Genomic DNA, 57,671 nt, shown 5'->3' on the forward strand with positions numbered 1-57,671 from the left:
CGTTGGCCGCGTTCCACCGCACCCACCCCGAGATCGAGGTCCGCGTCAACGTTGTCGCCTACCGGACCTACTTCGACACGCTGCGCACCGATGTCGCCGGTGGCGGCGCCGACGACATCTTCTGGCTCTCCAACGCCTACCTGGCCGGCTACGCCGACAGCGGACGGCTGATGAAGATCGATGCGGCGGGCTCGAATTGGGAGCCGTCGGTGGTCACTCAGTTCACCCGTGACGGCACGCTATGGGGAGTCCCGCAACTGACCGACGCCGGGATCGCCGTGTACTACAACGCGAATCTGCTGGCCGCCGCCGGGATCGCGCCCGCACAGTTGGAGCAGCTGCGCTGGGATCCCCAAGGCGCGCGCGACACCCTGCGGCCGCTGCTAGCCCGACTCACCCGCGACAGCGCCGGACGCACCGCCAACTCCCCCGGCTTCGACCAGCGGCGCATCCGACAGTGGGGCTACAACGCCGCCAACGACCCGCAGGGCATCTACCTGAACTACATCGGCTCTGCCGGCGGAGTGTTCCAGCGCGGCGACGATTTCGCCTTCGACAACCCGGCAGCGATCGGCGCCTTCGGTTACCTGGTGCGGCTGATCAACGACGACCACGTGGCACCGCCGGCCTCTGAGACCAACACCAACGGCGACTTCTCCCGCAATCAGTTTTTGGCCGGCAAGATGGCGCTGTTTCAGTCCGGCACCTACAACCTGGCGGCCGTCGCTGAGCAGGCGGCGTTCTCCTGGGGGGTGGCGATGCTGCCCGCCGGGCCGGTCGGACGAGTCAGTGTCACCAACGGGATCGCCGCCGTCGGCAACGCCGCATCGCCGCGTCCCGCGGCGGTACGGAAGGTGCTGGCCTGGCTCGGCAGCCGCGACGGCAACGCCTACCTGGGGCGCCACGGGGCGGCGATACCGGCGGTGCTCAGCGCACAACGGGTCTACTTCGACTACTGGGCGCAGCGCGGGGTCGACGTCACACCCTTCTTCACGGTGCTCAACGGACCCCGCATCCCCGCCCCGGGCGGCGGTGCGGGCTTTGCCGCCGGAAACCAGGCCATCAAGCCCTATTTCGACGAGATGTTCCTCGGCCGCTCCGACGTTGACACTGCCCTACGCCAAGCGCAGGACGCCGCGAACGCGGCCGCACGCCGGTAGCTGCCCGCGAGATCGGGTCGACGCAGGAAAACTGCGAGTAGCTACCTGCGTGAGCGCGATCTCGCGGGGTATGCCGGATGTCCCTTCCATCCCCGTGACCACAAGGCGCTGGCTACCCGATCGATGACCCCGGCCGCGGTGTCCTCCTTGATCACCCTGTTGTTCAGCCAGCCGAGTTGAGGCAGCGCGCGTTCTCGGTAGTGGTCCTTGACGTAAGAGCTGCGGACGGTGCGGTGCACCTCGCCGTCGTACTCGGCGGCGACTTTGAACTCCTCCCAACCCATGTCCAGGACGGCGAATAGACGCCCGTTGACGTGCACTGGAATCTGCGTCTTCGGAACGGGAAACCCAGCGTCGATGAGAAAGAGGCGGAGCCAGGATTCCTTTAGCGACTCCGCTCCCCTGTCCACCAGCGGCATCAGCTTTCGAAGTTGCTTCAGGCCCCTTGCACCGGGATAGCGCTGGGCCAGGCCCAGCACATCGTCCACGCAGAATTGCGTCGCCCGCGCTAAGGCATCGAGACGAGCCAAGGCTTCTCCCCGCGGCAGATGACGAGCCAGATCGAACGCGGTGCGTGCGGCGGTGGTGACGGTGAGCCCCTCGATGATGCTGGCCTCATCATCGCCTAGCCGTTCATTGCGCACGATGACCCCGCGTGGAGACGGCGCCTTTCGGCTCAGTAGCTCGATGGGGATATCGGCGTCCACCCACTCCGCTCCGTGTAGCGCGGATGCGGCGACGCCGGCGATCACAGCGCCCCGTCTAGACCAGAGCCACGCTCCGACGATCCTGTCGTGCAAGGTCACCTGCTGGAACTTCGGAAAGTACACATCAGGGTGAAGTCGACGGAACCAGCGCGTTAGCCCGTGCCTAGTCACCGCGCCGACCGCGAGGGCCTCACTGCCGATGAAGACGCCCTTCATACCCGCGAGGATGCGTGCCGGATCGGCCATCCGCACTTCACCCGGCCGCGAAATCGAATTCACGCAGCAAAACTGCGAGTGGCTACCTGCGTGAGCGGGATCTCGCGGCCGTCAGGGCGTTGTCAACACGGTCAGTTCAACAGCCACTGCCGCACCGCACATCACGACCACCACCGCCAGGGCAACCAGGTCGGACAGACCGGGCCGCGACGGCGACGCGGAAATCTGGCCGATGCCACCACGAGCGGTGATCGCGTCCCCCATCTCGTCGGCCCGGCGAAGAGTCACGGTGATGGCCGCAGTCATCAGATCGACGGCCTCGCGTGCCCAATGGCGCCGGCGTTGCCGCCGGGTCCGCGGCCGGAACCGGGGCCGCAGGCGCCGCGCGGCGTAGAGCACCCGGAACTCATCGACCAGCATCGGGAAGGCACGCAGTGCCAGCGCCAGCGCCACCGCCCACTCGTCGACGGGAATGCGAAGCAGCCGCAGCGGTCGACCCAGCGTGGCCACCGCGGGAGCGATCTCCGCGACATTGGTGGTCCACGACACCATCGCGCCCAGCCCCAACAACACAATCGACAACGCGGTGATCCGCAGGAAGTACAACAGCCCACCCAGCCCAGCCGGGTCGCCGCCGGACATGGCCGCAGTCCCGCCGCCGATCAACAGCAATACCCACAGCCAGCGGGGTACCGAGGGCAACGCACCCCGAGGGATGCGAGCAATCCTGGCCGCGCCGAAGACCAGCAGTGCCACCGCACCGATCGTCGCCCAGCCGGGATAGAAGGTCAGCAGCACCGAGATGCCGAAAACCACGATCAACTTTGTGCCAGCCCACAGTCGGTGCATCGCGGAGTCGCCGGGAACCGGCCGCAGCAAAACCACCGGCCGAGGGGCGCTACGCGCCTCCCCCGTCACGCCGCACCTGCCGGCGCCGGCACCAGTACACCGTTGTGCAGGTGCAGAGTCCGCGGGCACAAGTCGCCCAGGCCGGCGAAATCGTGCGAAATGACCACCACCGTCAGACCACTCTCCCGCCGCAGATCCTCCAGCAGTCGCAACAAGCCTTCCCGGCTGGCGGCGTCGAGGCCCGCCAGCGGCTCGTCGAGGATCAATGCCCGCGGCGACCGGGCCAGCAGGCCGGCCAGCACCAGCCGGCGCATCTGGCCGCCGCTGAGCTGGTCGATGCGCCGTCCGGCGAGCGCCGCGTCCAAGCCGACGGCGGCCAGCGCGGCGCTGACTTTGGCGTGGTCACGCGGTGAAAAACCCGCAGCCGAAGCCACTTCCCGACCGACGTAGCTACGCATCAGCTGCAGCCGAGCCGCCTGGAACGACAGAGCGACAGCTCCGACCTGCTGGTCGGCGGGCCGGCCCCCGAGCAGGCAACGGCCGGTGGTCGGCGTCGTCAGGCCGGCCATGATCCAGGCCAGGGTGGACTTGCCCGAACCATTGCCGCCGTGGATCAACAAGCCGTCGCCTTCGTCGACGCTGAAGCTGATGTCCCGCAGAGCGGTCTTGGCCCACGGCGTGCCGCTGGCGTATTCGTGCCCCACGCCGGACAACTCGAGCACCGGCGTGCGCTCGTGTCCCGGTGCGCCGCCGCCGGACGCAGCGGGGACCTCGGCGGTCTCCACCATGGCGGTGTTGTCGCGGGACCCGGACAAGTCGATGGTCCGGTCGGCGCTGCCGGCCTCGTCGTTGTAGTGGGTGATGTGCACCAAGGAGGTGCAGCGCCGGTCAGAGCGCCCGGCCAGCTTCGACAACAACCCCAACAGCGCCTCGCGTCCTTGCGGGTCGACCATGCTGGTGACCTCGTCGGCGATCAACAGTGCGGGTTCGCGCGCCAGCGCCGCCGCAACCGCCAGCCGCTGCAGCTCCCCGCCGGACAGGCTGCCGGTGTCGCGCTCGGCGAAGCCCGCCAGGCCGACCTCGCCGAGCAGCCGCTCGACGTCGGTGCTGGTCCCCGGCGGCAGGCCCCACACCACGTCGTCGGCGACCCGGGTGCCCAGCACCTGGCTCTCCGGATGCTGCATGACCACCGCGGTGCCCCCGGGCGCCCCAAGCCCCACCGCGCCGGGGCGCTCAACGGTGCCCGCCGTGGGGGCCCGCCCGGCCAGCAGCAGCATCAAGGTGGTCTTGCCCGACCCGTTGGCGCCGGTGATCGCGACGTGCTCACCAGCGACGACTTCCAGGCTTACCGGCCCGAGGGCGTCATGGTCGGACTGCGGATAACGGAACCGCACCTGATCCAGCCGGACGGGGACCGGCGCTACCGGACCGCTCTCGGCCAGAAGGTCCAGTTTGTGCACATCGGGCACCCCGCGGAGTCGGTGCAGCACTCGCGACAACGCCCACCACCCCAGCAGCGAGACGATCATGACGCCGATAGTCATCTGGGCCAGGATGAGCCACTGCCAATAGTGCAGCAGCGCACCGAGAAATCCATTCAGATCCTGGGCTGCTCGCTGGAATTCCGGCAGCGGAATACGCGCCACAGCGGCCGCAACCCCGTGCACATTGGCGGTGATCGCATCGAAGATCAGGTGGCGCAGCCGGGACAACACCGTCAGCGCCAGCACCATAGCGGTGCCGAAGACGGCGCCGGCCACCGCGGAGGCCGCGACCACGGTGGGCAGGCCGCGGCGATGGCGCTTGATGACGCCGGTCAAGCCGCCGATGTAGGCGCTGTTGACCACAGTCATGAAGCCGCCCATGCCGGCGATCAGAAACGCGATGGTCGCGGCGGCGACGGTGGCGGCGATCAACACGCGAATCCGGTAGCGGTAGGCCAACAGCCCCATCGGCACCGTGCCGAGCAGCGCCAAACCAGCGGCGAAGGGCACCACAACCGCGATGATCGCCGTCGCCGCGCACAGCGCCGCCATCACAGCGGCCTGCGCAATCTCGAAGGACTGCATCGACCGCGCCCGGACTCGGTTGATGCCCTGGCCGGTCTTGGTCACCCGTCGATTCTGCCAGTCGCTCGGACTGCCCCACGCGGAGCGGACCGAGCTGGTCCACTTTCGTTCACGCATGTGAAATACTTGCCCGATGGTAGCCCCCGCCCAAGCCAGCCTTGGAGCCGATTTGCTCAGCGTTGTCTCGCGGCTCAACCGGCTCGCTACCCAACGAGTCGCGCTGCCCATTCCGGGGGCACAGGCTCGACTGCTGTCCACTATCGAGGACCTGGACGTGGCCCGGATCTCCGACCTGGCCGCGGTAGACCACTGCTCCCAGCCGACGATGACCACCCAGGTGCGCCGACTCGAGGACGCCGGCCTGACCACCCGCACCCCCGACCCGCTCGACGCCCGAGCCGTCTTGATCCGAATCACCGACAAGGGCGTCGAGACCATGGCGCGGGTCCGTCAGGACCGGGCGGCGGCGCTGGACCCCGAACTGGACCGGCTTTCTGCCGAAGACCGCCGGACACTTGCCGACGCGGTCGAGGTGCTGCAGCGATTCCTGGCCGAAGCCGGCCCGACCCGACCGGTCCGCTAACGGCGCCATTGGGCCGCGCCGATTGCAAGCGCGGCGAAGCCGGGCGAAGCGGGTCGGCGCCATCGGGCACCGCCGATCGCAAGCGCGGCGAAGCCGGGCGAAGCGGGTCGGCGCCATCGGGCACCGCGCCGATCGCAAGCGCGGCGAAGCCGGGCGAAGCGGGTCGGCGCCATCGGGCACCGCCGATCGCAAGCGCGGCGAAGCCGGGCGAAGCGGGTCGGCGCCATCGGGCACCGCGCCGATCGCAAGCGCGGCGAAGCCGGGCGAAGCGGGTCGGCGCCATCGGGCACCGCCGATCGATCTAGCAGCCGCAATTCGGCTGAGAAGTTTCCAGCTTGAGCGCCTTTTCGAATATGCTCAACAGCGGCATCGGCCCGAAGCGATCCTAGGCCTCCTGCGGCCCTCGCGGCTCGCCCTCTGGGCTGCCGGTCTTCGGGGGAAGGACATCGTGGCGGATAGATTGGCGCTGGTCACCTCAATCGCCGCCCAACTGATGGCCACCACACCATCAACGGCTGCCGCGGTCAGTGAACGTGTGCTGCAGACTTTGGTCGAGCAACTCAACGTCGACGCCGGATTCCTACGCCACAACGACCATGAGATCAGGGCCTCCAAGCTGGTGGCCGAATGGCCGCCGCGCCTGGACACCCCGGAGCCCGACCCTTTGGCGGTCGTATCCTTCACCACCGCCGATCCGGTCTTCACCACCTGTGCGCACGGCAAGCGGGTGGCCGTCATCCGGCCGGAGGCCGACGAGTCCGGCTATGTGCGCCAGATGTCGATGGACCATGCCATCGAATCGCTGTCGGTGGCCACCGCGCCGCTGATCTCCGGACCGGTGACCATCGGGATGCTGGGCCTGGTCAAGTTCCGCCGACCCAAGTGGCGACCTGAAGAACTCAACACGATCGAGGCGATCGCGTCGCTGTTCGCGCAGCTGCAGGCGCGTGTCGCGGCCGAGGAGCGGCTGCGTTATCTGGCCGACCACGACGACCTGACCGGCCTGCACAATCGTCGCGCGCTGGTGGCCCATCTGTCCGAGCGCCTGGTCGCCGGCAACCCCGGCCCGGTCGGCGTCTTCTACATCGACCTCGACCGGCTCAAGCCGATCAACGACTATCTCGGTCACGCCGCCGGCGACTGGTTCATCCAGGACTTCGCCCGCCGGCTGCGTGCGTACGCCGGAAACCGGACCATGGCGGCCCGGATCGGCGGGGACGAATTCGTCGTCATCCCGGACTGGCCGATGTCGATGGCCAGCGCCGAGACGTTCGCCGACCGGCTGCAGGGCGCGCTGCGCGAGCGGGTGGAGATCCAGGGCCACACGGTCAACAGCACGGTCAGCGTGGGCGTGACGGTCGGTCTGCCCGGGGAAGACACCAGCGCCGGTCTGCTGCACCGCGCCGACGAGGCCGTCCTGGCCGCGAAACGCGGCGGCGGCAACCAGACCGTCAGCTCCACCGACGACATGTCCTTGAAGAGTTTGTTCCGCAAGGACATCGAACTGCACATGCAGGGCAAGATCGACGACGAGTCGTTGTTGCTGTACTACCAACCCGAGGTCGATCTGTGGAGCGGCGCCATCGTCGCGGTGGAGGCGTTGGTCCGCTGGCGGCACCCCACCCGCGGGTTGCTGTTGCCGAGTTCGTTCATCAGCATCGCCGAATCCGCCAACCTGGCCGATGATCTGGGCCGGTGGGTGATGCGCACCGCGTGCGCAGAATTCAGCCAATGGCAGACCAACGGCGTCCGCACCAACGCCACCCTGCGCGTCAATGTCTCGCCGGTCCAGTTGGCCGCCCGCGGTTTCGTCCAGAACGTGGTGGAAACCATCAACGAATTCGGACTACGCCCCGGTTCGCTCTGCCTGGAGATCACCGAGCGGGCGGTGGTGCAGAACATCGAAAACACCCGTCGTACCCTGGCGGAACTGCGCGAAGCCGGGGTGCAAATCGCGATCGACGACTTCGGGACGGGTTACGCGGTCTTGTCACACTTGAAGGATCTGCCGGTCGACACTCTGAAGATCGATACCGTGTTCGTGCGCGAATTGGGCGTCAATCCGGGCGATCTCGCAATTGTCCGAGCGATCATCGCCCTGGCCGAGGCATTCGGCCTGCAGGTGGTCGCCGAGGGTGTGGAAACGTCCGCGGCCGCGCTCACCTTGATGCGGCACGGCTGTCACCGCGCGCAAGGATTCCTGTTCTCCCGCCCGGTGCCGGGGCCCGCCGCCGAAGCAATGCTGGCGTCACGCTGGATGGCGATGCCTTTCCTGGCCGACAGCCAGGCTTTGGTGATCTGACAAGAACATCGCCCGGTAGAAAGTGGCACGCAACCGCACCCCCGTCTGCCTGCCGGCGAGCGCTGCAGTCGGTGCGGTGCACCAATGCGGCTCGGCGTGCGGCGGCACACGGCGATGCGGACCCCTCAAGGTGCCCCGGGCGAAGCTTCGGGAGGAACTCGCCGGCCTCGGCGCACGCCGCAGCGCACCCGATCCGCACAAACCAGTCCCTCGCATAACCGGAGATAGTACATACCTTTTGGATGATGTTCAATCCATACGAGACTGTGCGTCACATCACGTCGACTGCCTATGTATCGCGCGCGGCGCAGTCAACGCCCGACAGCGGCGAACCCTGCCCACGCCGTCTGCGGAGCCCGTCATAATCAGACGCATGGAGCGACGGCGGAACGCGCAAACCCCTCTGGCACCGATGGACACGCTGCGGCAGTTGCCGGCCCTGGTCGCGCTCGAGCGGATCCCCGTTCCGGTGCTCGCGATCGCCGACGACGGCACCATCTTGTTCGCCAACAGCGGGTTCGCCGCCATGCTGGGCTACACCCAAGAAGAGGTGCTGGCCCTGGAGTTTCGGCAGATCTTCGGCCAGGTTCCACCGGCCGAGGAATCGGCCCTGTCGGTGATGCATTCCCTGGCCAATCTGGTTGTTTCCCTGGAACATCGGGACGGCTCGACGGTGCGCGCCCTGATGAGCAAGTCCGCGCTCGAACGTGCCGATGACCGGGTTGCGCTCGCCACGTTCCAAGATCTCACCGAGCAACTCTGGCTGGAGGAGCGCTAGCACCCTCAGCGCTCGGCGGACGACGCGCCGTCACTGCCGTTCTGATAGCGCAGCGCGTCGCGCGCCAGGAACTGTCGGAAATACGGCAGCGAGTCGGGCACCACGATCGCCGGCAACAGCGTCTCCCACATCCGGGTCACCCGGCCGATACTGTCACCGGCGTAGTGCGTCAGCAGCCACGTCCCAAGCATCGCCGAGGTGATCGACTCGGCAACATGGCGGGCATCGAGTTCCTCACACAGGTCACCCTCGCCGATCGCGCGCGCGGTCTGGGCGGCGACCGCGTCCGCCCATTCGCCGCCGACCTCAGCCCCCAATTCGTTGGATTCGGCCAGTGCGAAGACCAGATGACCCGCGGCCCGCGCCTCCTTGTCGACGGACAACAGCTCCGTGACCGCGAACATGCCGTGGATCATCCCCTCCAGAGCGGGCGAGGACGGCTGGCACATGCTCCGGAACGTGGTCAAGACCGTGGCGAAACCGCCCTCGATGATGGCCGTCACCAACGAATCCATCGAGTCGAAGTGGTGGTACAGCGCTCCCTTGGTCACCCCGGCCCGCTCGATGATCGCGGTTCGCCCGGCAGCGACGTAGCCAGCCTCGCCGAAGACGTCGATGGCCGCATCGAGTAGCTTGCGCCGAGTCGCCTCGGACCGGACCTGGCGCGCCATCAGCCGGTCTCCCCTTCGGGCGCCGCCGACTTCGCCGCCGCGGTGGTCTTGACTGCCAAGGCAGTGCGCCGACGGACGAACTGAACGAAATAGTCGATGCGATCGGCAGGCACCACGCTGGGCAGCACAACCGACCAGACCCGCTCCAACTCAAGCAGGAACTGTTCGGGCTCATCGAGATTGCCGGCCTGTCGCAAACCCAGGTACAGCGCCACCATCATCCGGGCCACATCGTGCGGATCGCGGTCGAGGACGTCGCCTTCGGTGATCGCTCGCTCAGTCACCACGCTCAACGCCTGAATCGCATTGTTGAGCGTGGTGGCCTGCAGCCCCTCGGCACCGCCGACCACCGGCAGCAGGTGCAGCATTGCTCGGGCGCCATCACTGGTGAGGTCTTCGACCGCCATGAGGTAGCCCACGTCAAGCAGCGTTTCCAGGCCGGAAAGCTTGCGGTCCACCAATACCCGGATCGCTGTGCCCGTCTTGGCGAGTTGTTCGTCGATGACGGCCAACGCCAAAGCATGCTTAGATCGAAAATGGAAATACATCGCGCCCTTGGTCAATTCCGCTTCTGCCAGAATGTCGTCGAGGCCGACGTCGTGAAAGGGCCGCTGGGCGAACTGATGCGCAGCGGCACGGATGATCTGCTGGCGCGTCGCATCGGCGCGCCGGTCGGTCGACTCAGCCAACGCGCAATCTCAGCCTCGTCGCTGACCAGCAGTCGTACCACACCCGGGTTACGGTATCAGTCGAATGACGAAGTTGACTCATTTCTATACTTGAAATCGTCATTCACCTCTGATGACATTCCAAAAACGCCAATTCCGTGGTGCCAGATTGTATTCGGTCTGCTTGGGACTGTCGCGCCGGCGATCACCGTTGTCCGGCTAGTCGGCGGGTACCGCGAAGGCGACGAACTGGGTTATCTCGCGCGGCGAGAAGTTGTCGTCACTAACCAACACCACGGTCTGCCTGCCATCGGACAGACGCGGGCCCAGCGTCAGCCCCTCGATGTTGTCTAGCGGGTCCAGACCGGGTGTGGTGGACAGGTCGGCCACCAAAGTCTTGGTCATCGGAGTGACTGCTGCACCCGTCAGCGCCGGCATACCGAGCACATCGGTGGCACCGGCGATCTCGGCGCGAAACAGTCGTACCGTCGGGCGGTCACTGAATGCACGCTCGATCACCAGGAACGCGGTGTCCGACAGGGCCACCAGATCGGTGAGGCCGTTGGTTTTGGCCGGTACAGCCGCAGGCTCCAGCGGATAGGCGTACTGGGCGACCGGGGCGCCGGGGCCGGCGTCAGCGTCGAGCCGGTAGGCGGTGATGCGCGTTAGCGCGCCACGGTCGCGATCCGGCAGCGGGCCGTCGTCGTATCCCGGGCCCTCCATTGCGGCGAAGAGCATTCGTCCGTCGGCGGTCACCGTCAGGCCCTCGAGGGTGGTGTTGCGGCGCGGCCCGGTGGGCTGCGCCGACATCGACAGCTGCGGCGGCATGGTGAAGCGGCCGAGGTAGCTGCCGTCCAGCCCGGCGGTACGCACCCACGGGTCGGCCAACACCGCACCGCGGGGGCCGTCGGTGCGCCGCTCCCCCTCTGAGGACCAATACAACCGCTGCCGACCGGCATCGAACGCGATGCCTTCGGGGTCGGGCGGTATGACCGGCGGCCTGGCATCGAAGGCCTGGGGCTCAAACGGGTGCCCGCCCGCGTCCAACAGCGGGTTCATGGCGGTGATCGCCACCTCGTCGACACCGCGGTCGGACACCGAGAGCCGCACCGTGTAGAAGCGGGCCGGCCCGTGGGCCGACCGGTCGTCGCTGATCACGTAGTAGCAGTCGCGGCTGGCGTCGTAAGTGATCCCAGACAGGCCACCCACGATGGTGCCGGCGAACCTGGTGTTCGGCGCCAGTAAAGCTTGGCCGAGATACTGCAGTCCGGCTGTCGCCGTGGGGATCTCGCACGGCGCACAACCCGCAAGCGCAACACCGCCGGTCAGCAGCACACCGCACAACGCCGGCAACCGGCTCCGCTTCCCACGCACATCCGTAATCTAAACCCGGTTTACCGGTGGCCCCGCCTGGATACGGTGCATGAGGTGAACACTTCCGATGCCCTGCGCGACACCTTGGACGGCCGCTGGCGGACGGTGAAGAACCAGGTCCGGGCCACTCTGTGCGATGAGAAGTTTCGTCCGCACTACACGCCGAACACGGTGATCGCCCGCGCCAAGGTCGCCGAACAACTCCGGATCATGGCCGGCTCCGGCGTGGCGGCGGACAGTTTCCGCAAGGAGCACGGCGGCACCGGCGACGTCGGCGCGGCGATCACCATGATCGAGATGTTGGCCATGTCGGATCTGTCGCTGATGGTCAAGGCCGGGGTCCAATGGGGGCTGTTCGGCGGCGCAGTGGAGAACCTCGGCACCGAGCGCCACCACCGCGCCTACGTCGAGCAAATCATCGACCTCGACCTGCTCGGGTGTTTTGCGATGACCGAGACCGGTCACGGCAGCGACGTGCAGTCGCTGGAGACCACTGCCACCTACGACCCGGCAACCCAGGAATTTGTGGTCGACTCCGCGACGGGATCGGCACGCAAGGACTACATCGGTGGGGCCGCCGAAACCGCCACCGTTGCGGCGGTTTTCGCCCAGCTCATCACCGATGGCGCGAACCACGGTGTGCATTGCTTCCTGGTGCCGATCCGCGACGCGCAGGGCAACGATCTGCCCGGCGTGACCACCTCGGACTGCCATTACAAGGGCGGTCTTCCCGGGGTGGACAACGGACGCATTGTCTTCGACCACGTCCGCGTACCCCGGGAGAACCTGCTGAATCGCTACGCGGATGTGGAGCCCGACGGCAGCTACCGATCCTCGATCGAGAGCGATGGCCGACGCTTCTTCACCATGATCGGCACCCTGATCCGTGGCCGGGTCTCGGTGGGCGGCAGCGCGGGTGCGGCCGCCCGGGTCGCCCTGGATATCGCTACCCGATATGCGTTGCAGCGCAGGCAGTTCAGCGCCCCCAGCGACGACGGGGACGACCACGAGGTGCTGATCATGGATTACCTGGTTCACCAGCGTCGCCTCTTCCCGCTGATTGCCCGCTCCTACGCGCTGCAATTCGCCCAGAACGAGCTGGTGGGACGCTGCCATGATCTGCAGACCGCGGACGAGCCCGACGCCGAGGAGCAGCGCGAACTGGAGGCACGAGCAGCCGGACTCAAGGCGGCCAACACCTGGCACGCGTCCCGGGCCATCCAGGAGGCGCGCGAAGCCTGCGGCGGCGCCGGTTACATGGCCGAGAACCGGCTGATCGCCCTGCGCGCCGATATCGATGTGTTCACCACCTTCGAGGGCGACAACCACGTGCTGACGCAGCTGGTGGCCAAGCAGCTGCTGACCACCTACGCCGATGACATCGCCGACATGAGCCCGGTCGGGTGGGTGCGGTTCGCGGCCGAAGCTGTCGGGGATCGGGTGCTCAAACGCACTGCGGCCGAGACGATCATCCAGACCATCGTGGATGCCAGGCAGGACAGCGAGGAGGAGGGCAGCCTGTTCAACCGGGGCACCCAGGTGCACATGTTCGAAGACCGCGAGGAATATCTGCTGACCTCGGTGGCACGGCGGCTCAGGGGCAAGTCCCAGGAGATGAGCGATTTCGACGCCTTCAACGCGGTCCAGGACCACATGCTGCATGCGGCCACCGCACACATCGACCGAGTCGTGCTGGAGGCGTTCGTCGCCGGAATCGACTCCTGCCCGGATCCCGACGCCCGCGACCTGCTGGAGCTCGTGTGCGACCTGTACGCGCTCAGCGTCATCGAGGACGACAAGGCGTGGTACATCGAGCACCGGTATCTGTCCACCGATCGGGCCAAGGCTGTCACCCGCGGCATCAATGACCGCTGCCGGAAATTGCGCCCGCACGCACAGGCGCTGATCGACGGGTTCGGCATCCCCGAAGAATTGCGGTACGCCGAAATGCTGCATCCCGAACACTTGTCAATACCGCCCGCCGGTGCGTCCACCGGCTAGCCGTCTTTATAGGCTGTCTGGACCCCAGACCGAACAAAGGAGTACCTCTCATGGCGTGGTTCCTCGCCCTGAATGCCACCCCCACCAAGGGCGTGCAAGCGCCCACCTATGAGCTGCACGAAACCGCTGATCTCGAGCGGATCACCGAGGAGATGGCCACCTTCGCAGCCACCGACCGGGCCGTGGCAGTTCCCGCCGTCTTCAACAACGGCCGCCAGCAGGTCACCGTGTACGTGCGTCCGGCTGCCTGGGGTGCGTGGGCGATCTACGAGCTCAGCGAAGAAGAGCGCCGCGAGATGATGGCCAACAACCCGCTGGTCAACGCGCTCGCCCAGGCCCGTGCCGCCAAGCAGCAGGGGGCGCAGTCACAGCAGGTGCCGGGGATGTTCGCACCGCAGCAGCCGCCTTCGCAGGCGGGTCCGTCGGTGATTCCCCGGCTGGACTAACGCCGGGTTCATGCGGCGGTCCCAGCTTCGGCTCTCCTTCGTCGAGCCTCGCTTAACCGCCGGTTTCAAACGTGGCTCCCCCGGGTGGACTCGAACCACCAACCCTCCGGTTAACAGCCGAATGCTCTGCCAATTGAGCTACAGGGGATTGCTGTCCTCGCGGACTTGCAAGACTCTAGCGCATACCGAAACCACCGCTGTGCAACGGGGGTCGCACCCGGCCCCCGTTGCACCGCGTGAGGCAGGATGGAAGCACTGCATCGACTGTTCTAAGGGGCCGCATTGATCGGGTATGTCGTGGTGATGGGGGTCGGCTACGTGATGGGCACCAAAGCCGGCCGCCGCCGCTACGAGCAGATTGTCGGCACTTATCACGCGGTGACGAGCAGCCCGGTCGCCAAAGCGCTGATCGACAAGGGACGACGCACCATCGCCGACCGGATCCATCCCGATCCAACGATGGTGACGTTGACCGAAATCGAGGACGGTACGTCGATCATCACGCCGGTCGAACCCGAAGACGACCGCTAGGACACTGCGGCGGCAGCAGATCGCCCACGTGGCCTGGTTCCAGGTGGTCAGCGTGTGGAGCCCACGTTGTCCCCCGCGCTTGCATGAAGTCGATTACCTCCCACGTCATGGTGGAGACCATGAGCCTGGGGAAGACTTGCCCGCATGACGACGACCCGAATACCTGCCCCGGTCCCGTTCGGTGCGCTGCTGCGGCAATGGCGCACGCATCGGCGGGTCAGTCAGCTCGACCTGTCCAACGAAGCCGCCATCTCCACCCGCCATCTCAGCTTCGTCGAGACCGGGCGTTCCCAACCGAGCCGGGACATGGTGCTTCGCATCGCCGAGCATCTCGACGTCCCGCTGAGAGACCGCAACCGACTGTTGCTGGCCGCCGGCTTCGCCCCGGTCTACCCCGAACACGGCCTGACCGCGCCGGAAATGGCCTCGGCCCGGGCAGCGATACGCGAGGTGCTCGCCGCCCATGAGCCCTACCCTGCGCTGGCGGTGGACCGGACGTGGAATGTGCTCGACGCCAACGCCGCGGTGGGCGTACTCACCCAGGTCGTCTCCCCGGCCCTGCTGGCCGAGCAGCCGCTCAACGCACTGCGTCTGACCCTGCACCCCGATGGCATGGCGCCGCACATCGGCAATCTCTCCCAGTGGCGCGCCTTCGTGCTCGGCGGCCTGCGCCGCAGCGCCATGGCGCGCGCCGACGACGAGATGCTTGCACTGCACGACGAGCTGGCCGCCTACCCGCACGACGATCCCGGCGATCCGCTTGCGCCAACCCCGCCGGGCACCGTCTACGTACCGCTGCTGCTGCGGGTCGGCGAGACTGACCTGTCCTTCCTCGCGATGATCGCGACGTTCGGCACCGCCGTGGACATCACCTTGTCCGAGCTCGCTATCGAGTCGTTCTTGCCCGCCGACGCCGCCACGGCCGCGTACCTGGGCGCCCCACGACCACTACCTGAGACGTAATCGACACGCGCGGCCTGCTCGGTGATTGTGGAAGACGCCCAGGCCGGAACGGTCCGGCCAGTCAACTGAAGGAGGCACCGCATGAGAGCGTTCGAGGACTTGGCACAGCGCTACATCGACGCATGGAATGAGAGCGACCCAACCGTCCGGCGCGCAGCCGTGGACGCATTGTTCAGCGCCGACGCCAGCTTCGTCGACCCACTGGCGGTCGCCGAGGGCCCCGAGGCGATCAACGCCACCATTGCCGCTGTACAAGAACAGTTCCCAGGGTTCGAGTTCCGCCTCGTCGGCCCGGTCGACGCGCACCATGACCAAGCCCGGTTCCGCTGGGAGCTCGGCCCGGCCAACCAGGAGGCGCCGATCGTCGGGTTCGACGTGCTGCTCACCGACGGCACTGGCCGCATCCAGAAGGTACTGGGATTCTTCGACAAGGTCCCCGCTGCCGCCTAAGGTCCCCGCCGAGCGTACGGAGACGGCCGGTCTCACGGTCGGCTCCGCACGCTCAGGCGGTCAGATCATCGCCGCTGGCCTGCTCCAGGAGGCTGCGCCGGTAGGCCTCCATGGCCACCAGGTCGCCGAAGAGCGCGTGGTATTCGTCGCTGTGCTCCACCGGTGACATGCGCTGCAGTTTGGACTTGACCTCGGCGATCTGTCGGCCCACCCACACCTCTTGGAGGCGGGCCAGCACGCCGCCGATATACCGCGGCAGCTTGTCCTCGTCGACGCGGATGGCCTCCACGCTCAACTCGTGGATCAGTGCGGTGGTCAGTGACGAGGCCGTCTGCTCGCGCACCGTCTCGATCCACTGCGCGCCGCCGGCGCCGGCCACCCCTGCCGTCCCCCCGGCCGCGTCTATCGCCGAGCGCACCGCGGCATAACCGGGGTGGGTGAAACTCTCCACGGTCAGGGTGTCGAACACCGGCCCGGCCAACGCCGGGTACTGCAGAGCCGCTTTGAGCGCCTCACGCTGCGGCCACAACGTCGGATCGGTCGGGTTCGGTCGGGCGACCGTCGGCTGTTCGGCGGGGCTGGCGGCCGCGCGCGACGCCTGACGGTCCCGGGCCGACCCGCTGTCCCTGGCATCGCCCTTGGCCGCGTTCTTGGCCTGCGCACGTACCCGGCCGATCACCTGCGCGACGTCGTCCCAGCCCACCCAGCCGGCCAACTGCCGCGCGTATTCGTCGCGCAGCGTCGGGTCCTTGATCTGAGCGACCATCGGCACACAGCGGCGCAGCGCAGCGACCCGGCCCTCGGCCGTCTCCAGGTCCATCTCGGTGAGGGCGGTGCGCACCGCAAACTCGAACAGCGGGGTGCGGCGTGCCACCAGGTCGCGCAGCGCCTCGTCGCCGTGTGCCAGGCGCAGATCACACGGATCCATGCCGTCGGCGGCGACCGCGACGAATGACTGTCCAGCCAGCTGCTGCTCACCCTCGAGCGCTTTGACTGCGGCGGCGCGGCCGGCCGCGTCGCCGTCGAACACGTAGATCAGTTCACCCCGAAAAAACTTGTCGTCCATCATCAGTCGGCGCAGCATCGCCAGGTGCTCATCGCCGAACGCGGTACCGCACGAGGCGACCGCGGTGGTGACGCCTGCCAGATGCATCGCCATCACGTCGGTGTAGCCCTCGACGACGATCGCCTGGTGTCCGCGGGCGATGTCTCGTTTGGCCAGGTCGAGGCCGAACAGCACGTTGGACTTCTTGTAGAGCGTGGTTTCGGGGGTGTTGACGTACTTGGCCTCCATCTGATCGTCGTCGAACAGCCGGCGGGCACCGAACCCGATCACCTCTCCCGCCGACGAACGGATCGGCCAGAGCAGCCGGCGATGGAATCGGTCCATCGGACCGCGGCGTCCCTCCCGGGAAAGGCCCGCGGCCTCCAGTTCCTTGAACTCGAAGCCCTTGCGCAGCAGATGTTTGGTCAGGCCGTCCCACCCCGACGGAGCGAAACCGCAGCCGAACCGCTCGGCGGCCGCGGCGTCGAAGTTGCGTTCGGTGAGATATTTGCGCGCCGGCGCGGCCTCGGGGGTACTCAGCGCCGCGGCATAGAACTCGGCCGCAGCCGCATTGGCGGCGATCAGCCGGCTGCGGCCGCCGCGCTCGCGCTGGATGTTGGTGGCCGACGCACCGGTGTAGGTGATGGTGTGGCCGACCCGGTCGGCGAGCAGCTCGACCGCCTCGACGAAGCTGGCATGCTCGATCTTCTGCACGAAGGCGTAGACGTCGCCGCCTTCCCCACAGCCGAAGCAGTGGAAGAGGCCATGGTTGGGCCGGACGTGGAAGGACGGAGACTTCTCGTTGTGAAACGGGCACAGGCCCTTCAGCGAGTCCGCGCCGGCACGCCTGAGCTGGACGTAGTCACCGACCACGTCCTCGATCCGGACACGTTCGCGGATGGCGGCGATGTCGCGATCGGAGATACGGCCTGGCACTGGGTCAGTCTAGAGCGCGCCGCCTGCTGCACCGCGGCGATCGCGAGGGCGACGCGGGTCGCCGCCTTCTGCACCGCGGCGATCGCGAGCACGGCGGAGCCGGGCGACGCGGGTCGCCGCCTTCTGCCTAGCCCTCGATGTCGAAACTGCCCATGCTTTAATGACGGGTCAACTGCTGCGTCAGGGGCGTGAATGAACTCGAAACGGGTCTGGTTGGTGACCCTTGTCGCCGTCGCCGTGCTCGCCGCGGCCGCGGTGACGACCTGGCTGGTGCTGCCCGATCGGTCACGTAGTACGGCCGCGGTCACCGGCGAGACCGTCAAGCAGGTGCTGCTCAATGGCACCGAGCTGACCGCGATGCTGGATCAGCCCTTCACGGCCGTCACCGGCCCGCCGTCCTACGGCGGCCTGGAGGCGATGGACGATTCGGCAACGCCGGGCGACTGCGTCGGAGTCCTCGACGTTGCGCAGCGAAGCGTGTACGCATCCGCACCGGTCCAGAGCTACGCGCGTGAGACCTGGATCGACCCCGAGCCCGCCCGCGACAGCTTCAAGCCGCTCGACACCCGGGTGATGTTCGTCAAGGAGGCCGTGGTCGCGCTGCCCACCGCCGCAGACGCCCGACAGCTGTTCGAGAAGTTCGCTCAGCAGTGGAAGCACTGCGATGGGCAACCGGTCAACGCGGCCGACCCGGACACTGCCGGATCGCCCCACCTTCCCGGCACCGAAATGCACATCACCGACGTGCGGGTCACCGACGATGTCCTGGCGGCATCGATCGTGCTCGACAAGAGCCCCAAGGCGCCGGACACCCGCGCCATCGGGCTGCAGGACAACTGCATCGTCGGAGTCCTGATCGCCTTCACCGGAACCGAGAACGCCAGTGGTTCCGGTGACCCGCAGACCAGCAGCACCGATGTCGTCCGCGCGATGATGGGCAAGGTCGCCAAGCTCGGCTGAGTTCGCCCGCGGTGGTCGCAAGCGCGGCGAAGCCGGGTGCTGGGGGCACTCCCCTACCTGCGGTGGAGCCCACCCGCTTACGGGGGGCGCCGCTATGTCACTAACCCGCGACGAGGCGTTCCAGCCGCCCCTCGGTGCACGACGCGATCTGATCGACGATCACCCGCAGCCGTGCATTGTCGTCAGCGGCGGCATCAAACGCCGGAACGAAGATCGGGTCCAGGCTCGCCGGTGCCGTGGCGAGCAGCCGATGCGCGACCTCGTGCACCTGCTCACGCTGGGCGGCCTGAATCCTGCGGTGCTGGTCCGACGAAATGATGAACTGCACCGCAAGAGTTTTCAGCACGGCCACTTCGGCCCGCACCAGTTCCGGAACTTCGAGGTTTGCCTGGTAGCGGGTCAGCGGCCCGGGGCCGGCGGCATCGTGGGTGGCGGTGATCGCCGCGGAGGCGAAGCGTCCGACCAGTTCGCTGGTCAACCGTTTGAGTGCCACCGACGCCGACAGAGTCGCGTCGTAATCACCCACCGCAGCCACCACCGGCAATTCGGTGAGCCGGCGAGCCGCCTCGGCCAGATCGTGCACCCCACGCGGGTCACCCAGACGGGTCAGCTCGGCCACGGTCGATGCATCGGCGAGCACCCGCAGGTCGATCCGGCCGGAAATGACGCCGTCTTCAACGTCATGCACCGAGTAGGCGACATCGTCGGCCCAGTCCATGATCTGCGACTCCAGACAGACTCGTCCCTCCGGTGCGCCGCGGCGCATCCAGTCAGCGGCATCCCGGTCGTCGTCGTAAAAGCCGAACTTGGTCCGTACCGAACCGTCTGCCGCGCGACGGCGCCACGGATACTTGGTGACCGCGTCCAGCGTCGCCCGGCACAGATTCAGGCCCGCGCTTGCACCGTCCGGACCCAGAACCTTGGGCTCCAAACTGGTCAGGATTCGGAAGTTCTGCGCGTTTCCCTCGAATCCACCACAGCTCGAGGCGATTTCGTTGAGCGCCTGCTCACCGTTGTGCCCGTAAGGCGGGTGGCCGATGTCGTGAGCCAGCCCAGCCAGGTCCACCAGGTCTGGGTCGCAGCCCAACCCGATCGCCATCCCCCGCCCGATCTGCGCGACCTCCAGCGAGTGAGTCAGGCGGGTACGCGGGGTGTCCCCGTCTCGGGGGCCGACGACCTGAGTCTTATCCGCCAGCCGGCGCAGCGCAGCACTGTGCAGCACCCTGGCCCGGTCGCGGGCAAAGTCGGTGCGGTGCTGGCCGCCGGTTCCGGGTAGGCCGGCGGTTTTCGACGACTCCGCCACGATGCGTTCGCGGTCGCGCGCGTCGTAGCTGTCGCAGGAGTTTGTGGCCACCGCCGCCAGTCTATTTTGACCCGACCGGAGACCGTGACACGGCGGGCCGAAGTTTGGCACCCGACGCTGCGAAACCGGGTAGGTCGGTCGCAGAATTCCGTCGATCACCCCCGATCGCATATAGATTTACCGACATGCGCATCCCCCGCCTGGCCGGCGCCGCCCTGGCGTTTCTCCTCGCAGTGTTGCTGGTAGCTCCCAGCGCTGCGGCGCAGCCTCCAATGCGGCTGCCTACCTTGATCACCGACAGCGCCGGGGCGCTCTCGCAATCCGAGCGCGCCGAGGTGCAGAACGCGATCGACAGGCTCTACGCCGACCGGCACATCCGATTGTGGGTGGTCTACGTCGACGTGTTCTCCGGGCAGACGGCTGAGGACTGGGGACGCAGCACGGTGCGACTCAGCGATCTCGGCAACAATGACGCCTTACTCGCCGTGGCCACCGCCGACCGCAGCTACGCCTTCCTGGTGTCCAACGGGATCTCCGAGATCAGCTCGGGCAAGGTCGACGCGTTGCGGCGCAACCAGATCGAACCGGCCCTGCACCTGGGCAACTGGGCGGGTGCGGCCTCAGCGGCCGCCGCCGGACTCGACGCCGCCGCCGCACCCACCGAGGTGAGCTGGGCACCGATCCTGATCGCCCTGGCCGCGGTGGCGGTCGCCGGCCTGGTGTTGCTGCTGGTGGTGCGTCATCTACGGCGCCGGCGCCGCGCCGCGGCCCTGGCGGCGGCCCGGCGGGTCGACCCCACCGACCCCAACGCACTGTCCGACGTGCCGGTGTTCGCGCTGGACGCCTTGTCGCGAGAGAAAGTCGTCGAGGTCGACAACGCGGTGCGCACCAGCGCCAACGAACTGCAACTGGCCCTCGAAGAGTTCGGTCAAGAGCGCGTGCGCCCCTTCGCGCAGGCCGTCTCCTCCGCCAAGTTCGCTATGGAGCACGCCTTCACAGTGCGCCAGCAGCTCGACGACGATATCCCCGAGACACCGGCACAACAGCGTGACCTGCTGACCGGGGTGATCGTCACCGCCTCGAAGGCCGACCGCGAACTGGAGACCCAGCGCGCCGCGTTTGAGGAGTTGCGCGACCTCGTACTCAATGCCGGTGACCGCCTCGACACCCTGACCCAGCAACTGGTCGAGCTGACCGGGCGCATCCCGGCCTCCGAGCAGCACCTGGTCGAACTGCACACCGAGTTCGACGCCACGGCGCTCAGTACGGTGTCCGGCAACGTCAAGACCGCACAGGACCGGGCCGCCTTCGCCGAACGCAACATCACCCGGGCGCGCAGCCTGGCCGATCACCCGGTGACCGGCGGACAGAGCGAGCTGGTGGATGCGGTGCGGGCCGCCGAGTCGGGTCTGGGCCAGGGCCGGGCCCTGCTCGACGCGGTCGACAATGCCGCAAGCGACATCCGTCACGCGGTCGCCACGCTGCCGGCGACCATCGCCGACGCCGAGGCCAGCATCGCCCAAGCCACCGCACAGCTGCAGGGCGGGGCGGGTACGCATAAGTCCGAGCTGTTCGCTGTTCGCGATGTCGTAGTCAAGGCCGTGGCCACCGCGCGCACGTCCGGCGATCCCCTGGGGGCCTTCACCGCGCTGATCAAGGCCGATGCCGACCTGGACCAGCTGCTGGACACCGTGGCCGAGGAACGCGCAGCCGCGGAGCGGTTGGCCCGCACGCTCGAGCAGGCCCTGTTCACCGCGTCGTCGCGCATCCGCGCCGTGTCCGATTACATCGACACCCGTCGCGGCAGCGTCGGCCCGGAGGCACGCACCCGGCTGGCCGAGGCACGCCGCCGCCTCGACGCCGCCCACGACAAGCGCGCCACCGATGTCGCGGGCGCCATCACCCAGGCCAACGGCGCGGCCACCCTGGCGGCCGCGGCGCAGTCGCTGGCCAAGGCCGACGTACAGGACGCGCAGCGGGCCTACTACGGGCGTTACGGCAACGGCCCCGGCGGCGGCAACGATACCGGCGCCATGCTGGGCGGCATCATCATCGGCAACATCCTCTCCGGTGGGGGCGGCGGCTTCAGCGGTGGCGGCGGAGGGGGCGGTTGGAGTCCGACCTCGTTCGGCGGCTCGTCTTCGGGCGGGGGCTTCTTGGGCGGCGGCGGCCGGTTCTAGCGCTCGGGTAAACCATGTTCGGACTTGTTGATGTCGTCTTGGCGGCGGCCTTAGTGGCCTGCGGGTATGCGCTGTGGGTCCGCCGCCACTCCTGGGGTTCGCGCTGGGACACCAATCCCTCGCGCATCCTGGTACTGATCGGATGCGCGGGACTGCTCATGTCCCCGTTGGGGCCCAGACATTTCGACCCGCTCGTCCATTTCGTGTCCGGGTTCTGGAACGTCGCGGGCCTGCTCGCCGTGCTCTGCATGTTCGCCGCGGTAGCGGCCATGTTCGACCATCTGGCGACGCGGTTGACCAACGAGGACCAAGCCCGGTTGCTGGGACGTCGCCACGTCACGGCGCCGCTGAAACTCGTTCTGCCGCTGATGGTCGTCGTGTTCTGCGTCGCCGATCGAGGGCGTCCCGAGTACCTGGATGTCTTTGCGCCCCGAGGCCCGTGGTTCACCGCCTATTGGACGCTGGTCGCAGCGTTGGCGCTGCATCTGTTCGGGTTCACCGGCCGGATACTGCTGGCCCTGCGCAGCGATCCGCGCTCGAAGACTTCCGCGCAGTACTACCTAGTGTGGGTCGTCTTCAAAGTCGCGGCGATCATCGCGCAGTTGACCAGCGTGCTCCTCGGCAGCGCGGTCACGCTACCCACCTGGATCTGCGCAGGCGTGAGCACCGCCGCGTTCATCTGCGCATCGGTGCTGTCCTGGCGCGCCCGAATCGACTGGTTCAAGCCCGTCCGGCCGCCTGCCCCCGAAATCGCCGGGGACTGACCTCGATCAGCAGCCCTTGAGGCGCACGGCCAGGTAGTCAGAGACCGCGTCGATGGCCACCCGCTCCTGAGACATTGTGTCGCGCTCACGCACCGTGACGGCATGGTCCTCGAGCGAGTCGAAGTCGACCGTGATGCAGAACGGGGTGCCGATCTCGTCCTGGCGCCGGTAGCGCCGGCCGACGGCCCCGGCGTCGTCGAACTCCACGTTCCAGGACTTGCGCAGCTCGGCCGCCAGGTCCCGCGCCTTCGGCGACAGGTCGGCGTTGCGGCTCAGCGGCAGCACGGCGGCCTTGACCGGCGCGAGCCGCGGGTCGAGCCGCAGGACGGTGCGCTTGTCCACCCCGCCCTTGGCATTGGGGGCCTCGTCCTCGTGGTACGAGTCGACCAGGAACGCCATCAGCGAGCGGGTCAGGCCGGCTGCCGGTTCGATCACGTACGGCACGTAGCGGGTGTCGGATGCCTGGTCGTAGAACGACAGGTCCACACCGGAATGCTCCGAGTGCGTGGTCAGATCGAAGTTGGTGCGGTTGGCGATACCTTCCAGCTCACCCCACGGGTTGCCGGCGAAGCCGAACTTGTATTCGATGTCGGTGGTGCCGGCGGAGTAGTGCGACAGCTTCTCGAGCGGGTGTTCGTAGAGACGCAGGTTCTCACGCTTGATACCGAGGTCGACGTACCACTGCAGGCGCGTGTCGATCCAGTACTGGTGCCACTCCTTGGCCGTGGAGGGCTCGACGAAGAACTCCATCTCCATCTGCTCAAACTCGCGGGTCCGGAAGATGAAGTTGCCGGGGGTGATCTCGTTGCGGAAGCTTTTGCCGATCTGGCCGATTCCGAACGGCGGCTTGCGACGTGCCGTGGTCACCACGTTGGCGAAGTTGACGAAGATGCCCTGTGCCGTCTCGGGGCGCAGGTAGTGCAGACCCTCTTCGGACTCGATCGGGCCCAGGTAGGTCTTGAGCATCATGTTGAAGTCACGAGGCTCGGTCCACTCGCCCTTGGTACCGCAGTCCGGGCAGGCAATCTCGCTCATCGGCACGTCATCGGGGTTGCCACCCTTTTTGAGTGCCACCGCTTCCTGCATGTGGTCCTGCCGGTGCCGCTTGTGGCAGTTGAGGCACTCCACCAGCGGGTCGTTGAACACCGCGACGTGACCGGAGGCCACCCACACCTGACGCGGCAGGATGATCGCACTGTCCAAGCCGACGACGTCGTCGCGGGACGTGACGACGGAGCGCCACCACTGGCGCTTGATGTTCTCCTTGAGCTCTACCCCTAGTGGGCCGTAGTCCCACGCCGACTTTGTGCCGCCGTAGATTTCGCCCGACTGGAAGACCAGGCCACGTCGCTTGGCCAGGTTGGCAACGGTGTCGATGATGGACGCCACGAGGGGGTGCACTCCTGTCTTGACGGGACCGCGCCGGCAACGCCGACACGCAAAACATCAGTCATCGTATCGATACCGCCCACGTTCTTTGACATGCGTCATCACGCATGGAACAGTGGAGACCAGCTGAAAACGATTTCCAACACGTGCGGAGGTGGTGCTGTGTCCTCCTCAGCGTCTGATTTGGTGGCCGACGGCCATCGACACACCGGCCCTGCCTTCCCCGCCACACCACCGCGGGAGATCCTCGACGCCGCTGGGGAATTGCTGCGCGCGCTGGCCGCTCCGGTGCGCATCGCGATCGTGCTGCAGCTGCAGGAGTCGCACCGCTGCGTGCACGAACTCGTCGACGCGCTCGGAGTCCCGCAGCCCCTGGTCAGTCAGCATCTGAAGATCCTCAAGGCCGCCGGGGTGGTCGCCGGGGAACGTTCCGGCCGCGAAGTGCTCTACCGGCTGGCCGATCATCACTTGGCACACATCGCCATCGACGCAGTGGCCCATGCCGGTGAGGACCGTTGAGCACCCCCGGCGTGCGCTCCACCCGGCAGCGGGCGGCGATCTCGGCATTGCTGGAGACCGTCGACGATTTCCGGTCCGCCCAGGAGCTGCATGACGCGCTGCGTGAGCGCGGTGAGAACATCGGCCTGACCACCGTCTATCGCACCTTGCAGGCGATGGCCACGGCTGGCCTGGTCGACACGCTGCGATCCGACACCGGTGAATCGGTGTACCGGCGCTGCTCGGATCATCATCACCACCACCTGGTGTGTCGGGACTGCGGGGCCACCGTCGAGGTGGGCGACCGCGAAGTCGAGGAGTGGGCGGCCCGCATCGCCGCCGAGCACGACTACTCCGACGTCGGGCACACCATCGAGATCTTCGGCACCTGCGCCGACTGCCGGAAGTGATCCCCGCACGCCTCAGGCGTTGAGTACGTCCCGGATGTCGACGCCTTTGGCCAGTACCAACAGGACCAGCGTGCGCAGCGCATCGTCGGTCAGGCCCGATCCGGGAAAGTTATAGCGCAGCATCGCATCTGCGGACTCGGCATCTTTCTCGACCAGGGTGACGGTCCCGAGCTGACTGAGGGCCGCCTGCTCGGCGGCGCACTTACGCAGCTTCTCGGTCAGCGGCAGATCCCACCCCAAGATCTGGGTGAGCGACACCAACTCGAGACCTTCCGCGATCGGCACCACCCGCAACGACGCCAGCGTGCCGTCGTGGCGGACGGTAAGCGCACCGTCCGGCTCGGCGTCAACGGCCAGCACCTCGGCGAGCACCGTGGCGAGTCGGTCGGCCAGGGCCGTCATCACGCCGTTCCGAACCTGCGCTGCCGCGAGGCGTACTGCTCGCAGGCCTCCCACAGGTCGCGGCGGTCGTAGTCCGGCCACAGCTTCTCTTGAAAGATGTACTCGGCGTAGGCCGCCTGCCACAGCATGAAGTTCGACGACCGCTGCTCACCGGAGGTGCGGATCAGCAGGTCCACGTCGGGCATGTCGGGCCGGTGCAGATGCCGCGCAATGGTGGCCTCGTTGATCCGGCTCGGGTTCAGCTTGCCCGCCACCGCCTCTTCGGCGATAGCCTGGGCGGCTTCGGCGATCTCAGTGCGCCCACCGTAGTTGACGCAGTAATTGATGGTGATGACATCGTTGCCGACGGTCATGGCTTCGGCGATCTCGAATTCTTTGATCACGCTGCGCCACATCTTCGGCCGCGAACCCACCCAGCGCATCCGGACGCCCATCGCGTTGAGGTTCTCCCGGCGTCGGCGCACCACCTCGCGGTTGAAGCCCATCAGGAACCGGACCTCTTCAGCGGAGCGCTTCCAGTTCTCGGTGGAGAACGCGTACACGGTCAGCCATTTGATGCCGAGTTCGATGGCACCGCAGGTGATGTCGATGAGCACCGTCTCGCCCATCTTGTGTCCCTCGGTGCGACCCAACCCCCGCTGGGTCGCCCAGCGGCCGTTGCCGTCCATGACGACAGCAACGTGGTTAGGCAGCGCATCAGCAGGGATCTGCGGGGCGACGGCCTTGGAAGTGTGCTGTGGGGGGCGACACGGCCCCCCACCCGGCGGCGACGGCAGCTGCGGGAACACCACCGGCCAGGTGGACTTGTCCGGGAACACCGGGTAGTCGTCGGGTGCCGCGGGCAGTTGTGGGAAGGCAGCCTTCCGATTGGCCCGATTCAACACCATGCGCCCTATCCTGCCCGACCGTGCCGGCGCCGCCCGCGGCGACCATGCGGTCGCCGCGGCGGCTTACCGGCCATACCGACGATCAGGAACCGGCACTCAGATCGATCGCGACGAAGTCCAGGCGCCACAGCGACTGGAACAGCTTGCGACCGAACTTCTCCAGGTCCGCCGCACTGCCGCGCGCGGGGCCGGCGGCCTGCGCCAGGTCCGCGGCGATCTGGCGAATGCTGCGACGACCGTCGATGCTCTGAACGAACGGCAGCTGCGCCGGGTTCAGCGGCATACGCCAGCCCGAACGGAAGATCTCGTTGCCGTTGAGGCCGCACTTGAAGCGGAACAGCGGCACGTAGTCGAGGCTCTCGGGCGTCGAGAAGTCGATCGTGTAGCTGCTCTTGGGCCGCTCGGGCCGAGTGGCGATGAAGAAGTGCCGCGCGTTGAGGGTGTGGATGCGCTCCATCACCGACCAGATCTTCTCCTCCGGCAGGGCATTCACCTTGTCGTAGAAGCCGGCCGACGGCACCGCCACATCGTGGGCGTAGTACGGCGCCTTGAGCAGCCAGCCCTGGAAGTCCAGGCCGGCCGAGTTGGCCAGATCGATGCAGCCGTCGACGTCGTAGCTCTTCGCCCGACCGTGCAAGAACGTGTCCACCAGACCCGAGTCCGAGGCCAGGTCGCCGGCGATCTTGAGGTACGGCTGGACCGGGTGGTCCTGCGACAGCAAGCGGATGGCCTGGCGGACGGTCTGAATCGACTCGTCGCTCTGCTCCAACCCGAGGTCCTGGAAAACCGTCTCCAGGATCTCGATGCCGATGCGGCCGTAGCGCGCGTAGAGCATGATGCCGGCGACGCCGTCGGGCCGCAGACGGTCCGCGATCGCCTTCATGCCCACCTTCGGGTCGGCCATGTGGTGCAGCACGCCCGTCGAAATCGCCAGGTCGAAGTCCCGGCCGAGCGTGGACAGCTCCTCGATCGGCAGCTGGTGCAGCTCCAGGTTCCACAGCCCGTGCTTGTCCTTGAGGTACTGCTGATGCCCCAACGACGACGCGCTGATGTCGACGGCCACCACCCGCGCCTGCGGGTTGTTGTAGGCGAAGACCGCGGCCTGGTTGGTGCCGCAACCGGCGATCAGGATGTCGAGGTCAGGGCGGTACTCACGATCCGGCCACAGCACCCGGTGCGCGTGGCTCGGGTCGAACCACTCCCAGTTTCCGGCCGACCAAGCCTGCAGGTCGCTGATGGGCGGCGGGTAGGTCCAACGCTCGTACTGCCGGGAGACGACGTCTGCACGTGGATTCTCGGTCACTTCTTTGTGGCTCCTTGTCGAATTGCCCCCCGCCGGATCGGATCAGACTTTAGCGGGGGCTGTTTATGCCGGCGCGTCGGGAGGCGACTCCGCAGGGAGCGCTCAAGGCACCGGAATGCTTCGGTTGCGGCTGGCTTAGCCGGCACGTCCCGGCTGGCCGGGCTGCCCGGGCTGACCCGGCGTTCCGCCCGGTCCAGGCGCACCACCAAGGCCGCCGGCACCACCTTCGCCGGGCTGGCCGCCAGGTCCTGCCGCGCCACCGGCACCGCCGGCGCCACCGGCACCACCATGACCACCGTGGCCGCCCTGGCCGCCTGCGCCGCCCTTACCGCCTTGGCCTCCGGCACCGCCCTTGCCACCCTTGCCGCCCTGGCCACCTTTACCGCCCTGGCCGCCCAGGCCACCGGCTCCGGGGGCGCCGTCAGCACCGGGGGCGCCGTCGGCACCGTTGGCACCGTCAGCGCCATCGGCACCGTCAGCACCGGGGCCGTTCGACGGCATCGGCGCCGTGATCCCGGCAACCGGACCGGGTTCGGCTGCCCGCGCGCAGGAAGCCACGGCCGGGATCATTCCCACGACGAGTAGCGCTCCGGCCGCCGCACCGATACCGGCTCCGTAGCCCGGTGTCGTCCTGTGCGCCCAGCGCCCCCACCCGGTGTCGTGAAACATTCGGCCTGCCTTCCTGATTGAACCTAAGGATCGTTGAAGTCGCATTAGCCTACAGCCGACGCCCGCATAGTCCACCGAAACGGACACAATCCCCAGGTAGATGCCGGTCGATCAGCCGTCACTGCCGGTGGCCTGGGGTTGAACCTCTGACTGGGCCCCGACGTCGCGCCCGGCCACTCGCTGCTGAACCCGCTCCACCAACGGCAGTGTCCGCAGCCGTCGCTCCAGGTGCCACTGCAGATGCGCGGCCACCAATCCGCTGGCATGGCTGCGATGCGCCGCCGTGGAAAGCTCGGCGACCTCCCAGTCGCCGTCGTGCAATGCCGCCATCAGGTCCAGCACACCCATCGGCGGGGTGGTCGACCCAGCCGGGCGGCAGTGCCCACAGACGCTGCCGCCGGCCGCGACGTGAAACGCCCGGTGCGGACCGGGGGTGGCGCAACGAGCGCACTCGGTCAGTGCTGGCGCCCACCCGGCCACCGACATGGCACGCAGCAAATAGGCGTCCAGGACCAGTTCACGCGGTCGCCGACCGTCGGCCACCGCGCGCAGCGCACCGACGGTGAGCCGGTGCAACGCCGTCGCCGGGGCTCGCTCGGCACCGGCCAGGCGTTCCGCGGTCTCCAAGATCACGCAGGCGCAGGTGTAGCGGCCATAGTCGCTGACGATGTCGGTGGCGAACGCGTCCACCGACACCACCTGGGTGACGATGTCGAGATTGCGGCCGGGGTGCAGCTGAACGTCGATGTGGGCGAATGGCTCCAGCCGGGCACCGAACTTGCTGCGGGTACGACGCACCCCCTTGGCCACCGCGCGGACCAGCCCGTGGTCGCGGGTGAGCAAAGTGACAATCCGGTCGGCTTCGCCGAGCTTGTGCTGGCGCAGCACCACCGCCCGGTCCCGGTACAGCCGCATCGGACCAGTTTCGCATCGCGAGGCGGTGTTTCGACGACACCCACCGGTACGGCACGCCGATACTCTCATCACCGATGACCCACCCGCCTGCGCCGTCCGGCACCCGCTTCCCCACCCTCACCGAGCAGCTCTACCAGCTGGCCAGCGGCGAGGCGACCTCTGTCGACCTGGTGCGTCGGGCGCTACACGCTATCGACGCCAGCCAGTCCACGCTGAACGCGTTTCGGGTGGTGTTCACCGAGTCGGCGCTGGTCAGCGCCGCTGAAGCTGACCGCCGTCGAGCCGCGGGCCACCGCGCCCCGCTGCTGGGCATCCCGATCGCGGTCAAAGACGACACCGACATCGCGGGGGTGGCCACCTCGTTCGGCGCCGCCGGCTACGTCGAGCCCGCCGGCCACGACGCCGAGATGGTGCGCCGCCTGCGGGCCGCCGGCGCGGTGATCGTGGGCAAGACCAACACCTGCGAGTTGGGTCAGTGGCCGTTCACCAGCGGCCCCGGGTTCGGCCACACCCGCAATCCCTGGTCCCGCCGGCACACCCCAGGCGGGTCGTCGGGAGGCAGCGCCGCCGCGGTGGCCGCGGGTCTGGTCGCCGCGGCCATCGGATCCGATGGAGCCGGTAGTGTGCGCATCCCCGCCGCGTGGACACATCTGGTCGGTATCAAACCCCAGCGTGGCCGCATCTCCACCTGGCCGCTGGCGGAGGCGTTCAACGGGCTCACCGTCAACGGAGTTCTGGCGCGCACCGTCGAGGACGCCGCGCTGGTGTTGGACGCAGTCTCCGGCAACGCCGAAGGGGACCTGCACAAACCGCCGCCGATGAAGGTCTCTGACCATGTGCGGACCGCACCGGGACAACTGCGTATCGCGCTGTCGACCCAGTTCCCCTACACCGGGTTCCCGGCACGGCTGGATCCGGAGATCAAGGCCGCGCTGGACCGCACCGCCGAGCAGCTGCGGCTGCTCGGACACACCGTGGTCCCGGGGAACCCCGACTATGGGCTGCGACTGTCGTGGAATTTCCTGTCCCGGTCCACCGCCGGAGTGTGGGCCGCCGCCAACCGACTCGGCGGTGGTGTCAATCTCGACCCACGGACGCATGCCAACATGCGTACCGGCCGACTGCTGTCGCAGGCCGTGCTGCGCAAGGCCCGCGCCCACGAGACGCAGGATCAGCGTCGGGTGGGCTCGATCTTCCGCATCGTCGACGTGGTGCTGGCGCCCACCACTGCCCAGCCGCCCCCCTTGGTGAACACGTTCGACGACCTGGGCAGCTGGGAGACCGACCGCACCATGATCGCGGCCTGCCCGGTGACCTGGCCGTGGAACCTGCTGGGGTGGCCGTCGATCAGCGTGCCGGCCGGGTTCACCGCCGAAGGGCTGCCGATCGGAGTGCAGTTGATGGGACCGGCCAACAGCGACGGCCTGTTGGTCTCGCTGGCCGCGGAGCTGGAGGGCATCAACGGCTGGGCGGCCCGGCAGCCCACACCGTGGTGGCGTACCGAGCCCGGCCACAGCTCGTAAGCACCCCAGAGCGCCGCTAGCTGCGACTTCAGCGGGTTGCGCGGAGGTCGGCTAAGCTTGGCCAGTCTTGACTTAGGTCTTCATATCCCCGTAAAGGTGCACTGGTGAAAGGCGTCCGCAAAATGGCCTCTCTGTCGTTGACCAGGTTCGCTGTCGCAGCTGGCAGTCTGGCTCTGTCGCTCTCCGCCGGAGCTGGGTTCGCATCCGCGAGCCCTGACCTCGGCCCGATCATCAACACCACCTGCAGCTACTCGCAGGTGCATCAGGCGCTGGTCGCGGAGAACCCCTCCGCAGCCGCCGAGTTCGACGCCAACCCGCAAGCGCAGGGCATGGTGCAGATGTTCCTGAACTCGCCGCCCGCCAAGCGCCAGCAGCTGGCCACCATGGTCCAGGCCATGCCGGAGGCTCAGGCATACGTCGGGACCATCACTTCGGTCGCCGGCTCCTGCAACAACTACTGAGCGGAATCCCCGCGGTGGGTCCGCGCAGCAAGGTCCTGATCACCGCCGCGGAGCTCACCGAGCTCCTGCGGTCCGGTGATCCGGTAACCATCCTCGACGTTCGCTGGAGTCTGGAAGCACCGGACGGGCATCAGGCATATCTGCACGGTCACCTGCCGGGCGCGGTGTACGTCTCACTCGAAGACGAGTTGTCCGACCACGCCGTGCCCGGCCGGGGCCGCCATCCGCTGCCGACCGGCCGCAATCTGGAAGCCGCCGCCCGCCGATGGGGCGTGCGGCGTGATCGGCCGGTAGTTGTCTACGACGACTGGAATCGGGCCGCATCCGCACGACTGTGGTGGTTGCTGACCACCTCCGGGGTGGCACACGTCCGCATTCTCGATGGTGGCTTGCCGGCCTGGGCAAGGGCCGGCGGCGCGTTGGAGACCGGAGAGGTCTCCCCCGAGCCGGGCAACGTCACGCTGCTGCCCGAGGACCTCTATGAGGGTCTGCGGCCCACGCTGACCGCCGACGAAGCCGGCCATCGTGCTCGCACCGGTGCGATGTCGCTGCTCGACGCCCGCGGCCCCGATCGGTTCCGTGGTGAAGCGGAACCTCTCGATGCGGTCGCCGGTCACATCCCGGGCGCGAAGAATCTGCCGTTCACCGCCCTGCTGGCCGCCGACGGCACTTTCCTGCCCGACGACGCGATCGCCGCGCTGCTGGCCGACCGGGGTGTCGGCGCCTTCGACGAAGTGGGCGCCTACTGCGGTTCGGGGATCAGTGCCACGGTGATCGTCGCGGCATTGGCCGCCGGCGGCCGCTCCGCGGCCATGTTCCCGGGGTCGTGGTCGCAGTGGAGTGCGGATCCGTCCCGACCGGTGGCACGCGGCGAGGACTGAGGACCGCCTCAGCCGAGGTGGCTGGGTCAGCTGAGGTGGAAGGCCGCCGGATCGGGGCTGTCCAGCATCGCCTTCATCGTCGCGCGGTCGAACGGCCACAGATCCACGTTGCCGCCCTCGGTGAGGTACCAAGAGTTGCAGCCGGTGTTCCATACTGTCGGGCCCATCGCGATCGCGACATCATCGTTGAACCGGGTGGTGGCCTGATCGGTGACCTCGACGGTGGTCAGCTCGCCGGTCCGGAACTTCGCCAGCCACTGCGCGATGTAGCGCGCGGTCAGCTCCGAGGTGTACTGCAGCGAGATCGACCCGGTGGGCGAATTGGGCCCCAACACCGTGAACAGGTTCGGGAATCCGGGAATCGCGGTCATCTGGTAGGCGCGCGGGCCCTTCGCCCAGGCGTCCTCGATGCTGATCCCGTCGCGGCCGTGCAACCGCATGGGGCGCATGTAGTTGTGGGCGTGGAAGCCGGTCGCCAGCACGATGACGTCGGTGTCGCGGTGGGTGCCGTCGGCGGTGCGAATACCGTTCGGGGTGACTTCGGCGATGTCGTCGGTGACCAGGTCGGCGTTATCGGCGCGGATGGCCCGGTAGTAGCTTCCCGATACCACCTGGCGTTTGCACAACGGCTCATAGTCTGGTTGAAGTTTGGCCCGTAACGTTTTGTCGCGCACCTGGATTCGCAGGCAGGCCCGGGCGTAGGCCTGCACTGCCCGGCGTCGCCAGGTGGGACGAGTGGTGACGTCGGTCAGCAGTCGGGATCCGCCGAACGCCATCAGCCGGTAGAGCCTGCGATGCAACTTCGGCCAGCGTGCCAGTACCGCGGCGACGCCGGGCGCCTGCCGAAGCGACATGGGCGCCCACAGGATCCACTGCGCCGACCGCACGTAGTGATCGATCGATGCGGCATCGGGCTGCAGGGCGGAGACCACCTGCACACCGGTGGAACCGGTGCCGATCACCGCGATTCGCTTTCCGTCCGTGTCGAGCTCGTCGTCCCAACGGGCGGTGTGTACCACCGGCCCGGCGAAGTCGGTCAGTCCGGGAATCTCGGGGATAAACGGGTGGTGCAGTACGCCGGTCGCGCAGATCAGGAAGTCGGCGACCAACTCTTCACCGGCAGCGGTGGTGACAACCCAATGCCGACGCTCGTCCCATTGGGCGTCGGTCACCTCGGTGTCGAGCCGGATCAACTCCGCCAGCCCTAGCTGTTCGACGACGTCGCGGTGATAGCGCTGAATCGCCGCGCCGGTGGCCCAGGCATGCCGCCAATCGGGTTTGGGCGCGAAACCGAACTGGTAGATCTGCGAGGGCACGTCGCATCGCAGACCCGGGTAGTGATTCCAGTACCAGACCCCGCCGACGTCGGAGCCCTTCTCCAGCACGGTGATATCGCTGAATCCCTGCTCCCGCAGAATGTGGGCGGTGGTGATACCCGCGACGCCTGCACCGATGATGAGAATGCGCGGCTCGCGCTCGGTCACGGGGCCGACTCGCCACGATGAGCGCGGGCCTGCCGGTCCACCCGCTCGAGGTAGGCACTGCGGGCTGCGGTGTCGATGGACGTCAACGCCCGCCGGTCGTCGATCAGCCGCCGGGCCAGACTCTGCAGCCGCTCGGGCACAAACGCGGTCATCGACCACGCGGGAGCCACCCAGCGGGGCACCGACCGGCGAGCGGCACGGGATCGCAGTACCGCCAGGATCGCCGCAGCCACATCTTCGGGATCGACCGTGGGCATGCCTCCGCCCAGCGGGGCGCCGGAGGTCAGCTCGGTCCGCACCGCCGAAGGCAGCACCGCCGAGACTGCGACACCGGTGCCGGCGTACTCGCGTCGCGCGGATAGCGACGCCCCCAGCGCCGCGAATTTGCTGGCGTTGTAGGTGACCATGCCCGGCACCGGAATCATGCCGGCCATCGAGGCGACGTTGACGACGTGGCCCCGGCCGCGCCGGGCCATACCCGGCAGCACTGCCTGCATGCCGTTGAGCACACCGCGGATATTGACGTCCAGGATCAGATCCCTGACCTGTTCGGTCTCGGCTTCGAAAGCTCCGAGCGGCATGACCCCGGCGTTGTTGACCAGGATGTCCAGTGGGCCGTCAGACGCCTCAATCCGCGCCAGCAGATCCTGCCAGGACGCCGCACTGGTTACGTCGAGCCGGCCACCGCAGACGCCGAGTTCGGCGGCGGTCTGCAGGCAGGTGTCCTCGTCGACGTCACCGATCCACACGCGGGCGCCGCGGGCGGCGAGCAGCTGCGCGGTGGCCGCCCCGATCCCGCGGGCGCCGCCGGTGATCAGCACTCGGGCGTCGACGACCGACCGCTTCGACGGCATGGACTAGTCGCGCAGCGCCGATACCGCGTCGACCAGCAGCTGGCGCGCCCGATCGGCGTCGACCATCGTCGGCGGCTGGCCGCGGACCGGCTGCGGATTGGCCGTGACCTGCACCAGTGCGCTGCCCAGGTAGGCGGTGAAGGTGTAGGACTCGCGAGACTGCTGCTGGCCGTCCTTGCCGGTGATCTCGATCTCGGAATGCGAACCGGTCGTCTTAGCGTGGTCGATCTGCGGCGCGTCCACCTCGTCGAGGTAGCCGGTGAGCTTGCCGGCATTGAACGAGACGTGCTTGCACTTCTCGGCGTCCTTGTCGTCATACGGCAGGTCCTGGTCGGACTGCATAGCGATCGCGACCAGCTGGTTGCCGTTGCCCAGGATCGAGACCATCGACATCTTGCCCCGGATGCCCTTCGGCGGCCGTCCGCTGTTGGCCGCGTAATCGGCGCAGTCGGCGGGATCGAACGTCACGCCGGGCGGCATCTTCTGAGGCCCGAGGATCTTCGGGTCGATGTCATTCGGCCCCTTGGTCTGGGTCTTGAAGTCCGAGCCGAACGTCGATTGGACGTTGAACAACTTGGTGGTGTCGACCGGCTTCTGACTTCCCCCGCAACCGGCCAGTGCTTGCGCACACACGATGAGGCCAACCGAGGAGACAAGCAACGACTTGCGTACGGGCATCCATGGAATCTACCAATGCCGATTCCTCGGCCGCGGGCGGTGGCCACCCCGATTCGGACGCGATACGCGCCACGCTGCCCCCGCTCTAGAAGCCCAGCCGCCCGAGCTGCTTGGGGTCGCGCTGCCAGTTCTTGGCCACCTTGACCCGCAGGTCGAGAAAGACCTTGGTACCCAACAGCTTCTCGATCTGAGTGCGCGCGGCCGTACCCACCTCACGCAGCCGGGCGCCGCCGCGGCCAATCACGATCCCCTTCTGGCTGTCGCGCTCTACGTACAGCAGCGCGTATATCTCGATCAGGTCCTCGCGATCGTCGCGCGGGCGCACCTCCTCGATCACCACCGCCAGTGAATGCGGCAGTTCGTCCCGCACGCCCTCCAAGGCGGCTTCTCGGATGAACTCAGCCATCAGGGTCTCTTCGGGCTCGTCGGTCAGTTCACCGTCGGGGTAGAAGGCGGGCCCGACGGGCAGCGCGGCGGCCAGCACGTTGATCAGCACGTCGACCTGCTCGCCGCTGACCGCCGACACCGGCACGATCTCGGCTTCCGGCGCCAGCTCGCCGACCGCCACCAGCTGGGCGGCGACCTTATCGCGGGTGGTCTTGTCGATCTTGGTGACGACGACAACCAGCTTGGTTCGCGGTGCGATGACGCGAATCTGCTCGATGATCCAGCGGTCCCCCGGCCCGATGGCCTCGTCGGCGGGAATGCACAGGCCGATGACGTCGACCTCGGAATAGGTGTCTTTGACCAACTCGTTGAGCCGCTTGCCCAGCAGCGTCCGGGGACGGTGCAGGCCGGGAGTGTCAACCAGGATGATCTGGAAGTCGTCGCGGTGCACGATGCCGCGGATGGTGTGCCGGGTGGTCTGCGGACGGTTGGAGGTGATCGCTACCTTCGCGCCCACCAGGGCGTTGGTGAGAGTCGACTTGCCGGTGTTAGGCCGGCCGACGAAACATACGAAGCCGGAATGGAACCCGGAGTCCGATCCAGTCACGAGCCGCCTTTCGCCGAACGTGTTCTCAGCACGAGATTTCGAGTGAATTGTCGTCGTGTGTGCACGTTCGAGACGCGCACGACGGGTGCGTCACTGCTCAACTGCGGCCTCCTCACCGGCGGGCTCGACCGGGCTGACCAACACCGTGCTGATCCGCACCCGCCCACGACTGTCGCGGCTGCCCTCGGCCCGCAGGCGCAGGCCGTGTGACACTACCTCGGCACCGGGCAGTGGAACGCGGCCCAGCTCCAGCGCGAGCAGCCCGCCGACCGTGTCGACGTCGAGGCCGGAGTCGAACTCCACCCCGTAGAGCTCCCCGACGTCTTCGATCGGCAGCCGCGCGGAGACTCGAAATCTGTTGCCGTCCAGCTCCTCTACGGGAGCAACTTCGCCCTGGTCGTACTCGTCGGCGATCTCGCCGACGATCTCCTCCAAGACGTCCTCGATGGTGACCAGTCCGGCGATCGCGCCGTATTCGTCGACCAGCAGAGCCATGTGATAGCGGCTGCGCTGCATGTCCTCCAGCAGCGCGTTGAGTGCCTTGGAGTCGGGCACGAAGACCGCCGGTCGCATCACCTGCGCCACCGTGGTGTCCTGCCCCCCGTTGGTCGAATAATAGGTTTGTTGGACAAGGTCTTTCAGGTAGACGACGCCGAGGATGTCGTCGACGTTCTCACCGATTACCGGGATGCGGGAATGCCCACTGCGCACCGCCAGAGACGTGGCTTGACCTGCCGACTTGTCCCGTTCGATCCACACCATCTCGGTGCGCGGCACCATCACCTCACGGGCCGGAGTGTCGGCGAGTTCGAAGACCGACTGGATCATCCGGCGTTCGTCGGCCGCCACCACGCCACGCTGCTGGGCCATGTCGACCACTTCGCGCAGCTCGATTTCGGAGGCGAACGGCCCGTTGCGGAAGCCGCGCCCCGGGGTCAGCGCGTTCCCCAACACCACCAGCACGCGGCTGATCGGGGCGAGCAGCACCGACAGGACTTGCAGCGGCAGCGCTGCGGCCAGCGCGATCGAATAGGCGTTCTGCCGGCCCAGGGTCCGCGGTCCCACCCCGATCACCACGAAGCTGACCACCACCATGGCCGCCGCGGCGGCGAACAATCCCCAGTCCAAGCCGAGCACGGCGTTCAGCAGATACACCAGCAGCGCGGTCGCGGTGACCTCGCAAGTGATGCGCAACAACACCACCAGGTTGATGTAGCGCGGACGTTCGGCCATCAGCTTGACCAGCCAGACCGCACCGGGTCGCTTCGCTCGCACCAGCTCCTCGACCCGCGCCGGCGAGACGGTGCTGACCGCGGCGTCGATTGCCGCGAACAACCCGCCCAGACCGATCAGCGCAATCACGCCAAGGAGCAGCGGTGTTCCGGTCACGGTTCGTCGAAATACCTGGACTTGTCCAGCAGCCGGCGGTCTTTCTCGCTCTGGGTCTCGGCCCGGTAGGTCTCCACCTGGTCGGAGACCCACTCCTCGAGCAGACGGCGCTGCAACGCGAACATCTCTTTTTCTTCATCCGGCTCGGCGTGGTCGTAGCCGAGCAGGTGCAGCACGCCGTGCACGGTCAGCAGCGCCAGTTCCTGGCCTAGCGAATGGCCGGCCGCCGCAGCCTGTTCGGCGGCGAACTCCGGGCACAGTGCGATGTCGCCGAGCATCGAGGGACCGGGTTCGGGAGCGTCCGGCCGGCCGCCGGGCTCCAATTCGTCCATCGGGAAACTCATGACGTCGGTGGGCCCGGGCAGATCCATCCAGCGCATGTGCAGGTCGGCCATCGCGGCGGTGTCCAGTAGCACCATCGAGAGCTCGGCACCGGGATTGACGTCCATTTTGGCCAGCACGAACTTGGCGACGCTGATCAGCTCGACTTCGGAGACGTCGAGGCCGGATTCGTTGGAGACCTCAATGCTCATCGACGTGACCTGCCTTGCGAGGCGCGCCGTGACGCCCGGTTCATGGCCAGCCCCGGCTGGACCTGTTCGGATTCGTGGCGTGAGTATGCGTCGACGATCTCCGACACCAACCGGTGCCGGACGACGTCGACGCTGGTGAGCTCGGCGACGTAGATGTCGTCGATGTCGTCGAGGATGTCCACCGCAGCCCGCAGCCCGGACTTCGCCCCGCCGGGCAGGTCGATCTGGGTGACGTCACCGGTGACCACTATCTTGGCCCCGAAGCCCAGCCGGGTGAGGAACATCTTCATCTGTTCGGCGGTGGTGTTCTGCGCCTCGTCGAGAATGATGAATGCGTCGTTGAGCGTCCGGCCGCGCATGTAGGCCAGTGGCGCCACCTCGATGACACCAGAACTCATCAGCTTGGGAATCAGCTCCGGGTCCATCATGTCGTGTAGCGCGTCGTACAGCGGGCGCAGATAAGGGTCGATCTTCTCGCTCAGGGTGCCGGGCAAAAACCCCAGCCGCTCACCGGCTTCCACCGCCGGACGGGTCAGGATGATGCGGGTGACCTGTTTGGTCTGCAGCGCTTTGACCGCCTTGGCCATCGCCAGATACGTCTTGCCGGTACCGGCCGGGCCGATGCCGAACACGATGGTGTGGGCGTCGATGGCGTCGACGTAGCGCTTCTGGTTGAGCGTCTTGGGCCGGATGGTCTTGCCGCGCCGCGACAGCACATCCAGGCTGAGGACTTCGGCGGGCGACTCGTTGCCGGTACCCACCAGCATCCCGACACTGTGCCGCACCGTTTCGGGCGTCAGGGACTGCCCGCCTGCCACGATCGCCACCAGCTCGGAGAGCACGCGCTCGGCAAGGGCGACATCGGCCGGCGCTCCGGAGATGGTGACGGCGTTACCGCGCACATGCAGGTCGGCAGCAAGCAGGCGTTCGATGGCACGCAGGTTCTCATCTGCAGAACCCAGCAGGCCCACGACCAGGTCGGGTGGAACATCGACGCTGCTGCGAACCTGCGAGGCCGGCCCGGCAGCGGGGGTATCGCGGGGCGTCACGGGGTTTCCGATGCCTGCTTCCTGGGGGTTTGGGCCGTGGGTACGGCGACGAGTCCGACGCTTGAGTCTACCGCCTACCGTCACCGATGAGCGGTTCGTTCAAGACGGGGTGGTGCCGCGCGGGCGAAACTGCCGGGTATGAGCGAGGAAACCTTCACCCCTGCCCTGGGTCGCTTGGCGCCGGCCCGGTTCTTCGACTACGTCGTAGCGTTGACGCGCGAACGGCTGTGGCGAGGCCTGACCGTCATGCATCTGGCGCCGCGTCCCGGCGACTCGATCCTGGACGTGGGCTGCGGCACCGGATCGTTGGCGCTGCTGGCCGCTCGGGTGGAGCCGCAGGCGACGATCGTGGGCCTGGACCCCGATCCGGAGATCTTGACGGTGGCGCGCGAAAAGGATGCCGACGGCCGAGTTCGTTGGCTGACGGGGCTGGGCGACGACTTGGTGGCATCGGTCGGCGCGGAGTCGATGGACGGCGTGACGTCCAGTCTGGTGCTGCACCAATGTCCGATGGACGTCAAGCGCGCCATCTTGGCGTCGATGTTCGCGGTGCTGCGGCCGGGTGGGCGGCTCGTGATCGCCGACTTCGGGTTGCAACGGACTCCGCTGATGCGCCTGGCGTTTCGGTTCGTCCAGTTCGCCGACGGCAAGACCGATACCCAGCCCAACGCCGATGGTGTTCTCCCGGAGCTGATTTCAGCCGCCGGCTTCACCGATGTTCGCGAAGCCGACGTGGTGGCCACGATCAACGGGACGATCTCGATCTATACCGCCCGCAAACTGTGATCACGCGAGGGCCTGCAGCACCACCGACGGCGTCAGGCCCATCATCTCCCGCATCTGCCGGGTGAAGTGGGCCTGGTCGGAAAACCCTGCGGCAATGGCGGCTTCGGCCAACGGCATGCCCGACTGCAGGGCTTCGACGGCCCGGCGCAGCCGTGACCAGACCCGCCAGCGGGTGAGCGGCATCCCCAGTTCCCGGCGCGCCAACGCGCGCAGGCGCTGCGGCGAGAGGCCGATCTCGGCGGCCAGGCTCGGCATCGCAATGTTGCTGTCGGCCAACAGGGCCAGCGCCGTCACCAGGCGCGGATCCAGTTCCTCCGACTGGCCCCGGCAGGCGGCTGCGACATCGGACTCGCGCAGTTCGCCCAGCTCGGGGGCGGCGGCGATCCCGGCGTCATAGCGTTGCCGCAGTCGATCGGCGAACAGGCAGTGCGGCTCGATGAAGTAGGTGATCAGGTCACGGATGGCCAGGATGCGGTGCGGCGCCATCGGCGAGACGACCAGCGCGGCGGCCTGATGATGCGTTCCGGCCGGGTCCACCATCGCCACGTCGTCTCGCCCGGCGACCACGATCTGGAAGGCGCCGTGGCGGTGAATCGGGCCGCCGCCGCCCACCGGGCCGCGATACACCGCGTAGCCGTCGCTGATGCTCAGCGACGGCGCCGAACTCTCCAGGCTATTCACTCCCCCAGCGCGGGGTCAGCACCCCGAGCGCGCCCAGCGCGACCGCCGCCGCGGTCGAGGTGCGCAGGACGGTGGGCCCCAGCCGGGCGGCCACGGCACCTGCGCCGGTCAACGCCGCCAGCTCCGCCTCGGTGAGTCCGCCTTCGGGCCCCACTATCAGGGCCAGTGCCGGCGCAGTGGGCCCGATCACGTCGGCCAATGCGACGCCGGCCGCGTCGTGCAAGACCAGCACGGTCGCACCGGCGGCCACCTGTGCGCGCACCCACGACACCAGCCCGGCGCCGGTCAGCACCCCGCGAACGGGCGGAATGTGGGCCCGGCGGGATTGCCCGGCGGCCGCTTGGGCGACCGCCTGCCAGCGTCGCACTCCCTTGTCGGCGCGTGCGCCGTCCCAGCGGGCCACACACCGGTCGGCCTGCCAGGCTATGAAAGCGTCAGCGCCGGCCTCGGTGGCCAGCTCGATCGCCAGCTCGGATCGTTCGGATTTGGGCAGCGCCTGCACGACGGTGACCGGTGGACTGGGCGCCTCGACCTGGGAACGCTCCAGTACCCGGGCCCGCAACCCGCCGCGGTCGGCCTCCTCGACCTGGCATTGCGCCACCACCCCGGCACCGTCACCGAGGGTCAGTTGCTCACCAGGCCGAATCCGACGCACCGTCGCGGCATGGAACCCGGCGTCGCCGCCGAGTACGGCCAGCGCACCCACCTCGGGCAGCGCATCCACGTAGAACAGGCCTGCCACCGCGGGCTCAGCGCCCGGTGAAGGTTTCGCGCAGTCGGCTGAACAGCCCGCCGCTGTGCGGCGTGTGCGCCGAGCGGACCTCGGCGGTCTCGCGGTCGCGGTGCTCTTTGAACTTGCGCAGCAGCTCGGTGTCGTGGCTGTCGAGACGCTCGGGGACCACCACTTCGATGTGAGCGTGCAGGTCACCGCGCGCCCCGGTCCGCACCTGCGGCATGCCTTGGCCGCGCAGCAGGATGATCGACCCCGGCTGGGTGCCGGCCGGGATGGTGATCTCGGTGGCTCCGTCGAGGATCGCGTCCACGGTCACGGTGGTGCCCAGCGCCGCATCGACCATCGGCACCGAGATGTGGCAATGCAGGTCGTCACCGTCGCGGGCGAAGATCTCGTGAGGCTGTTCGTGTACCTCGACGTAGAGGTCACCGGCCGGTCCCCCACCCGGGCCGACCTCACCCTGGGCGGCCAGCCGGACACGCATGCCGTCGCCGACGCCGGCCGGGATCTTGACGCTGATCTCACGGCGCGAACGCACCCGGCCGTCGCCGCCGCACTGGTGACACGGGTCCGGGATCACCTCGCCGACGCCACGGCAGGTCGGGCACGGCCGCGAAGTCATGACCTGGCCGAGCAGCGAGCGCTGCATGCTCTGCACCTCGCCGCGTCCGTGGCAGGTGTCGCACGGCATGGGACGCGAGTCCCCGTTGGTGCCGCGGCCCTGGCAGCGATCGCACAGCACCGCGGTGTCGACGGTGACGCGCTTGGTCACACCGGTGGCGCACTCGGTGAGGTCCAGGCGCATGCGCAGCAGGGAGTCCGATCCCGGCCGGACCCGTCCGATCGGGCCCCGAGAGGCCGCGCCGCCACCAAAGAACGCTTCGAACACGTCCCCCAGGCCCCCAAAGCCCGAGGATCCGCCGAACCCGCCGAAGCCATTGCCACCGCCGCCGCCCTCCAGCGGGTCACCACCGAGGTCGACGATGCGACGTTTCTCCGGGTCGGACAGCACCTCGTAGGCGGCGCTGATCTCCTTGAACTTGGCCTGCGCCGCCTCGTCGGGGTTGACGTCGGGGTGATAGGTGCGCGCCAGCTTGCGATAGGCGCGCTTGAGCTCGGTGTCGGTGGCGTCCTTATCGACGCCCAACAAGCCGTAATAGTCGCGTGCCACGCCTGACCCTTCCCAACTTCTGCCAGCCGGAGATTAGCGAGCCCCGAGCACTTCACCGATGTACATAGCAACTGCTGCAACACTGGCGATCGTTCCCGGATAGTCCATCCGGGTGGGACCCAGCACCCCCATGCCCCCGTACACGGTGCCCTGTGACCCGTAAGCGGTGGACACCATCGAGGCGCCGGCCATCTCCTCAGCCTCGGTCTCGTGACCGATGCGCACCGTGACTTTACCGGCTTCCTGCTGCACGGCGAGCAGCCGCAGCACAACAACCTGCTCTTCCAGCACTTCCAGCACCGACCGCAGCGAGCTGCCGAAGTCGGCAGCGTTGCGGGTCAGGTTGGCGGTACCGCCGAGCAGCAGGCGTTCCTCGCGGTGCTCGACCAACGATTCCAGCAGCACCGTCGCCGAGCGCCCCACGGCGTTGGCCAGGCCGGGCGACAGCCCGCTGCGCCCGTCCAGGTGCCCGGCGAGTTCGGCGACAGCGGTGGAGGCCGCTGAGATCCGTTTGCCCTCCAGCGCGGCGCCGAGGATCTCACGCAGCTGGCTGAGCTGGTGGTCGTCGATGGGCTCGCCCAACTCGACGATCCGTTGATCGACCCGACCAGAGTCGGTGATGACCACCAGCAACAGCCGAGCCGGGGTCAGCGCGATCACCTCGAGGTGGCGCACGGTGGACACCGACAGCGTCGGGTACTGCACGACGGCCACCTGGCGGGTCAGCTGGGCCAGGGTGCGCACCGCCCGGCGCAGCACGTCGTCGAGGTCGACACCGGAATCCAGGAACGACAGGATCGCCCGGCGTTCCGCGCTCGACAACGGTTTGACGTCGTCGATTCGGTCGACGAACTCGCGGTAGCCCTTCTCGGTGGGCACCCGTCCGGAACTGGTGTGCGGCTGGGCGATGTAGCCTTCGGCCTCCAGCACCGCCATGTCGTTGCGCACGGTGGCCGGAGAAACCCCGAGGTTGTGCCGTTCGACCAGCGCTTTGGAGCCGATCGGCTCTTTGGTGGCGACGAAGTCGGCGACGATGGCACGCAGTACCTCGAAGCGGCGGTCATCAGCCACACCCATGGGCGCTCACCTCCTACCTCGAACAGCTACGGCCGCTCTCGATTTTACGGTGAAGCCGCCAACAGCCGGTGTTCGATGCCGTGCACGATGCCAGGCTCGCGATCTCGCACCAAACAGGCGACGTCAACGAACCGGGAGACGAGCGGGGACGACTCGTCGTCGATCCAGCCCACCGCGATCGCCGATCCGGGCCAGTCCTCGATCGGCAGGAACCGGACCCCGGTCACCGGCATGAAGTGCGCGGCCGCTGCGCTGGTGACGGCGATGGCCGCACCCGCGGCGACCACTTGCGCCTCCTCGGTGATCGAATCGGCGCGCACCACGTCGACCTTCGTCGCATCGGTGCGCGCCGCGGCCAGGCTCCAGAACGCGTGATGGGCGTCGTCGGCGCTGGACGACTGGGTGATCGGATCGTCGAGAAGGTCGCGCACCGACACCGACGCCCGTCCGGCGTGCCGGTACGAGGTCGACACCATGGCGACGACGGGATCGACCGCCAGGATCTGGGTCTTGATGTTGGGTGTGCTCTGGGGCAGCCGTAGGAACGCCACGTCGGTGGCCCGCGACGCCAACCCGGCCGATGGATCGCTGACCTGGAATTCCCGCATCTCGATAGTGACGTCGGGGTGACGTTCCCGGAACTCGGCAATGATCGGTGCGGTCAGTTCGAGCGCAGCGCCCGGTACGTAGCCCAGCCGCAGCGTGCCGACCACCCCGCGGGCTGCCTGTTTCGCGGCGGCGGCGGCGCTGTCCAGAGCGGCCAAGACGCCGCGCGCTCCCTCCAGAAAGACTTCGCCGGCGGGCGTCAGCGTGACGTTGCGGGTGTTGCGTTCGAACAGCTTGACGCCGAGTTCGTCTTCGAGATCCTTGATCTGGCGGCTCAGTGCCTGCTGTGCTAGGTAGACACGCGCTGCCGCCCGACTGAAGTGCAGCTCTTCAGCAGCCACCACGAAGTGGCGCAGCTTTCGCGTGTTGATGTCGATGGTGCCCGATCTTAAGACACCGGGTGTTGATCAGGCGTGGTTCGATCCGGCGGTTCAGCGAGGCTCGACGAAGGAGAGGCGAAGCTGGGACCGCCGAATGGATCCGGCCCCGATCCGTCCAGTGCACCCACCGACACCGCTTTCAAGTCGACACCCGATCGGCCCAGTTGCCGCGCACCGGTGATCAGGGCATCGATGACGCGGGCAGCTTCGCGGTAGCCGAGGCCGTCCGGCGGGTGCACGTTGGACACGCAGTTGCGTTCGGCGTCGGTGCGTCCCGGCCGCGGCAGGTGCGTCAGGTACAGCCCGAGACTGCTGGCCACCGACAATCCCGGCCGCTCGCCGATCAGAACCACGACGGTCTCTACCCCCATCGCCTGCCCGATGTGGTCGCCGAGTGCCACCCGGGCCCCGGTGGCGATCACCGGCGCGGCGAGCGTGCGATGAGCGCCCACCACATCGGTCAGCGCGCGCAGCAACGCAACACCGTGTTCGGTCAGCGCCGCCGGAGACAGCCCGTCGCACAACACGAATCCCACCTGCGCCGTGCTGCAAGGGATTTCACTCAGGTCGTTGGGTAGCCGACCAAGGTCGGGACGCCGCAGATATTCCTCGCGGCCACTCGCCCGGCTGGTCACCGCCACGGGTTCACCGAGCCCCACCCCGGTCACCTGCTGCGCCAGGAGCCCGATGTCGAACGGTTGGCGCACCGCATCGCGGGCCAGGGCATGCGCGGCCCGGAACTCCAGCACGCTGCGGGTCGGCTGAGCGTCACCGGCGCGACCGAGTCCGATCCGCGCCTGGGTGTGGCGACGCAGCTCCTGCCAGATGCGTGATCCCGAATCCGCCGGCGCAGCGAGGCTCATGCCGGTGCCGCCAGCGAACGCAATGGTGAGCGCTCCACAGCGCTGGGAAGCACCCGACCGGATTCGTCGGCGATACCGAGGCGCTGCAGCCACGCCTCGAACTCGGGGGCCGGCCGCAACCCAAGCGCACGGCGCACATAAAGCGCGTCGTGAAAGGACATGCTCTGGTAGCCCAGCATCACGTCGTCGGCGCCGGGGACGGTGATGACGAAGTTGCAGCCGGCAACGCCGAGCAGCGTGAGCAGGGTGTCCACGTCGTCCTGATCGGCTTCGGCGTGATTGGTGTAGCAGACGTCGACACCCATCGGCAGGCCGAGCAGCTTGCCGCAGAAGTGGTCCTCCAACCCGGCCCGGGCGATCTGCTTGCCGTCGTAGAGGTATTCGGGCCCGATGAACCCGACCACGGTGTTGACCAGCAGCGGCGAGAACTCGCGGGCCACCGCGTAGGCCCGGGCCTCCAGGGTCTGCTGATCGACGGGCCGGCCTCCGCTGCCCAGGTGGGCGTGTGCGCTCAGTGCCGAGCCCTGGCCGGTCTCGAAGTACATGACGTTGTCCCCGACGGTCCCGCGCTGCAGTGAAAGCCCGGCCTCGTGGGCGGTACGCAGCAGATCAAGGCTCACGCCGAAGCTGCGGTTGGCGCCCTCGGTGCCGGCGATCGATTGGAACACCAGGTCGACCGGGACGCCCTGCTCCATCAGCTCGATGGTCGTGGTCACGTGCGAGAGCACGCAGGACTGCGTCGGGATCTGGTAGCGCAGCCGGATGTCGTCGAGCAGGTACAGCAGATCGGCGGTGGCCTGCGGCGAGTCGGTGGCCGGGTTGATGCCGATCACCGCGTCGCCACATCCGTGCAGCAACCCGTCAAGCGTGGCCGCGGCGACACCCCGAGGGTCGTCGGTCGGATGGTTGGGTTGCAGCCGGGTCGCCAGGCGGCCCGGCAAGCCCAGCGTGGTGCGAAACGCGCTGGTGACCGTTGTCGATCGCGCCACCGCGATCAGGTCCTGGTTTCGCATGAGCTTGCTGACCGCGGCCACCATCTCGGGGGTCAGCCCGGGCGCGACCCGGCGCAGGGTTTCGGCCGCGGTCGGCGTCGCCGCCACCTCTAGCAGCCAGTCCCGCAGGCCGCCGACAGTCAGATGCGATATCGCGGAAAAGCTCGCACGGTCGTGGCGGTCGATGATCAGCCGGGTGACTTCGTCGGTCTCGTAGGGCACGACAAGATCACGCAGAAAGGTGTCCAGCTCGACGTCGGCCAATGCCCATTGCGCCGCGGCTCGTTCGGCGTCGCTGGCGGCGGCGCAGCCGGCCAGTTCGTCACCGGATCGGCGCGGTGTGGCCTTGGCCAGGAGGTCGATCAGGCCGTCGAACCGGTAGGTGGTGCCGGCCAGCGTCTGCGTGTACGTGGTCACCGCAGGCCCCTTCCACTGTGCCGAGATTCCCCTGATCGCATCGACGACTGCACGCAGGTGTGACGAGGAAATGACGTCGTGCCGATATGAGCCACGGGTGAAGAAATGCAACCCGCGGCCCCCAGTTTTACATATCGGCGTCGCGATCCCATAATTCGCTTATTTCGTCGGCGAGCAGGAAAAAGCTCGACTCGGTGGTACTGTCCCCCGTTTGTGGGAATTGCAGCAGCAGGCATCAATGACGATCTGACCTTGGCGCTGGGCCTGGCGGACCTGGCCGACGCCATGACGATGGACCGATTCGGGGCACTGGACCTGCGGGTCGATACGAAGCCGGACCTCACTCCGGTCACCGATGCCGACCGTGCGGTGGAGGTCGCTCTGCGCGACGTGCTGGCGCGCGATCGGCCCGATGACGACGTGCTGGGCGAGGAGTTCGGCGGCAGCGCGACCTTCAGCGGCCGCCAGTGGGTCATCGACCCGATCGACGGAACCAAGAACTTCGTGCGCGGCGTGCCGGTGTGGGCCACCTTGATCGCTCTGCTCGAGGACGGCGTGCCGCGCGTGGGTGCGATCAGCGCCCCCGCGTTGGACAGGCGGTGGTGGGCCGGGGATGGCCTGGGCGCATTCGCCGCGGTCGGCGGCGCAGCGCCGCGACGTCTGTCGGTCTCCGCGGTGGCCGAACTCGGCTCGGCAAGCCTGTCGTTCGCCGGACTCACACAGTGGGCCCACCTCGGACTACGGCAGCGCTTCCTGGACCTGACCGACACCGTATGGCGAACGCGCAGCTACGGCGACTTCTGGGCCCATTGCCTACTTGCCGAGGGCGCAGTCGACATCGTTGTCGAGCCCTCGTTGTCGCTGTGGGATATGGCAGCCCTGGACATCCTGGTGCGCGAGGCGGGTGGCACCTTCACCGACCTCAACGGCACCGCCGGCCCCCATGGCCGCAGCGCGGTGGCCACCAACGCCCTGCTGCACTCAGCGGTCCTGGACAGCCTGGGCGTGGCCTGGCACCGCGCATGCCCCACCCACACACCCGATTAACAACAAAATTTTGTCAATGCTGTCATTTTTTGGTGTTGGAATTCTCAAGCGCGATTTGAGATTATCGGCCCGCGGCCATTGAACAAAATGTCGCGGCAATTCTTGCTATCCCCGCAGCCGCCATTCAGACGCGCAGGAGATCATGAATTCAGGCATTTCACCGCGGGCCCGCGGCGGGGCAGTCGGCGTGGTAACGACGCAGCGGGCGCGACGTCATGTGACGCCATGTCGGCCGGCCGTGGTTAGCTCTGCTATTGCGCGTGCGAACAACAACACGATGGTCCCTCGGGGTTTCTGACTCCGAAGGCTCCTCAGTCAGATGGAGGATCTGCTCTCACCATGTCCGACTTTCCCTACACGGACCGCTTCACCGTCAACCGCACGCTGCCCGAGCTGGGCCGGCCGCGTGACGAAGTGCTCGCGGAACTGCGTGAGATGGCGCAGGCCGAGGATCCCACCTGGGAAACCGGCAAGGTGTCCGGGACCATGTACTGCGGTGACCACGAGCACTACCGCTTCCTCGATGAGGCATTCGGACTGTTCGCCCATGTGAACGTGCTGCAGCGCGACATCTGCCCGTCGGCGACCAAGTTCGAGGGCGAAGTCATCGCGATGGCCCTGGACCTGATGCACGCCGAGGCCATCACCGACGGGGAGCCGGTCGGCATGGTCACCACGGGTGGCACCGGCAGCATCATTCACGCGCTGCTGGCCTACCGTGAGCACGCCGCCAAGCACCGTGGGATCACCAGGCCGAACTTCATCAAACCCGAAACCGGTCACCCTGCCTTTGACAAGGGCTGCCACCTGTTCGGCATCGAGCTTCGCAAGGCGCCCGTCGACCCGCAGACCGCTCAGGTCGATGTCGAGTGGGTGGCGAACAACATCGACGAGAACACCATCGCGATCATGGGTTCGGCCTGCAATTACGGCTACGGCACCGTCGACCCGATCCCGGAGTTGGGACAGTTGGCCTCCGAGCGCGGGGTGGGCTTGCACGTCGACGGCTGCCTCGGCGGTTTCGTACTGCCTTTCGCGAACGAGTTGGGTTATGACGTACCGATTTTCGACTTCCGGGTGCCCGGCGTCACCAGCATCTCGGCAGACAACCACAAGTACGGCTACGCGCTGAAGGGCGCTTCGACGCTGCTGTTTCGAGACAAGGCCTACCGCAATGCGCAGTACTTCTTCCTGCCGGATTGGACCGGCGGCAAGTACATGTCCCCCGGCATCGAAGGCTCTCGGTCGGGCGGGCTGATCGCCGCCGCGTGGGCTTCGATGGTGCAGCTGGGCCGCGAGGGCTACCTGCGCTACGCCAAGGCGATCCTGGAGACCGCGTCGGCGATGCAGGACGTGGTGCGCAGCCATCCCGAACTGACGATTATCGGTTCGCCCACATTCTGTTTCGCCTTCCGCTCCGACGAGTTCGACATCTACCACGTCGCCGACGCGATGAAGCCCAAGGGCTGGCGGTTCAACGGCCAGCAGTACCCCAACGCCATCCACATGGCGGTGACCCGGCCGCAGACCCAGCCCGGTGTGGTCGAGGCATTCACCGCCGACCTCGACGACGCGATCGAGTACGCCAAGAAGCAGACCGCCGCCGGTGAGGCACCGATCAGCGCCGCGGTCTACGGGGGCGTCCCCGGCGGGATGACCGATGAGGCGGCTCAGTTCATCGAAGGGTTCATGGAGCGCATCCTCGACACCCAGCAGTCCTTGCCGCCCCTATGACGGGCCCCGCTGAGCGCGTCGATCGCGTGGTTCTGGCCGTCGACCTCGGTACCGGCGGCCCCAAGGTCGGTTTCGTGTCGTTGGACGGCACCGTGCTGTGGTCGGACCTGGTCGAAGTCTCGACCGAGTACGGGCCGGACGGGTCCGCCATCCAGGACGCCGCCCTGTGGTGGGAGATCATCCGCGACGCCACCAAACGCGGGCTGGCCGAGAGCGGAGTACGCGGCGAGCAGGTGGCCGGGGTGTCGATCACCGGACAGTGGGCCAGCACCGTCCCGGTGGACGCCGAGGGCCGTCCGGTGGGTCCGTGCGTGATGTGGATGGACACCCGCGGCGCGCCCTACAGTCGCAAGGTATTCGGAGGTCGGGTAGCCGGATACCGGCCACGGGTCCTGCTCAGTTGGCTTCGTCGCAACGGCGGCATCCCCTCCCCCAACGGCGATGATCCGGTCGGGCACATGCTGCACCTGCAGCGCGGCGACCCGGCGGTCTTCGCGGCAACCCGCTGGCTGCTGGAACCCGTCGACTATCTCGGCATGTGTTTCACCGGACGAGCGGCGGCATCGCGGGCCTCGATGATGGGCACGTGGCTCACCAACAATCGCACACTGAGCGTGCTCGACTACGACGACGTGCTGGTGCGGTTGGCCGGTGTCGATCGGGCGAAACTGCCACCGCTGGTGCCGACCGGTTCGATCATCGGTCCGGTGGCGCCGTCAGTCGCCGCCGAACTCGGCATATCGCCTGCGGCTCAGGTGGTCACCGGCACCCCGGATCTGCACGCCGCGGCGGTGGGTTCCGGCGCGGTGCGCCAAGGTGAGCTGCACCTGACCATCTCCACCACGTCGTGGATCAGCTGCCCGGTGGCGTTCAAGAAGACCGATGCCTTCCACCAGCTGGCCACCGTTGCGGGCCTCGACCCGACGTCCTATCTGCTGGTCAACAATCAAGACACCGCCGGCCGAGCGTTGCAGTGGTTGCGCGACAACGTTTTCGACGGCCTGGACTACGACGCGCTGACCGAACTGGCGGCGGGTGCACCGGCCGGCTCGAACGGGGTGATCTTCACGCCCTGGCTCAAGGGCGAGCACTCCCCCGTCGACGACCGCCGTGCCCGCGGCGGTTTCCATAACCTGTCGCTGGCCACCACCCGCGCCGATCTGGTGCGCGCGGTGCTCGAAGGGGTCGCCTACAACAGCCGCTGGCTGCTCGAATGCGTGAACCGGTTCACCCCCAACGCCGGACCGATCCGGATCGTCGGCGGCGGGGCACGTTCGGACCTGTGGTGCCAGATCATCGCCGACGTCACGGGTCGTACCTGCGAGCGAGTGGCCGATCCGTTGAACGCACAGTTACGGGGCGCGGCGCTGTTCGCCGGGATCGGGATGGGCGAGTTGGATCGCGACACGTTGCGCGATCTGATCCCGCTCGACGGCGTATTCGAGCCCGTGGCCGCCAATCGCGCGGTCTACGACCGACTGTTCGCCGAGTTCCCCCGGCTCTACAAGGCGCAGAAAGGCATGTTCGGCCGCCTCAACCGCTGACCAACCCGTTATGCGGGTTAGTGGGCAGCCATGATCTGCATCAGCTGCTCCGCCGAGTTGTGCGACAGCACCCACCGGCCCTGGTCGACGAGCTGCAGCGGGACCGTTTGCGGCGCGGGCATCTTGGGGCCGGTGATGGTGACATTTGCCAGCCCCTGCCCCTCACCGGTCTGCACGACGTTGATCACGTCAAAGTTGTAGGGCAGCTCTCCGTCGCGGTAGGCCCTACGCAGCTCGCTGTCGAGCCCGTGGCCCTCGTGCTGAGTGATGCCGTTCTCGACGAGGTCGGCCTTCTCCTTGTAGCCGATGCCGGCGTCGCTGAGCCTGGTCAGCATGCCCGACACCTCGCCGGTCGTGGGCAGCGGAACGCCGGACGGCGCCGGGGCGGGTGCCGGCGGTGCGGGCTCCAGCGGGGCGGGCGCACCGGCCACGGAATCCTGCGGTGCGGCCGGTTCTGCGGAGGCGACGCCTGCCCCGGACAGCCCGATCGCAGCCAGTGCCGCAGCGCTCAGCAGTAGAAGTCTTCCAGTCACGGTTCCCCCTTCAAACGACGGATACCGGGCCAGGTTACCCCCGTTCGGCCGCCATGGCATCACGAAGACTCTTGGGCCGCAGGTCGTTCCAGTGCTGCTCGACGTACTCCAAACAGGCCGCGCGACCGGCACCTTGTTCACCTCCGTAGACGACTCGCCACCCAGCGGGAACATTGGCGAATGTCGGCCACAGGCTGTACTGCTCCTCGTCGTTGACCAGCACGTAGAAGCTGCCGCTTTCGTCATCAAAGGGATTGGTGCTCATCGGATCTCCTCGGTATCAGTGGCGCGAGCAGTCGCAGAATCGCACGCGGCGGAGCCGTCGAGTGCGATTCTGCGTCTGCTCGCGGGGGAACTCGCGGGGGAACTCGTGGGGGATTTTGGTGGCGCAGCAGAAAGGTGGGCGCCCAGCACCCGGTCGGATAGCAGTCCCAAACAGCTCAGATTGGGAAAACCAGGCCCCTGGGTGAGCCCGGCCAAGTTGGGCAGGAAGAGCTTCGGGGTGACGTCGGCGACGGCCAGGTCATGCCCAATCGCCTCGGCCAGCCGGTCACCGGAGAGCGGACCGCCCAGGCCCAACTCGAGCAGGTCCAGGGTGTCCTGGCCGAACAGCGACACGAACCACAGCGGGTCAGCGCCGGAGCCGTCGATGACAAGGTCGAAGCCGTGCACGGTCTCGAAGTTCTCACCGCCTCGGTTGGTGCTCAGCGTCAGTCGGATTCGGCCGTCGCGAGCCACCGCGTGCGCCACCCGGCCCCGCAGGTGGCGGATCCGGTCGTCGGCCAGCAGCGCGTCCTGTACTCGGGCCGAGAACACCCCACGGTCGGTGCGGGCCAGCGCATCTCGCCGCTCGGCCAAGGTCAGCGCGGTCCAGTCGATGGGATCGGAGAACAGGGCGTTTTCGAAGAAACCCTCCCCGCGGGTGAACAGCGTCACCTGCGGGGAGATCACAGTGATCGTCGAAACCCGGTGCCGGAACAGCTCGTTGAGCATCGATGCCGCCGTCTCGCCGCCTCCGATGACGGCGACGCGCTCCGCGCTGATCCGGTCGGCGGCGGCCCGATGCCAGAACTGCGCGATCGAGAGCACCAACGGGTTGCCGGGCAGGATCGACTTCTCGGCCTGGCCCGGACCGGTGATCATCACCGCATCCGCGCCGACTGTAGTCTCCCGAGAGGCTTCCCTAGTGTGCAGCACCCAACCGGCGCCGTTCACCCCCAGCCGCTCCACCTCACCGGGGATCACGTTGAGCCGCACCGCGTCGGCCACCCAGCGCAGGTACTGGCTCCACCGCAGGTGCGTGGGGGCCGGCCGGCCCCGGTCCACCCATTCGGCGAACTGGCCGGTGGCGATCAGGTAGGACTGCCAGCCATAGCGGGTCATGCGCTCGTCGAGTTCGGCATTGCGGCCGGCTACCAGTGCCGAGCGGTAGGGGAAGCCGACGTCCTTTTCCGGGCTGGTGCCCAGCCGGTGCGCGCCGTCGGTCCAGCCTCCGGAGGCACGCCAGTTGGCGGCGACCTCGGTGCGTTCGACGGCAACCACGTCCGGTGCGGCGACGCCCATGTCGCGCAACACGGCGGCCTTCGCCGCCACCGCGACCGCCTTGGCCCCGGCGCCCACCACCGCAAGTGTGCTCATCGCAGTTCCTCCACCAGGTCGCCCAGGCTGTCGGTGAACAGCTCTTGCAGCTGCACGATCTCGGCGTCGCCGAGGATATCGGGCAGCGTGCGCCACTGGGTCATCAGCGCCTGCCCCGCTCCGAGGTCGGCGACCGCGGCGAAGACGCTCAGCTCATGGCGTACCGCCTGGCCGGGTTCGGGCACCGACGGCAGCCCGGCGATCAAGTCTGGCGCCACGGCCGGCCCGCCCCCGGCCCGGTCGACCCGGCCCAGGTAGTTGAGCAGCAACTGCGGCCCCGGCTGGGCAGCCAGCCGGTCGGCAGTGTCGGCACGCAGGTAGGCCAGCAGCCCGTAGTCGATTCCGCCACCCGGGATGTCGGCCAGTGTGCGCGCCACTCCCGCCGGGTCTGCCTGGGCCACCCGCAGCGGATAGATCGCCGACAGCAGTCCGGCGATGTCGGCGGTGTCTACACCGGTCACGATCTCCTCGGCACGCCCGTGAGTCTCCAAGGCCAGCAGCGGTGTCGCGCCGGCCTGCCCCCGCCGGGCCCGCCAGGCGTTGACCATCCGCGCGGTCGCCGCAACCAGCAGGTCATGCATCGGAACCGGCAAGGCCAACAGCGCAGCGGTCAGCGCCGGGGCGGCGACGGTCACCGACACCGTGAGATCACCGGCGCGATCGCGTTGCGGGTCGACCCGCCGAGCACCCAGATCCGGGTCATCGCCGGCCAGCTGGGCGGTCCAGAAGTCCACGGTGTCCAGGGACTGCGCACGCTCGTGCAGCGCGGTCGCCCAGCGCCGGTAGCCGCTGCGCTCCGGCAGCGGATCCGCCCCGGCCAGCGCGGCGTGCAGCTCACCGAGGATCACCTGCCACGACACCGGGTCCAAAGCCAGCACGTGGCCGCACAGCATCAGCACTCCCGTACCGTCGGCCCCACGTAGCCACACCGCGCGCAGCATGACCCCGTTCTCCGGATCCAGGCTCTCCAACAGCCGGATGCCGTGCTCGGTGACCACCGCAAGATCGGCCGCCTCAACCATGACCTCTGTCAAGACGTCGACGGGCTCGGTCGGATACAGGGTCAGCTCGGCCGGGACAAGCCGGGTATGCAGTAGCGGGTGAGCGGCGACGATCGCTGCCAAGGCGGCCCGCAGCTGTGCCGGTTCGGTGTCGTCGGGCAGCCGGATCGCTTCGACCTGGCCCAATCGGCGTGGACTGCCGTATTGGTAGAGCCAGCGACCGGCCGGCAGCAACGGAATCGGCCCGTCGGCCGCCTGCGACCCGTCCCGCTGCGCCGCCGCGTCGGCTTCGGCCACTTCGCGGTCCAAGGCCGCGGCCACATCCCGAATCGTGTTGCAGCTCAATATGGTCCGCGGACGCAACGGCAGCCCCCGGCGGCGGGCCGCCCGCACCATCGACAGCGCAACGATGCTGTCCAAGCCCAGTTCGCGCAGATCGGTCTCGACCCCGGGCGCTGCACCTGCTGCCCCCGCGGCGCCCTCCGGGCCGACGAACACCTCGGCGAGCAGTTCCACCAAGACCCGTTCGGTGTCGGTGGCCGCCTCTACTCCGCCGCCGACGAAGGGCCCGGCGAGCGTGAGCAGTGTTTCGGTGTCCAGTTTTCCGTTGGAAGTCAACGGCATCGATTCGACCGCGGTGATCCGGGCAGGTATCAGGTAGGACGGCAGCCGGGTGCCGATCTCGGCGCGCACCCGGGTGGTGTCCACGTGCGCGCCGGTGACGAAGCCGGCCAGTTGGGTGCCGGCCGGCCCCTGCACGGGCAGTACCGCGGCCGCGGTCACCCCGGTCGCGGCGGCCAGTGCCGCCTCGACTTCGGCGATCTCGACGCGGTAGCCGCGCACCTTGACCTGGTCGTCGGCACGGCCGAGGTAGACCAGGCGGCCATCGGTCCGGCGCCGGACCAGATCGCCGGTGCGATACATCCGGCCTCCGGCGCGTAACGGGTCGGCGACGTAGCGGCCCGCGGTCGCCCCGGCGCGGCCCAGGTAGCCGCGGGTGACCTGCGCTCCAGCCAGGTACAGCTCGCCGGCCACTCCGTCGGGCACTTCGCGCAGCGCGGAGTCCAGCACGTGGGCGCTCATGCCGCGCACCGCTTCCCCGATCACCGGTACATCGGTGTCGGCGACGTTGGCGACGACGGCTTCCACGGTGGTTTCGGTGGGTCCGTAGCAGTTGTGGACCGCCGTCGAGGGCGCCGCACGCAGTCGCGCCCAAGTGTGCGGGGCGATCGCCTCGCCGCCGAGCGCCAGCACGGTGAGGCGGTGGTCGGAGCCGGCATCAAGCAACCCGGCGTCGAACAGTTGGGTGAACATCGACGGTGAGGTGTCGATCATGTCCAGTCGGTGCCGGCGGATGCCGTCGATGATCGCCTCGGCGTCACGCATCTCCTCAGCCGAGAACAGGTGCACGCACTGACCACCTAGCAGGCCGACCAGCGGCTGCCAGCTCGCGTCGAAACTCAATGACCAGGCGTGCGCGACGCGCAGTGCCCGGCCCAGGCGCGCGACGGCGGGCGCGTACATGCGTTGCTGGTGGTCGGCAAAGTACGACGCCAGCGCACGGTGGGTGCCGACGACGCCCTTCGGTTCTCCAGTGGATCCTGAGGTGAAGATCACGTAGGCGGCCGAGTCGGGGTGGATCGCGACCGGAGTCGGGATCTGCACCGCATCTTCGGCACGCAACTCGTCCAGCAGTTCGACGGTCAATGTCATCTTCGGGCCGGCTTGGCGCAGAATCGATTCGATGCGCACCTCCGGCAGGCTGAGGTCGACGGGAACGTAAGCCGCCCCGGCCTGCAGCACCGCCAGGATCGCGATGACCGAATCCAGGGAGCGAGGCAGTGCTATCGCGACCCGGTCTTCGAGACCGATCCCCCGCCCGGCCAATGCCCGCGCCAGCGCGGCGGATTCGGCCGCCAGCTCGGCGTAGGTCAGGCTCCGGTCCTGGCCTGCGAGCGCCGGACTGTCCGGATGCGCTGCGGCAGCCGCGGCGAACAACGCGGGCACCGAGGTGGTCGGGTCTAGGCACCGGTCGACCGGAGCGGCGATGCGGGCCCGCTCGACGGGCAGCAGCACGTCCAGGTCGGCGACGCGGGGCCGTGCCGGGTCGGGAAGCTGGCGCAACACCTGCAGCAACCGCTGGCCCAGATCCGGAACCGACAACTCCCCCAGCGCGTCTGGGATCGCCTCGAGCAGCACGGTGAGACGGCCGTCGCGGGGCGGGTAGCTGACCAGCGTCAGCGGATAGTGCGTGAGGCTTTCCACCGCCACCGGGATGAAGCGCACCCCGTCCTCAGTGGTGACCCCGGCTGTCGCCGAGCCGATGGGCGCGTTCTCGAATACCAGCAGGGTGTCGAACACCGCGTTACTGCTGGCCCGCTGCACCGTCGACAGACTCAGGTATCCCAGGTCGCGCATGGCAGCGGTATCGCGTTGCAGCGCTTGACAGGTGGCGACCACCTCGGCGCGCGGCGGCGTCGACGCGGCCACCGGGACGGTGTTGATGAACAGGCCGACCATGGTCTCGACGCCGGTGAGCTGTTGGGGGCGGCCCGACACCACCGCGCCGAACGCCATGTCGGTTCGGTCGGTGAGCCTGCCCAGCAGCACCGCCCAGGCGAACTGCAGCACCGTGTTCAGCGTCAGACCGTGCCGGCGGGCCCATTCGGTCAGGCGCGCAGTGGCCTCGCTGTCCAGCGCGACCTCGTGGGTCTGCGGAACTGCACTGCCCACCGCGGCGCGCTCTCTGCCAGCCAGCATGGTCGGTGCGCTCAGCGGGGCCAGGTAGTCGCGCCACCGCTGTGTGGCGGCGGCAGTGTCTTGGCTTGTCAGCCAGCCGATGTAGTCGCGGTAGGGGCGCGGGGCGGGCAGCGGGTCGACGCCGCCGCCGCGGTAGATCGCCACCATCTCGTCAAAGAACACCGCCATCGACCACCCGTCGATCAATAGGTGGTGCACGGTGAGGATCAGTCGGTACTGCTCGGGAGCGGACTGGGCCAGCACGAAGCGCAGTAACGGTCCGCGGGCCAAGTCGAAGTTCGTAGCGCGTTCGATGCGCGCGATCTCTTCGAATTCGCTTGGTGCAGCTTCGATCTCTCGCCACGGAAGAACCGCTGTCGCCGGGATGATCTGTACCGGGTGCGGCAGGTCGACGTCCCAGAACGACGCCCGCAGATTCGCATGCCGAGCCAGC

Annotated in this window: 53 protein-coding genes, 1 tRNA gene and 3 pseudogenes (2 of these 57 only partly in view); 21 read left to right on the forward strand and 36 right to left on the reverse strand. The window is 67.9% G+C overall.

Annotated elements, in window-relative coordinates; all coding sequences use genetic code 11:
* Nucleotides 1-1,160, forward strand: the 3' portion of a protein-coding gene (locus NM962_11850) for an extracellular solute-binding protein (protein ID UVO10741.1). The gene continues 172 nt to the left of window position 1, outside the view; the window shows 1,160 of its 1,332 coding nt (coding positions 173-1,332); its start codon lies beyond the left edge, outside the window; its stop codon occupies nt 1,158-1,160.
* A gap of 41 nt (nt 1,161-1,201) precedes the next feature.
* Here NM962_11850 and NM962_11855 read toward each other — a convergent pair whose 3' ends face one another.
* The 3 genes from NM962_11855 to NM962_11865 form a co-directional block, all read right to left on the reverse strand.
* Complete coding sequence (locus NM962_11855) at nt 1,202-2,083, reverse strand: hypothetical protein (protein ID UVO14685.1); 882 nt, start codon at nt 2,081-2,083, stop codon at nt 1,202-1,204.
* Between the two features lie 111 nt (nt 2,084-2,194).
* On the reverse strand, nt 2,195-2,932 hold the full coding sequence (locus NM962_11860) for a CbiQ family ECF transporter T component (GenBank protein ID UVO14686.1): 738 nt from the start codon (nt 2,930-2,932) through the stop codon (nt 2,195-2,197).
* Between the two features lie 65 nt (nt 2,933-2,997).
* Nucleotides 2,998-5,001, reverse strand: coding sequence for an energy-coupling factor ABC transporter ATP-binding protein (locus NM962_11865; protein ID UVO14687.1), 2,004 nt, complete (start codon nt 4,999-5,001; stop codon nt 2,998-3,000).
* 133 nt (nt 5,002-5,134) lie between these two features.
* Here NM962_11865 and NM962_11870 point away from each other — a divergent pair, with 133 nt between their 5' ends.
* A complete protein-coding gene (locus tag NM962_11870; protein ID UVO10742.1) occupies nt 5,135-5,584 on the forward strand; it encodes a MarR family transcriptional regulator in 450 nt (149 codons plus the stop codon).
* Between the two features lies 1 nt (nt 5,585).
* Here the strand turns inward: NM962_11870 and NM962_11875 are convergent.
* A pseudogene (locus NM962_11875) lies at nt 5,586-5,717 on the reverse strand (hypothetical protein).
* Nucleotides 5,714-5,892, reverse strand: a pseudogene (locus NM962_11880) (gamma-glutamyl-gamma-aminobutyrate hydrolase family protein). Before NM962_11880 ends, NM962_11875 begins: the two co-directional pseudogenes overlap by 4 nt.
* Nucleotides 5,893-6,077: 185 nt before the next feature.
* Here NM962_11880 and NM962_11885 point away from each other — a divergent pair.
* Nucleotides 6,078-7,886: an EAL domain-containing protein gene (locus NM962_11885; GenBank protein ID UVO14688.1), complete on the forward strand. Its 1,809-nt coding sequence runs from the start codon at nt 6,078-6,080 to the stop codon at nt 7,884-7,886.
* Between the two features lie 412 nt (nt 7,887-8,298).
* Nucleotides 8,299-8,664 (forward strand): PAS domain-containing protein, encoded by a 366-nt coding sequence (locus tag NM962_11890; GenBank protein ID UVO14689.1) that lies wholly within the window; start codon nt 8,299-8,301, stop codon nt 8,662-8,664.
* A 5-nt stretch (nt 8,665-8,669) separates the two neighbouring features.
* Here NM962_11890 and NM962_11895 read toward each other — a convergent pair whose 3' ends face one another.
* The 3 genes from NM962_11895 to NM962_11905 all read right to left on the reverse strand — a co-directional run bounded on the left by NM962_11895 (nt 8,670) and on the right by NM962_11905 (nt 11,377).
* A complete protein-coding gene (locus NM962_11895) occupies nt 8,670-9,335 on the reverse strand; it encodes a TetR/AcrR family transcriptional regulator (protein ID UVO10743.1) in 666 nt (221 codons plus the stop codon).
* Complete coding sequence (locus NM962_11900; protein UVO10744.1) at nt 9,335-10,024, reverse strand: TetR/AcrR family transcriptional regulator; 690 nt, start codon at nt 10,022-10,024, stop codon at nt 9,335-9,337. The genes NM962_11895 and NM962_11900 overlap by 1 nt, the downstream gene beginning before the upstream one ends.
* A gap of 198 nt (nt 10,025-10,222) precedes the next feature.
* A complete protein-coding gene (locus tag NM962_11905) occupies nt 10,223-11,377 on the reverse strand; it encodes an esterase-like activity of phytase family protein (protein ID UVO10745.1) in 1,155 nt (384 codons plus the stop codon).
* A gap of 54 nt (nt 11,378-11,431) precedes the next feature.
* On the opposite strand from NM962_11905, the gene NM962_11910 reads away from it, so the two are divergent.
* The gene (locus tag NM962_11910; GenBank protein UVO10746.1) at nt 11,432-13,378 is read left to right on the forward strand and encodes an acyl-CoA dehydrogenase family protein; all 1,947 of its coding nucleotides are present in this window, start codon (nt 11,432-11,434) and stop codon (nt 13,376-13,378) included.
* A gap of 50 nt (nt 13,379-13,428) precedes the next feature.
* A complete protein-coding gene (locus NM962_11915) occupies nt 13,429-13,824 on the forward strand; it encodes a hypothetical protein (protein UVO10747.1) in 396 nt (131 codons plus the stop codon).
* Nucleotides 13,825-13,896: 72 nt separating this feature from the next.
* Here the strand turns inward: NM962_11915 and NM962_11920 are convergent.
* A tRNA-Asn gene (locus tag NM962_11920) sits at nt 13,897-13,972 on the reverse strand.
* A 134-nt stretch (nt 13,973-14,106) separates the two neighbouring features.
* Between NM962_11920 and NM962_11925 the strand changes: the two genes are divergently transcribed.
* The 3 genes from NM962_11925 to NM962_11935 all read left to right on the forward strand — a co-directional run bounded on the left by NM962_11925 (nt 14,107) and on the right by NM962_11935 (nt 15,768).
* Nucleotides 14,107-14,355 (forward strand): hypothetical protein, encoded by a 249-nt coding sequence (locus tag NM962_11925; protein ID UVO10748.1) that lies wholly within the window; start codon nt 14,107-14,109, stop codon nt 14,353-14,355.
* Nucleotides 14,356-14,499: 144 nt separating this feature from the next.
* Entirely contained in the window at nt 14,500-15,318 is an 819-nt protein-coding gene (locus NM962_11930) for a helix-turn-helix transcriptional regulator (protein UVO10749.1), read from the forward strand.
* An 81-nt stretch (nt 15,319-15,399) separates the two neighbouring features.
* A complete protein-coding gene (locus NM962_11935) occupies nt 15,400-15,768 on the forward strand; it encodes a nuclear transport factor 2 family protein (protein UVO10750.1) in 369 nt (122 codons plus the stop codon).
* Between the two features lie 52 nt (nt 15,769-15,820).
* Here the strand turns inward: NM962_11935 and dnaG are convergent, their stop codons facing one another.
* Nucleotides 15,821-17,749 carry a DNA primase gene (dnaG, locus tag NM962_11940; protein UVO10751.1) on the reverse strand — a complete coding sequence of 643 codons (1,929 nt, stop codon included), beginning with the start codon at nt 17,747-17,749 and terminating at the stop codon, nt 15,821-15,823.
* 192 nt (nt 17,750-17,941) lie between these two features.
* Between dnaG and NM962_11945 the strand changes: the two genes are divergently transcribed.
* Nucleotides 17,942-18,709 (forward strand): sensor domain-containing protein, encoded by a 768-nt coding sequence (locus tag NM962_11945; GenBank protein UVO10752.1) that lies wholly within the window; start codon nt 17,942-17,944, stop codon nt 18,707-18,709.
* Between the two features lie 100 nt (nt 18,710-18,809).
* On the opposite strand, the gene NM962_11950 is transcribed toward NM962_11945, so the two are convergent.
* Nucleotides 18,810-20,063, reverse strand: coding sequence for a deoxyguanosinetriphosphate triphosphohydrolase (locus NM962_11950; protein ID UVO10753.1), 1,254 nt, complete (start codon nt 20,061-20,063; stop codon nt 18,810-18,812).
* Between the two features lie 134 nt (nt 20,064-20,197).
* On the opposite strand from NM962_11950, the gene NM962_11955 reads away from it, so the two are divergent.
* Together NM962_11955 and NM962_11960 are read left to right on the forward strand one after the other, a co-directional pair.
* On the forward strand, nt 20,198-22,192 hold the full coding sequence (locus tag NM962_11955) for a TPM domain-containing protein (protein ID UVO10754.1): 1,995 nt from the start codon (nt 20,198-20,200) through the stop codon (nt 22,190-22,192).
* Nucleotides 22,193-22,206: 14 nt separating this feature from the next.
* Nucleotides 22,207-22,956, forward strand: a complete 750-nt coding sequence (locus tag NM962_11960) for a hypothetical protein (GenBank protein UVO10755.1) — start codon at nt 22,207-22,209, stop codon at nt 22,954-22,956.
* A 6-nt stretch (nt 22,957-22,962) separates the two neighbouring features.
* On the opposite strand, the gene NM962_11965 is transcribed toward NM962_11960, so the two are convergent.
* Nucleotides 22,963-24,357, reverse strand: coding sequence for a glycine--tRNA ligase (locus NM962_11965; protein UVO10756.1), 1,395 nt, complete (start codon nt 24,355-24,357; stop codon nt 22,963-22,965).
* Between the two features lie 150 nt (nt 24,358-24,507).
* Here NM962_11965 and NM962_11970 point away from each other — a divergent pair, with 150 nt between their 5' ends.
* Together NM962_11970 and NM962_11975 are read left to right on the forward strand one after the other, a co-directional pair.
* Nucleotides 24,508-24,864: a metalloregulator ArsR/SmtB family transcription factor gene (locus NM962_11970; protein ID UVO10757.1), complete on the forward strand. Its 357-nt coding sequence runs from the start codon at nt 24,508-24,510 to the stop codon at nt 24,862-24,864.
* Nucleotides 24,861-25,253 carry a transcriptional repressor gene (locus NM962_11975; protein ID UVO10758.1) on the forward strand — a complete coding sequence of 131 codons (393 nt, stop codon included), beginning with the start codon at nt 24,861-24,863 and terminating at the stop codon, nt 25,251-25,253. Before NM962_11970 ends, NM962_11975 begins: the two co-directional genes overlap by 4 nt.
* 12 nt (nt 25,254-25,265) lie before the next feature.
* Here NM962_11975 and NM962_11980 read toward each other — a convergent pair whose 3' ends face one another.
* The 5 genes from NM962_11980 to recO all read right to left on the reverse strand — a co-directional run bounded on the left by NM962_11980 (nt 25,266) and on the right by recO (nt 29,429).
* The gene (locus NM962_11980) at nt 25,266-25,655 is read right to left on the reverse strand and encodes a hypothetical protein (protein ID UVO10759.1); all 390 of its coding nucleotides are present in this window, start codon (nt 25,653-25,655) and stop codon (nt 25,266-25,268) included.
* Nucleotides 25,655-26,542 (reverse strand): decaprenyl diphosphate synthase, encoded by an 888-nt coding sequence (locus tag NM962_11985; protein UVO10760.1) that lies wholly within the window; start codon nt 26,540-26,542, stop codon nt 25,655-25,657. The genes NM962_11980 and NM962_11985 overlap by 1 nt, the downstream gene beginning before the upstream one ends.
* Before the next feature lie 82 nt (nt 26,543-26,624).
* A complete protein-coding gene (locus NM962_11990) occupies nt 26,625-27,845 on the reverse strand; it encodes a class I SAM-dependent methyltransferase (protein ID UVO10761.1) in 1,221 nt (406 codons plus the stop codon).
* Between the two features lie 135 nt (nt 27,846-27,980).
* Nucleotides 27,981-28,514, reverse strand: coding sequence for a hypothetical protein (locus NM962_11995; protein ID UVO10762.1), 534 nt, complete (start codon nt 28,512-28,514; stop codon nt 27,981-27,983).
* A 111-nt stretch (nt 28,515-28,625) separates the two neighbouring features.
* Nucleotides 28,626-29,429, reverse strand: coding sequence for a DNA repair protein RecO (recO, locus tag NM962_12000; GenBank protein UVO10763.1), 804 nt, complete (start codon nt 29,427-29,429; stop codon nt 28,626-28,628).
* 74 nt (nt 29,430-29,503) lie between these two features.
* Here recO and NM962_12005 point away from each other — a divergent pair, with 74 nt between their 5' ends.
* From NM962_12005 to NM962_12015, 3 genes are all read left to right on the forward strand, one after another.
* The gene (locus NM962_12005) at nt 29,504-30,952 is read left to right on the forward strand and encodes an amidase (protein UVO10764.1); all 1,449 of its coding nucleotides are present in this window, start codon (nt 29,504-29,506) and stop codon (nt 30,950-30,952) included.
* A 122-nt stretch (nt 30,953-31,074) separates the two neighbouring features.
* Nucleotides 31,075-31,413, forward strand: a complete 339-nt coding sequence (locus NM962_12010; GenBank protein ID UVO10765.1) for a hemophore-related protein — start codon at nt 31,075-31,077, stop codon at nt 31,411-31,413.
* Nucleotides 31,414-31,427: 14 nt separating this feature from the next.
* On the forward strand, nt 31,428-32,294 hold the full coding sequence (locus tag NM962_12015; GenBank protein ID UVO10766.1) for a sulfurtransferase: 867 nt from the start codon (nt 31,428-31,430) through the stop codon (nt 32,292-32,294).
* 26 nt (nt 32,295-32,320) lie between these two features.
* On the opposite strand, the gene NM962_12020 is transcribed toward NM962_12015, so the two are convergent.
* From NM962_12020 to NM962_12050, 7 genes are all read right to left on the reverse strand, one after another.
* The gene (locus NM962_12020; protein UVO10767.1) at nt 32,321-33,778 is read right to left on the reverse strand and encodes an NAD(P)/FAD-dependent oxidoreductase; all 1,458 of its coding nucleotides are present in this window, start codon (nt 33,776-33,778) and stop codon (nt 32,321-32,323) included.
* Complete coding sequence (locus NM962_12025) at nt 33,775-34,632, reverse strand: SDR family oxidoreductase (protein ID UVO10768.1); 858 nt, start codon at nt 34,630-34,632, stop codon at nt 33,775-33,777. The genes NM962_12020 and NM962_12025 overlap by 4 nt, the downstream gene beginning before the upstream one ends.
* Nucleotides 34,633-34,635: 3 nt before the next feature.
* A complete protein-coding gene (locus NM962_12030) occupies nt 34,636-35,310 on the reverse strand; it encodes a DUF5642 family protein (protein UVO10769.1) in 675 nt (224 codons plus the stop codon).
* A gap of 85 nt (nt 35,311-35,395) precedes the next feature.
* Complete coding sequence (gene era / locus NM962_12035) at nt 35,396-36,304, reverse strand: GTPase Era (GenBank protein ID UVO10770.1); 909 nt, start codon at nt 36,302-36,304, stop codon at nt 35,396-35,398.
* 90 nt (nt 36,305-36,394) lie between these two features.
* Nucleotides 36,395-37,693, reverse strand: coding sequence for a hemolysin family protein (locus tag NM962_12040; GenBank protein UVO10771.1), 1,299 nt, complete (start codon nt 37,691-37,693; stop codon nt 36,395-36,397).
* Nucleotides 37,690-38,226: an rRNA maturation RNase YbeY gene (gene ybeY / locus NM962_12045; GenBank protein ID UVO10772.1), complete on the reverse strand. Its 537-nt coding sequence runs from the start codon at nt 38,224-38,226 to the stop codon at nt 37,690-37,692. The genes NM962_12040 and ybeY overlap by 4 nt, the downstream gene beginning before the upstream one ends.
* On the reverse strand, nt 38,223-39,275 hold the full coding sequence (locus NM962_12050) for a PhoH family protein (GenBank protein ID UVO10773.1): 1,053 nt from the start codon (nt 39,273-39,275) through the stop codon (nt 38,223-38,225). The genes ybeY and NM962_12050 overlap by 4 nt, the downstream gene beginning before the upstream one ends.
* A gap of 138 nt (nt 39,276-39,413) precedes the next feature.
* On the opposite strand from NM962_12050, the gene NM962_12055 reads away from it, so the two are divergent.
* Nucleotides 39,414-40,061, forward strand: a complete 648-nt coding sequence (locus NM962_12055) for a class I SAM-dependent methyltransferase (protein UVO10774.1) — start codon at nt 39,414-39,416, stop codon at nt 40,059-40,061.
* Here the strand turns inward: NM962_12055 and NM962_12060 are convergent, their stop codons facing one another.
* The 8 genes and pseudogenes from NM962_12060 to NM962_12095 form a co-directional block, all read right to left on the reverse strand.
* The gene (locus NM962_12060; GenBank protein ID UVO10775.1) at nt 40,062-40,742 is read right to left on the reverse strand and encodes a helix-turn-helix domain-containing protein; all 681 of its coding nucleotides are present in this window, start codon (nt 40,740-40,742) and stop codon (nt 40,062-40,064) included.
* Nucleotides 40,735-41,484 (reverse strand): 16S rRNA (uracil(1498)-N(3))-methyltransferase, encoded by a 750-nt coding sequence (locus tag NM962_12065; GenBank protein ID UVO10776.1) that lies wholly within the window; start codon nt 41,482-41,484, stop codon nt 40,735-40,737. The genes NM962_12060 and NM962_12065 overlap by 8 nt, the downstream gene beginning before the upstream one ends.
* A gap of 7 nt (nt 41,485-41,491) precedes the next feature.
* Nucleotides 41,492-42,646, reverse strand: a complete 1,155-nt coding sequence (gene dnaJ / locus NM962_12070) for a molecular chaperone DnaJ (GenBank protein UVO10777.1) — start codon at nt 42,644-42,646, stop codon at nt 41,492-41,494.
* A 33-nt stretch (nt 42,647-42,679) separates the two neighbouring features.
* Nucleotides 42,680-43,723 carry a heat-inducible transcriptional repressor HrcA gene (gene hrcA, locus NM962_12075; GenBank protein UVO10778.1) on the reverse strand — a complete coding sequence of 348 codons (1,044 nt, stop codon included), beginning with the start codon at nt 43,721-43,723 and terminating at the stop codon, nt 42,680-42,682.
* Nucleotides 43,724-43,767: 44 nt separating this feature from the next.
* On the reverse strand, nt 43,768-44,436 hold the full coding sequence (locus tag NM962_12080) for a LysR substrate-binding domain-containing protein (protein ID UVO14690.1): 669 nt from the start codon (nt 44,434-44,436) through the stop codon (nt 43,768-43,770).
* Between the two features lie 36 nt (nt 44,437-44,472).
* A pseudogene (locus tag NM962_12085) lies at nt 44,473-44,706 on the reverse strand (LysR family transcriptional regulator).
* A gap of 11 nt (nt 44,707-44,717) precedes the next feature.
* Complete coding sequence (gene eutC / locus NM962_12090) at nt 44,718-45,572, reverse strand: ethanolamine ammonia-lyase subunit EutC (GenBank protein ID UVO10779.1); 855 nt, start codon at nt 45,570-45,572, stop codon at nt 44,718-44,720.
* Nucleotides 45,569-46,981, reverse strand: coding sequence for an ethanolamine ammonia-lyase subunit EutB (locus NM962_12095; GenBank protein ID UVO10780.1), 1,413 nt, complete (start codon nt 46,979-46,981; stop codon nt 45,569-45,571). The genes eutC and NM962_12095 overlap by 4 nt, the downstream gene beginning before the upstream one ends.
* A gap of 285 nt (nt 46,982-47,266) precedes the next feature.
* Here NM962_12095 and NM962_12100 point away from each other — a divergent pair, with 285 nt between their 5' ends.
* The 3 genes from NM962_12100 (at nt 47,267) to NM962_12110 (ending at nt 51,306) form a co-directional block, all read left to right on the forward strand.
* Nucleotides 47,267-48,028 carry a histidinol-phosphatase gene (locus tag NM962_12100; protein UVO14691.1) on the forward strand — a complete coding sequence of 254 codons (762 nt, stop codon included), beginning with the start codon at nt 47,267-47,269 and terminating at the stop codon, nt 48,026-48,028.
* A 339-nt stretch (nt 48,029-48,367) separates the two neighbouring features.
* On the forward strand, nt 48,368-49,762 hold the full coding sequence (locus NM962_12105) for an aspartate aminotransferase family protein (GenBank protein UVO10781.1): 1,395 nt from the start codon (nt 48,368-48,370) through the stop codon (nt 49,760-49,762).
* Nucleotides 49,759-51,306, forward strand: a complete 1,548-nt coding sequence (locus NM962_12110) for an FGGY-family carbohydrate kinase (GenBank protein UVO10782.1) — start codon at nt 49,759-49,761, stop codon at nt 51,304-51,306. Before NM962_12105 ends, NM962_12110 begins: the two co-directional genes overlap by 4 nt.
* A 17-nt stretch (nt 51,307-51,323) precedes the next feature.
* Here NM962_12110 and NM962_12115 read toward each other — a convergent pair whose 3' ends face one another.
* The 4 genes in view from NM962_12115 to NM962_12130 are tightly spaced (at most 34 nt apart) and all read right to left on the reverse strand, a layout consistent with a single transcriptional unit that may run on beyond the window.
* Complete coding sequence (locus NM962_12115; GenBank protein ID UVO10783.1) at nt 51,324-51,839, reverse strand: hypothetical protein; 516 nt, start codon at nt 51,837-51,839, stop codon at nt 51,324-51,326.
* Between the two features lie 34 nt (nt 51,840-51,873).
* On the reverse strand, nt 51,874-52,104 hold the full coding sequence (locus NM962_12120; GenBank protein ID UVO10784.1) for an MbtH family protein: 231 nt from the start codon (nt 52,102-52,104) through the stop codon (nt 51,874-51,876).
* The gene (locus tag NM962_12125; protein ID UVO10785.1) at nt 52,101-53,477 is read right to left on the reverse strand and encodes a lysine N(6)-hydroxylase/L-ornithine N(5)-oxygenase family protein; all 1,377 of its coding nucleotides are present in this window, start codon (nt 53,475-53,477) and stop codon (nt 52,101-52,103) included. The genes NM962_12120 and NM962_12125 overlap by 4 nt, the downstream gene beginning before the upstream one ends.
* Nucleotides 53,474-57,671, reverse strand: partial view of an amino acid adenylation domain-containing protein gene (locus NM962_12130; protein UVO10786.1) — the 3' portion only. Its footprint extends 206 nt past the window's final position; only the last 4,198 of its 4,404 coding nucleotides appear in the window; its start codon lies beyond the right edge, outside the window; it ends in the stop codon at nt 53,474-53,476. Before NM962_12130 ends, NM962_12125 begins: the two co-directional genes overlap by 4 nt.

The sequence above is a fragment of the Mycobacterium sp. SVM_VP21 genome (assembly GCA_024758765.1).
Lineage (GTDB): Bacteria > Actinomycetota > Actinomycetes > Mycobacteriales > Mycobacteriaceae > Mycobacterium > Mycobacterium heraklionense_C.

What these genes read in the sequence shown, in the direction of transcription:
- NM962_12055 (UVO10774.1), top strand. Translation starts at nt 39,414, where the DNA reads ATGAGCGAGGAAACCTTCACCCCTGCCCTGGGTCGCTTGGCGCCGGCC.
- NM962_11860 (UVO14686.1), bottom strand. Translation starts at nt 2,932, where the DNA reads ATGCACCGACTGTGGGCTGGCACAAAGTTGATCGTGGTTTTCGGCATC.
- NM962_12125 (UVO10785.1), bottom strand. Translation starts at nt 53,477, where the DNA reads ATGAGCACACTTGCGGTGGTGGGCGCCGGGGCCAAGGCGGTCGCGGTG.
- NM962_12005 (UVO10764.1), top strand. Translation starts at nt 29,504, where the DNA reads ATGACCCACCCGCCTGCGCCGTCCGGCACCCGCTTCCCCACCCTCACC.
- NM962_11855 (UVO14685.1), bottom strand. Translation starts at nt 2,083, where the DNA reads ATGAAGGGCGTCTTCATCGGCAGTGAGGCCCTCGCGGTCGGCGCGGTG.
- hrcA (UVO10778.1), bottom strand. Translation starts at nt 43,723, where the DNA reads ATGGGTGTGGCTGATGACCGCCGCTTCGAGGTACTGCGTGCCATCGTC.
- NM962_11895 (UVO10743.1), bottom strand. Translation starts at nt 9,335, where the DNA reads ATGGCGCGCCAGGTCCGGTCCGAGGCGACTCGGCGCAAGCTACTCGAT.
- NM962_11945 (UVO10752.1), top strand. Translation starts at nt 17,942, where the DNA reads ATGAACTCGAAACGGGTCTGGTTGGTGACCCTTGTCGCCGTCGCCGTG.
- NM962_12110 (UVO10782.1), top strand. Translation starts at nt 49,759, where the DNA reads ATGACGGGCCCCGCTGAGCGCGTCGATCGCGTGGTTCTGGCCGTCGAC.
- NM962_11915 (UVO10747.1), top strand. Translation starts at nt 13,429, where the DNA reads ATGGCGTGGTTCCTCGCCCTGAATGCCACCCCCACCAAGGGCGTGCAA.
- NM962_12025 (UVO10768.1), bottom strand. Translation starts at nt 34,632, where the DNA reads ATGCCGTCGAAGCGGTCGGTCGTCGACGCCCGAGTGCTGATCACCGGC.
- NM962_12120 (UVO10784.1), bottom strand. Translation starts at nt 52,104, where the DNA reads ATGAGCACCAATCCCTTTGATGACGAAAGCGGCAGCTTCTACGTGCTG.
- NM962_11870 (UVO10742.1), top strand. Translation starts at nt 5,135, where the DNA reads ATGGTAGCCCCCGCCCAAGCCAGCCTTGGAGCCGATTTGCTCAGCGTT.
- ybeY (UVO10772.1), bottom strand. Translation starts at nt 38,226, where the DNA reads ATGAGCATTGAGGTCTCCAACGAATCCGGCCTCGACGTCTCCGAAGTC.
- recO (UVO10763.1), bottom strand. Translation starts at nt 29,429, where the DNA reads ATGCGGCTGTACCGGGACCGGGCGGTGGTGCTGCGCCAGCACAAGCTC.
- NM962_11955 (UVO10754.1), top strand. Translation starts at nt 20,198, where the DNA reads ATGCGCATCCCCCGCCTGGCCGGCGCCGCCCTGGCGTTTCTCCTCGCA.
- NM962_11985 (UVO10760.1), bottom strand. Translation starts at nt 26,542, where the DNA reads ATGGTGTTGAATCGGGCCAATCGGAAGGCTGCCTTCCCACAACTGCCC.
- NM962_12100 (UVO14691.1), top strand. Translation starts at nt 47,267, where the DNA reads ATGACGATGGACCGATTCGGGGCACTGGACCTGCGGGTCGATACGAAG.
- NM962_12105 (UVO10781.1), top strand. Translation starts at nt 48,368, where the DNA reads ATGTCCGACTTTCCCTACACGGACCGCTTCACCGTCAACCGCACGCTG.
- NM962_11935 (UVO10750.1), top strand. Translation starts at nt 15,400, where the DNA reads ATGAGAGCGTTCGAGGACTTGGCACAGCGCTACATCGACGCATGGAAT.
- NM962_11890 (UVO14689.1), top strand. Translation starts at nt 8,299, where the DNA reads ATGGACACGCTGCGGCAGTTGCCGGCCCTGGTCGCGCTCGAGCGGATC.
- NM962_11995 (UVO10762.1), bottom strand. Translation starts at nt 28,514, where the DNA reads ATGTTTCACGACACCGGGTGGGGGCGCTGGGCGCACAGGACGACACCG.
- NM962_12010 (UVO10765.1), top strand. Translation starts at nt 31,075, where the DNA reads ATGGCCTCTCTGTCGTTGACCAGGTTCGCTGTCGCAGCTGGCAGTCTG.
- NM962_11980 (UVO10759.1), bottom strand. Translation starts at nt 25,655, where the DNA reads ATGACGGCCCTGGCCGACCGACTCGCCACGGTGCTCGCCGAGGTGCTG.
- NM962_11960 (UVO10755.1), top strand. Translation starts at nt 22,207, where the DNA reads ATGTTCGGACTTGTTGATGTCGTCTTGGCGGCGGCCTTAGTGGCCTGC.
- eutC (UVO10779.1), bottom strand. Translation starts at nt 45,572, where the DNA reads ATGAGCCTCGCTGCGCCGGCGGATTCGGGATCACGCATCTGGCAGGAG.
- NM962_11885 (UVO14688.1), top strand. Translation starts at nt 6,078, where the DNA reads ATGGCCACCACACCATCAACGGCTGCCGCGGTCAGTGAACGTGTGCTG.
- NM962_12030 (UVO10769.1), bottom strand. Translation starts at nt 35,310, where the DNA reads ATGCCCGTACGCAAGTCGTTGCTTGTCTCCTCGGTTGGCCTCATCGTG.
- NM962_11930 (UVO10749.1), top strand. Translation starts at nt 14,500, where the DNA reads ATGACGACGACCCGAATACCTGCCCCGGTCCCGTTCGGTGCGCTGCTG.
- NM962_11865 (UVO14687.1), bottom strand. Translation starts at nt 5,001, where the DNA reads ATGCAGTCCTTCGAGATTGCGCAGGCCGCTGTGATGGCGGCGCTGTGC.